At 47.8% G+C, this 57,671-nt stretch carries 48 protein-coding genes and 1 tRNA gene (2 of these 49 cut by a window edge); 25 read left to right on the top strand and 24 right to left on the bottom strand.

All coding sequences use genetic code 11. The annotated features are described in order from the left end of the window. Window positions 1–26: the 3' portion of a phasin family protein gene (locus XMD564_RS03935; protein ID WP_173507843.1), read on the top strand. 457 nt of this gene lie to the left of the window's left edge; only the last 26 of its 483 coding nucleotides appear in the window; its start codon lies off the left edge, out of view; its stop codon occupies window positions 24–26. Between the two features lie 74 nt (window positions 27–100). Here XMD564_RS03935 and purK read toward each other — a convergent pair whose 3' ends face one another. From purK to XMD564_RS03920, 3 genes are all read right to left on the bottom strand, one after another. Beyond that, window positions 101–1,171: a 5-(carboxyamino)imidazole ribonucleotide synthase gene (gene purK, locus XMD564_RS03930; protein ID WP_173507842.1), complete on the bottom strand. Its 1,071-nt coding sequence runs from the start codon at window positions 1,169–1,171 to the stop codon at window positions 101–103. A gap of 2 nt (window positions 1,172–1,173) precedes the next feature. Continuing rightward, window positions 1,174–1,662 (bottom strand): 5-(carboxyamino)imidazole ribonucleotide mutase, encoded by a 489-nt coding sequence (purE, locus tag XMD564_RS03925; protein ID WP_173507841.1) that lies wholly within the window; start codon window positions 1,660–1,662, stop codon window positions 1,174–1,176. 103 nt (window positions 1,663–1,765) lie between these two features. Continuing rightward, window positions 1,766–2,659 (bottom strand): AEC family transporter, encoded by an 894-nt coding sequence (locus XMD564_RS03920; protein ID WP_173507840.1) that lies wholly within the window; start codon window positions 2,657–2,659, stop codon window positions 1,766–1,768. A 96-nt stretch (window positions 2,660–2,755) separates the two neighbouring features. On the opposite strand from XMD564_RS03920, the gene XMD564_RS03915 reads away from it, so the two are divergent. Next, window positions 2,756–3,964 carry an MFS transporter gene (locus tag XMD564_RS03915; protein ID WP_173507839.1) on the top strand — a complete coding sequence of 403 codons (1,209 nt, stop codon included), beginning with the start codon at window positions 2,756–2,758 and terminating at the stop codon, window positions 3,962–3,964. 64 nt (window positions 3,965–4,028) lie between these two features. Continuing rightward, entirely contained in the window at window positions 4,029–4,607 is a 579-nt protein-coding gene (locus tag XMD564_RS03910) for a 2-hydroxychromene-2-carboxylate isomerase (RefSeq protein ID WP_173507838.1), read from the top strand. Between the two features lie 110 nt (window positions 4,608–4,717). Here the strand turns inward: XMD564_RS03910 and XMD564_RS03905 are convergent, their stop codons facing one another. Together XMD564_RS03905 and XMD564_RS03900 are read right to left on the bottom strand one after the other, a co-directional pair. Continuing rightward, a complete protein-coding gene (locus XMD564_RS03905; protein WP_173507837.1) occupies window positions 4,718–6,343 on the bottom strand; it encodes an alpha-D-glucose phosphate-specific phosphoglucomutase in 1,626 nt (541 codons plus the stop codon). A gap of 81 nt (window positions 6,344–6,424) precedes the next feature. Next, window positions 6,425–8,230, bottom strand: coding sequence for an EAL domain-containing protein (locus tag XMD564_RS03900; RefSeq protein WP_173507836.1), 1,806 nt, complete (start codon window positions 8,228–8,230; stop codon window positions 6,425–6,427). Between the two features lie 110 nt (window positions 8,231–8,340). Between XMD564_RS03900 and XMD564_RS03895 the strand changes: the two genes are divergently transcribed. Next, on the top strand, window positions 8,341–9,276 hold the full coding sequence (locus XMD564_RS03895) for an AEC family transporter (protein WP_173494426.1): 936 nt from the start codon (window positions 8,341–8,343) through the stop codon (window positions 9,274–9,276). 175 nt (window positions 9,277–9,451) lie between these two features. Here the strand turns inward: XMD564_RS03895 and XMD564_RS03890 are convergent, their stop codons facing one another. Both XMD564_RS03890 and XMD564_RS03885 read right to left on the bottom strand, forming a co-directional pair. Next, on the bottom strand, window positions 9,452–10,396 hold the full coding sequence (locus tag XMD564_RS03890) for a Gfo/Idh/MocA family oxidoreductase (protein WP_173482466.1): 945 nt from the start codon (window positions 10,394–10,396) through the stop codon (window positions 9,452–9,454). Window positions 10,397–10,522: 126 nt separating this feature from the next. Beyond that, entirely contained in the window at window positions 10,523–11,734 is a 1,212-nt protein-coding gene (locus XMD564_RS03885) for a LysR family transcriptional regulator (RefSeq protein WP_173498054.1), read from the bottom strand. A 143-nt stretch (window positions 11,735–11,877) separates the two neighbouring features. Here XMD564_RS03885 and XMD564_RS03880 point away from each other — a divergent pair, with 143 nt between their 5' ends. The 6 genes from XMD564_RS03880 to XMD564_RS03855 are packed head-to-tail and all read left to right on the top strand — an operon-like array spanning window position 11,878 to window position 16,713. Then, window positions 11,878–12,885 (top strand): amidohydrolase family protein, encoded by a 1,008-nt coding sequence (locus XMD564_RS03880; RefSeq protein WP_173480899.1) that lies wholly within the window; start codon window positions 11,878–11,880, stop codon window positions 12,883–12,885. A gap of 10 nt (window positions 12,886–12,895) precedes the next feature. Beyond that, window positions 12,896–13,573: a 4-carboxy-4-hydroxy-2-oxoadipate aldolase/oxaloacetate decarboxylase gene (locus tag XMD564_RS03875; RefSeq protein WP_173480898.1), complete on the top strand. Its 678-nt coding sequence runs from the start codon at window positions 12,896–12,898 to the stop codon at window positions 13,571–13,573. After that, complete coding sequence (locus XMD564_RS03870) at window positions 13,566–14,624, top strand: 4-oxalomesaconate tautomerase (RefSeq protein ID WP_173507835.1); 1,059 nt, start codon at window positions 13,566–13,568, stop codon at window positions 14,622–14,624. Before XMD564_RS03875 ends, XMD564_RS03870 begins: the two co-directional genes overlap by 8 nt. A gap of 12 nt (window positions 14,625–14,636) precedes the next feature. Next, the gene (locus tag XMD564_RS03865) at window positions 14,637–15,512 is read left to right on the top strand and encodes an amidohydrolase family protein (protein ID WP_371740250.1); all 876 of its coding nucleotides are present in this window, start codon (window positions 14,637–14,639) and stop codon (window positions 15,510–15,512) included. A 9-nt stretch (window positions 15,513–15,521) separates the two neighbouring features. Then, window positions 15,522–15,878: a protocatechuate 3,4-dioxygenase gene (locus tag XMD564_RS03860; RefSeq protein ID WP_173498057.1), complete on the top strand. Its 357-nt coding sequence runs from the start codon at window positions 15,522–15,524 to the stop codon at window positions 15,876–15,878. Continuing rightward, the gene (locus XMD564_RS03855) at window positions 15,871–16,713 is read left to right on the top strand and encodes a class III extradiol dioxygenase family protein (protein WP_173498058.1); all 843 of its coding nucleotides are present in this window, start codon (window positions 15,871–15,873) and stop codon (window positions 16,711–16,713) included. Before XMD564_RS03860 ends, XMD564_RS03855 begins: the two co-directional genes overlap by 8 nt. A 180-nt stretch (window positions 16,714–16,893) precedes the next feature. Here XMD564_RS03855 and XMD564_RS03850 read toward each other — a convergent pair whose 3' ends face one another. Beyond that, complete coding sequence (locus XMD564_RS03850) at window positions 16,894–17,559, bottom strand: GntR family transcriptional regulator (protein ID WP_173488885.1); 666 nt, start codon at window positions 17,557–17,559, stop codon at window positions 16,894–16,896. A gap of 183 nt (window positions 17,560–17,742) precedes the next feature. Here XMD564_RS03850 and XMD564_RS03845 point away from each other — a divergent pair, with 183 nt between their 5' ends. Then, on the top strand, window positions 17,743–17,967 hold the full coding sequence (locus XMD564_RS03845) for a DUF2798 domain-containing protein (RefSeq protein ID WP_173488886.1): 225 nt from the start codon (window positions 17,743–17,745) through the stop codon (window positions 17,965–17,967). A gap of 41 nt (window positions 17,968–18,008) precedes the next feature. Continuing rightward, entirely contained in the window at window positions 18,009–18,875 is an 867-nt protein-coding gene (locus XMD564_RS03840; RefSeq protein WP_173484506.1) for a ribokinase, read from the top strand. On the opposite strand, the gene recD is transcribed toward XMD564_RS03840, so the two are convergent. The 7 genes from recD to XMD564_RS03805 form a co-directional block, all read right to left on the bottom strand. Continuing rightward, window positions 18,872–20,716, bottom strand: a complete 1,845-nt coding sequence (gene recD, locus XMD564_RS03835) for an exodeoxyribonuclease V subunit alpha (RefSeq protein WP_173494424.1) — start codon at window positions 20,714–20,716, stop codon at window positions 18,872–18,874. The two genes, XMD564_RS03840 and recD, sit on opposite strands and share 4 nt — an antisense overlap. Next, the gene (gene recB / locus XMD564_RS03830; protein ID WP_173507834.1) at window positions 20,703–24,371 is read right to left on the bottom strand and encodes an exodeoxyribonuclease V subunit beta; all 3,669 of its coding nucleotides are present in this window, start codon (window positions 24,369–24,371) and stop codon (window positions 20,703–20,705) included. The genes recD and recB overlap by 14 nt, the downstream gene beginning before the upstream one ends. Then, entirely contained in the window at window positions 24,368–27,766 is a 3,399-nt protein-coding gene (recC, locus tag XMD564_RS03825; protein ID WP_173507833.1) for an exodeoxyribonuclease V subunit gamma, read from the bottom strand. The genes recB and recC overlap by 4 nt, the downstream gene beginning before the upstream one ends. Before the next feature lie 57 nt (window positions 27,767–27,823). After that, window positions 27,824–28,561 carry a spermidine synthase gene (locus tag XMD564_RS03820; RefSeq protein ID WP_173507832.1) on the bottom strand — a complete coding sequence of 246 codons (738 nt, stop codon included), beginning with the start codon at window positions 28,559–28,561 and terminating at the stop codon, window positions 27,824–27,826. Further along, window positions 28,551–29,687, bottom strand: coding sequence for a sensor histidine kinase (locus XMD564_RS03815; protein ID WP_173507831.1), 1,137 nt, complete (start codon window positions 29,685–29,687; stop codon window positions 28,551–28,553). The genes XMD564_RS03820 and XMD564_RS03815 overlap by 11 nt, the downstream gene beginning before the upstream one ends. A gap of 36 nt (window positions 29,688–29,723) precedes the next feature. Beyond that, on the bottom strand, window positions 29,724–30,140 hold the full coding sequence (locus tag XMD564_RS03810; RefSeq protein WP_173484500.1) for a DsrE family protein: 417 nt from the start codon (window positions 30,138–30,140) through the stop codon (window positions 29,724–29,726). 88 nt (window positions 30,141–30,228) lie between these two features. Beyond that, window positions 30,229–33,114: a chemotaxis protein CheB gene (locus XMD564_RS03805; RefSeq protein WP_371740249.1), complete on the bottom strand. Its 2,886-nt coding sequence runs from the start codon at window positions 33,112–33,114 to the stop codon at window positions 30,229–30,231. Between the two features lie 148 nt (window positions 33,115–33,262). On the opposite strand from XMD564_RS03805, the gene XMD564_RS03800 reads away from it, so the two are divergent. Both XMD564_RS03800 and XMD564_RS03795 read left to right on the top strand, forming a co-directional pair. After that, window positions 33,263–33,339 (top strand) — tRNA-Val (locus XMD564_RS03800). A 422-nt stretch (window positions 33,340–33,761) separates the two neighbouring features. Further along, the gene (locus XMD564_RS03795) at window positions 33,762–34,733 is read left to right on the top strand and encodes a TauD/TfdA family dioxygenase (protein WP_173495540.1); all 972 of its coding nucleotides are present in this window, start codon (window positions 33,762–33,764) and stop codon (window positions 34,731–34,733) included. Window positions 34,734–34,886: 153 nt separating this feature from the next. Here XMD564_RS03795 and uvrB read toward each other — a convergent pair whose 3' ends face one another. Beyond that, window positions 34,887–36,917, bottom strand: coding sequence for an excinuclease ABC subunit UvrB (uvrB, locus tag XMD564_RS03790; RefSeq protein ID WP_173482455.1), 2,031 nt, complete (start codon window positions 36,915–36,917; stop codon window positions 34,887–34,889). A gap of 134 nt (window positions 36,918–37,051) precedes the next feature. Between uvrB and XMD564_RS03785 the strand changes: the two genes are divergently transcribed. The 3 genes from XMD564_RS03785 to arsJ all read left to right on the top strand — a co-directional run bounded on the left by XMD564_RS03785 (window position 37,052) and on the right by arsJ (window position 40,853). After that, a complete protein-coding gene (locus tag XMD564_RS03785) occupies window positions 37,052–38,236 on the top strand; it encodes a pyridoxal phosphate-dependent aminotransferase (RefSeq protein WP_173507829.1) in 1,185 nt (394 codons plus the stop codon). 129 nt (window positions 38,237–38,365) lie between these two features. Beyond that, entirely contained in the window at window positions 38,366–39,649 is a 1,284-nt protein-coding gene (locus tag XMD564_RS03780; RefSeq protein WP_173507828.1) for a TolC family outer membrane protein, read from the top strand. Between the two features lie 4 nt (window positions 39,650–39,653). Next, window positions 39,654–40,853: an organoarsenical effux MFS transporter ArsJ gene (gene arsJ, locus XMD564_RS03775; RefSeq protein WP_173507827.1), complete on the top strand. Its 1,200-nt coding sequence runs from the start codon at window positions 39,654–39,656 to the stop codon at window positions 40,851–40,853. Window positions 40,854–40,863: 10 nt separating this feature from the next. Here arsJ and XMD564_RS03770 read toward each other — a convergent pair whose 3' ends face one another. The 5 genes from XMD564_RS03770 to trmA form a co-directional block, all read right to left on the bottom strand. Next, the gene (locus XMD564_RS03770) at window positions 40,864–41,703 is read right to left on the bottom strand and encodes a hypothetical protein (protein ID WP_254445571.1); all 840 of its coding nucleotides are present in this window, start codon (window positions 41,701–41,703) and stop codon (window positions 40,864–40,866) included. Continuing rightward, complete coding sequence (locus XMD564_RS03765; protein WP_173507826.1) at window positions 41,654–42,298, bottom strand: hypothetical protein; 645 nt, start codon at window positions 42,296–42,298, stop codon at window positions 41,654–41,656. The genes XMD564_RS03770 and XMD564_RS03765 overlap by 50 nt, the downstream gene beginning before the upstream one ends. A gap of 1 nt (window position 42,299) precedes the next feature. Then, a complete protein-coding gene (dcd, locus tag XMD564_RS03760; protein WP_173480876.1) occupies window positions 42,300–42,866 on the bottom strand; it encodes a dCTP deaminase in 567 nt (188 codons plus the stop codon). 74 nt (window positions 42,867–42,940) lie between these two features. Next, the gene (apbC, locus tag XMD564_RS03755; protein ID WP_371740248.1) at window positions 42,941–43,768 is read right to left on the bottom strand and encodes an iron-sulfur cluster carrier protein ApbC; all 828 of its coding nucleotides are present in this window, start codon (window positions 43,766–43,768) and stop codon (window positions 42,941–42,943) included. Window positions 43,769–43,832: 64 nt separating this feature from the next. Next, on the bottom strand, window positions 43,833–44,927 hold the full coding sequence (trmA, locus tag XMD564_RS03750; protein ID WP_173507825.1) for a tRNA (uridine(54)-C5)-methyltransferase TrmA: 1,095 nt from the start codon (window positions 44,925–44,927) through the stop codon (window positions 43,833–43,835). A gap of 151 nt (window positions 44,928–45,078) precedes the next feature. Between trmA and metG the strand changes: the two genes are divergently transcribed. The 3 genes from metG (at window position 45,079) to XMD564_RS03735 (ending at window position 50,384) form a co-directional block, all read left to right on the top strand. After that, window positions 45,079–47,103 carry a methionine--tRNA ligase gene (gene metG / locus XMD564_RS03745; RefSeq protein WP_173498064.1) on the top strand — a complete coding sequence of 675 codons (2,025 nt, stop codon included), beginning with the start codon at window positions 45,079–45,081 and terminating at the stop codon, window positions 47,101–47,103. Between the two features lie 309 nt (window positions 47,104–47,412). Beyond that, window positions 47,413–48,978, top strand: coding sequence for a Re/Si-specific NAD(P)(+) transhydrogenase subunit alpha (locus XMD564_RS03740; protein ID WP_173480873.1), 1,566 nt, complete (start codon window positions 47,413–47,415; stop codon window positions 48,976–48,978). Window positions 48,979–48,989: 11 nt separating this feature from the next. After that, window positions 48,990–50,384: an NAD(P)(+) transhydrogenase (Re/Si-specific) subunit beta gene (locus XMD564_RS03735; protein ID WP_173507824.1), complete on the top strand. Its 1,395-nt coding sequence runs from the start codon at window positions 48,990–48,992 to the stop codon at window positions 50,382–50,384. 41 nt (window positions 50,385–50,425) lie between these two features. Here the strand turns inward: XMD564_RS03735 and XMD564_RS03730 are convergent, their stop codons facing one another. Next, entirely contained in the window at window positions 50,426–50,737 is a 312-nt protein-coding gene (locus XMD564_RS03730) for a DUF6482 family protein (protein WP_173482449.1), read from the bottom strand. Window positions 50,738–50,842: 105 nt separating this feature from the next. On the opposite strand from XMD564_RS03730, the gene XMD564_RS03725 reads away from it, so the two are divergent. Together XMD564_RS03725 and XMD564_RS03720 are read left to right on the top strand one after the other, a co-directional pair. Next, window positions 50,843–51,304 carry a DnaJ domain-containing protein gene (locus XMD564_RS03725; RefSeq protein WP_173480870.1) on the top strand — a complete coding sequence of 154 codons (462 nt, stop codon included), beginning with the start codon at window positions 50,843–50,845 and terminating at the stop codon, window positions 51,302–51,304. 6 nt (window positions 51,305–51,310) lie between these two features. Then, window positions 51,311–52,114, top strand: a complete 804-nt coding sequence (locus XMD564_RS03720; RefSeq protein ID WP_173482447.1) for an MOSC domain-containing protein — start codon at window positions 51,311–51,313, stop codon at window positions 52,112–52,114. Here XMD564_RS03720 and XMD564_RS03715 read toward each other — a convergent pair. Together XMD564_RS03715 and smrA are read right to left on the bottom strand one after the other, a co-directional pair. Further along, the gene (locus tag XMD564_RS03715; protein ID WP_173507823.1) at window positions 52,082–54,010 is read right to left on the bottom strand and encodes a GNAT family N-acetyltransferase; all 1,929 of its coding nucleotides are present in this window, start codon (window positions 54,008–54,010) and stop codon (window positions 52,082–52,084) included. The genes XMD564_RS03720 and XMD564_RS03715 overlap by 33 nt on opposite strands. Then, window positions 54,010–54,585, bottom strand: coding sequence for a DNA endonuclease SmrA (gene smrA / locus XMD564_RS03710; protein ID WP_217364259.1), 576 nt, complete (start codon window positions 54,583–54,585; stop codon window positions 54,010–54,012). The genes XMD564_RS03715 and smrA overlap by 1 nt, the downstream gene beginning before the upstream one ends. 118 nt (window positions 54,586–54,703) lie before the next feature. Between smrA and XMD564_RS03705 the strand changes: the two genes are divergently transcribed. The 3 genes from XMD564_RS03705 to XMD564_RS03695 form a co-directional block, all read left to right on the top strand. Further along, window positions 54,704–55,570, top strand: coding sequence for a hypothetical protein (locus XMD564_RS03705; RefSeq protein ID WP_173507821.1), 867 nt, complete (start codon window positions 54,704–54,706; stop codon window positions 55,568–55,570). A gap of 4 nt (window positions 55,571–55,574) precedes the next feature. After that, complete coding sequence (locus XMD564_RS03700) at window positions 55,575–56,195, top strand: glutathione S-transferase family protein (RefSeq protein ID WP_173495535.1); 621 nt, start codon at window positions 55,575–55,577, stop codon at window positions 56,193–56,195. A gap of 162 nt (window positions 56,196–56,357) precedes the next feature. After that, window positions 56,358–57,671 carry the 5' portion of a DEAD/DEAH box helicase gene (locus tag XMD564_RS03695; RefSeq protein WP_173507820.1) on the top strand. 444 nt of this gene lie beyond the right edge of the window, so only the first 1,314 of its 1,758 coding nucleotides appear in the window; the start codon lies at window positions 56,358–56,360; the stop codon falls past the right edge of the window.

The following is a 57,671-nucleotide window of genomic DNA, read 5'->3' as shown; positions in this document are numbered from 1 at the left end:
CGGCTGCTCCAAAAGCAACTGCTTAATCGACCAGTCGATACAAAAAAGCCGCTTGAGATACCTCAAGCGGCTTTTTAGTTTTTGAGATTAGCTTGTTAAATTAGCTAAGCTGAGCTTTTGCCCAGTCAACTACGACTGCTTCACCCTCATCCAAGTGAGCCTCGAGTTCGGACAGGCTTTCAAGCAATCCAGAAACAGTCGGTCTAACGATGTTGAGATGACCCACCTTACGACCAGGACGGATCTCTTTACCGTACCAGTGCACATGAGCGCCCTGCACCGCCAACCACTCTGGTTTCCAGTCTCTTCCAAGCAAGTTATACATCATAGAGACACCACGAAATTCAGGGGTGATCAATGGTAAACCGGCAAGCGCTCTCAAGTGCAATTCAAATTGACTGACACTAGCACCCTCTTGGCTCCAGTGTCCGGAGTTATGGACACGTGGCGCTAACTCATTAACCAATAATTCACCATCGACAACAAAACACTCCATCGCCATGACGCCGATGTAGTCAAAGTCATCCATGATCGATCCCAGCCAACGTTCAGCACTTGCTTGCATCGCAGGGTCATTATCCAACCCAGGTATACTCGCACGCAAAATGCCGTCTTGATGCCAGTTACGCGTCATTGGGTAGAAGACCTTCTCACCCTGTGCATTTCGTGCGCCAACTAACGACACTTCATGTGAGAACGGGATCATCGCTTCGGCGATGGCAATACCATCCCATTCAGCAAGAATCTCATCACCCTGCTTCCAGCGCCATTGACCACGCCCATCGTAACCACCCATACGCGCCTTTACGACGGCACGCTCACCCAGAGAGGATAGCGACTCGGCAATGGATGCATCGGCACTGTTTAAATCAACCCAAGGGGCCGTTGGGACATTAAGGCGATCTAAGGTCGATTTCTGACGAAAACGATCAATGACCTGATATAGAGCCGCATCGTTTCGAAAGTTTGGGTGAGATTTAAGCTGATTACCGACCGGGTTCTCAGGCCAGTGCTCAATCTCTACCGAGATAACGTCGTCGTCATTCAACTCGACCAGTTGATCACCTATCGGGTGAATAGGTTTTACTTCAAGCTGCAGGGGTGCACCTGCTTGCTGAAGCATTTGACCTAGTTGACCATTACCGGCAATGACAATACGTGGCAACTGCATGCTTAACCTCGTGGATCTGGATTATCTAGAACCATTTGGCTCTGTTCATTACGCCAATTTTGTAGGCGAACGGCGAGCTCTGCATCTGTTGTTGCGAGCATCTGAGAGGCCAGTAGTGCGGCATTAAATGCACCTGCTCCACCGATAGCCAGTGTTCCAACAGGAATACCACGTGGCATCTGAACAATGGATAGAAGACTGTCTTGACCGCTCAATGCCTTGCTTTGAACAGGCACACCCAGCACAGGCACAATGGTTTTAGCAGCAATCATACCCGGGAGGTGAGCCGCACCACCGGCACCGGCAATAATGACTTTGATGCCATTGTCGGCAGCTTGTTCAGCAAAGCGGAACATCTTATCTGGGGTGCGATGTGCCGATACCACTTCAGCGGTGTACTCGACACCGAGTACATCTAGCATCTTGGCGGCTTCTTCCATGGTTGGCCAGTCTGATTTAGACCCCATAACTATTGCGACGCGGGCGCTCATTCATCTCTCCATATCGAGTTTGATCTCGAAAAATAGGCAGTCGGTTTCGACAAAAAAATAAGCGTGAAATTATAGCAAGAAAGAGTCAGCCAGACCTACCCTTTTAAACCAGTGCTGACTGAAAGTTGAAGATCAACACCAGTATTACAAGGCTAACAGGAATACTGGTAATGGTAAGAGCGGCAATACGATCGACAGGACCGCCGTATCGAACCGTTAGAACATAACTCATCACAGCAACCGGCATCGACATCTGAATAAGCAGTGAGAGCGCTGCAGTGGTATCGATAGTAATTAGGGATACAACCAGCCAGGCAATCAAAAAACCCGACAAGGGTCGGTAGATGGATAAACCTGCAATGATGCCAACCTGACGGGCATCCCCTATCTTTAAACGGGCTAATGAACGGCCTAACAACATGACCATAATCGGTATAGCTATACCGGAGATAGAATCAAAAGTACGACTGATAGGCACAGGAATCGTCAAATCCATCGATACCACGATTGCCCCTGACAAGAGTGCTAACAGAGGCATATTGGTGACCAGTGAGCGCCAATTATATTGGCCTGACATGGCGGTGGTTCCTAATGTCCAGTGACTAAGCGTCACAGTTGTTGAAATGATGACCGCAGATGCCAGAGCCTCAGGCCCCAACAGTGCAAAGACCAGTGGAATACCTAAATTGCCCGTATTGGGGTTGACCAGTGTCGAGAGATAGAAGCGCGGTGAGGTGTTAAGCAGCTTGCAAAAAATGGCTATCAGAGTAGCACCGACCGCTAAGCAGAGAGCGGTCACTCCCATCAAATACCCCATCTCTGTGACGGGAACTTTCATCTGAGTCACCGAGGTAAACACCAGAGCGGGCAAGGCGATCTGGCTGGAGAGCATGGCCAAACCAGGGTGTTCTAGGTAGTCCGTTTTTCGTGCCAGAAAGAAACCAAGGACGGCGATCAAAAAAACCGGAGTAATAGCAGAGATAAAAGCTGTAAACATGGAGTCACTATCTTAATGTTGGATGATGATTATACAGTTGTCCGCAAATAGATAGGCAACTATCATTGAGCGATTCTTCTTTAAGCTGGATCAAACATGACTCAGAGACTCTCCCCTTCAACGATTTTCCTGATCGCCAGTGGCTGCCTATTATTGATGATCTCCTTTGGTATACGGTCGAGTTATGGTTTGTACATGCGTCCTATTGAGGCTTCAACCGACTGGGGGCGTGACATCATAGGCTTTGCCCTAGCCTTGCAAAACCTGAGCTGGGGAATTATGTCGGTTTTCACTGGCGGGCTTGCCGACCGTTTCGGAAATCGCAACGTCCTGTTTGGTGGCGCACTGGTCTATGCCCTAGGTGTTTATCTAACAGCTGGTGTGTCGGATCTTTTCACGCTTAATGCAGGATTAGGGTTTCTCGTGGGTGCTGGCGTCGCCGGCACTTCGTTTGGCATCGTTCTTCCTGCTTTAGTTCAATCCGTTCCACCAGAACGACGTGACTGGGTACTCGGTTTGGGCACCGCTTGTGGCTCTGCTGGTCAATTTGCGCTTGTTCCATTGGTTCAGATGTTTATCTCTGATTTTGGCTGGATCAACTCACTGCATATTCTAACGGCTATCGCACTATTGATGATGTTGTTAGCCATTCCTCTGAATGCTAAAAAAAGTTCTGTCATTAAAGAGACGGATCAAGGATTTGCTGAAACAGTGCGATTAGCCGCTGGTCACAAATCCTACTGGCTTCTGGTATTTGGCTTCTTTGTCTGTGGCTTTCACGTCGCATTTATTACAGCGCACATGCCAGCCTATTTATCAGATTTAGGCTTCGCGCATCAGGTCGGTGCTTGGTCTCTCTCATTGATTGGTCTGTTCAATATCGCTGGGGCGTTCTGGGCCGGCAATATCTGTCGCAAGCACTCACGATCGAAGCTACTGTTGGCAATCTACGGAGGAAGAACGATTGCGATCGCCCTCTTCTTGATATTCCCTATCACGCTGACATCGGTACTTATCTTCAGTGCAGTCATGGGGCTGCTGTGGCTGGCAACTGTTCCTCCAACCTCCGGCATCGTTATGAATATGTTTGGTACACGATACATGGCCACCCTATATGGCTTCGTATTCTTTAGCCACCAAGTGGGTAGCTTCTCTGGCGTCTGGTTAGGTGGCTATCTCTATGAAACCTATGGCCATTATGAGTACATCTGGTGGGCCGGTATCTTCTTTGGTTTGATGGCTGTTCTACTTCACTGGCCAATTGATGAAAAACCACACCCCTCTTTCGTAACCCAAGAGAGTTAAAGTTCGGTTTTTAGGAACCACAAGGATGTATTTTTCGTAACAAAATAAACAGAGGGAAATACTGATGAGCCACAAAATAGATTACTACCTGTCACCGATCTCACCCTTTACTTGCCTAGCCGGTGATCTGTTGGATACACAAGCACCCGCTGAGGTCGTGTATCACCCATTCGATATTGGCCGTCTATTTGCTGCAACTGGGGGTGTGCCGGTTCCTCAGCGATCGCCTCAACGTCAAGCTTACCGTTTAGCTGAACTCGCTCGGATTCAAAAACAACGCGGAATTACTATTAACCTCAAGCCAAAGTACTTCCCAGTGGATGGTCGCCCTGCCTCTAAACTACTACTTGCAGTTAGGGATGCAGGGTCGGATGTGCCAGGTTTGGCTCGAGCACTCTTAAGTGCCGTATGGCAGAGAGATCTGAATATTGCAGAGGACGCTGTGTTAGCTCGACTTCTCGATGAACTGGGTATTGATTCAGCTCTATTAGAGCAATCAAAAGGCTTAGATGATCAGTTGGACAGAGAGACTGACGAAGCCATTGAGGCTGGTGTCTTTGGCAGCCCCTTCTACATCGTAGACGGGGAACCTTTCTGGGGACAGGATCGTCTAGAACAGGCGATCGAAAGAGCCAAAAGTTAAATTGTCGCGGTTTGCCCTTCGGGCAATTCGCTCCTACAAACGGAGCGTTAAATTGTAGGAGCGAATTGGAGCGCAGCGACAAACCGCGATCCATAGGGCCACACCTTCTATCAAGTAATAACGTCAGGTTCTGTGCGTCCTGTAAATTGCTTAATACCGATCAACTGATTCGCCAACTCGATTAAAGGTTTCAAAGCTGCTTGTGTGTCAGTAATCGACTCATCCTGAGTGAACTGATCAAGATAGACACGTAGCGTAGCACCGGCCGTGCCGGTTCCAGATAGCCGAACAACGATACGACCTCCGTTATCGAACAATATACGCACACCTTGATTATGACTGACGGAGCCGTCAACAGGGTCTGAGTAGCTGAATTGATCTGCCAGAGTCACGGTAACGCCATCAAATGCCCCTCCTGCAAGACTACCTAAAGAGGCTGTTAGCTGCTGCATCATATTGGCTGCACTGTCTGAATCGATTGATTCATAGTCATGGCGAGTAAATAGATCCCTTCCGAATAGAGACCAATGATCCTTAACCAGTTCAGAGACCGATTGACCGGTCGCGGCCAGAATATTGATCCAGCATAGAACAGCCCAAAGTCCATCTTTCTCGCGAACATGATCTGAACTGGTACCAAAACTCTCCTCACCACAGAAGCTGATACGGCCATCATCCATCAGGTTGCCAAAGAATTTCCAACCGGTAGGAGTCTCATAACAGTTGATACCGAGTTTTTCAGCCACACGGTCAACTGCACGACTGGTTGGCATTGAGCGAGCGACACCCTTTAATCCATCTTCATAGGCGGGAATCTTTTGTGCGTTCGCGGCTAAAACAGCCAAACTGTCACAAGGGTTTACATAAAAATGGTTGCCAATGATCATATTTCTATCGCCGTCCCCGTCCGAAGCGGCACCGAAATCTAACCCTTGTTCATTGACTTGTTTGACCAGTTCGGCTGCATGAACAAGATTGGGGTCGGGGTGATGACCACCAAAATCCTCTTTTGGAATCGCGTTAATAACGCTCTCTTTTGGTGCACCCAACCGGTTGATGAATATCTCTTGTGCATAAGGCCCAGTCACGGCATGCATGGCATCGAAACGAAATGTGAAATTTGAACCGCTCAAGAGCTGTTTCATGATTTTAAAATCAAACAACTCCTCCATCAGATCGGCATAATCTGTGACAGGATCAATCACCTTAATCAGCGCATTTCCAATGCTAACCTCTCCAACACTATCAAGATCTACAGGTTCAGCATCAATCGTAAAGTATCGAGAAATGGTTTCCGTCGTTTGGTGAATACTGTCCGTCTGGGTTTCACTTGCAGGGCCACCGTTGGCACGATTAAATTTAATGCCAAAGTCTTCATCAGGGCCACCTGGGTTGTGACTGGCTGACAACACCAATCCACCGACTGCACCATATTTACGGATAACACAGCTGGCTGCTGGCGTTGACAGAATTCCTGCTTGACCCACGATTAAGGTTTCAAAGCCATTGGCGATCGCCATTTTAATGATGGTTTGAATCGCATCACGGTTAAAATAACGACCGTCACCACCGATCACGAGTGATTGGCCTTGGCAGCTCTCTAAAGAGTCAAAAACAGCCTGAACAAAATTCTCTAAGTAGTTGGTTTGCTGAAATACTTTAACCTTTTTTCGAAGGCCAGACGTACCTGGTTTCTGACCAGAGTAAGGTGTTGTTGTGATGACTTTTCTATTCATTAAGACCACATATAGATTAGGTTTAAACCATTAACGATTGGAAACAGTTAGATAAAAAGCTAGCAAGATATATGCCGCTTTTTAAACATCATCTTCAATTAATTCTAAGCCGTAATATTGAAGAAACTCAGTAGCCGGCATAGGTTTACCAAATAGGAACCCCTGCACCTGATCAACACCTAATTTAAGCAGTCTGTCTGCCTCCGAGGCGTTCTCAACCCCTTCTGCTACGACTGTCAGCCCCTCCGCTTTGGACAAATATACGACCATTTTCGTTAAATGCTCAGACGAGGGGTTTAGATGAATGTCTTTGATAAAGGCTCTATCTAGTTTGATGGTATCGGCGGGTAGGTTTTGAAAATAGGCGAGTGAGCTCATACCGGTACCGAAATCATCCAAAGCGATTGAATAACCTAGCTCTTTCACGGCATCTAAGGAGCGCTTTAAGTTATCCAAAGAGACGTCTGTCTCCTGTTCAGATAGCTCAATCTGTAACTCTCCGGCACTAAAACCGTACTTTTCTTGGACCTGACTCAACTCGTAGGTGACACGCAAATCCTGAAGATCATTAGCGCTTAAGTTAAATGAAACCGAGATCGGTAGACCCGACTGTTTCATTGTTTCACAAAAATGTGCGGATTGCTCAACGACACTGTTTATAAATGTAAGCCTGTATGGGGAGGACTCAAGAAGATCGACAAAATCTTTTGGTGTTAGCAAACCTTTCTCAGGGTGAATCCAGCGGACCAGTGCCTCCGCACCTACCAGTCTATTGTTATCTTTAATATCGACCTTAGGCTGAAAGAACATCTGTATCTCATGGTTAGCAAATGCCTGAGAGACTTCATAAGATTGAATATCTGTTTGGCCGTTAAGATGATCACGATCTTTCAAATTGAATCGAGCAAAATCTGTTTTCTCTTTGGTGGCACGCACAAATACTGTATCCAAGTTATGCAGTGCACTATCCAGATCAGTTGAGTCATTAGGGGTATCGGTTGAAACAACAATCGGCGAGAGATCCGTTGCCTCTTTTTTTAACTGACGAAGTCCACGCTCAAATGCGTCCCAAAACCGTCGCTCTGACATCAGAACGTAAACCCCATTATCAAGCCTGCCAATGGATGCACCTGCAGGACAAACTTCCCTTAACAACTGATTAAATTGAGTAACGCTCTCTTTAAATTCAATCGAACTTTCTGAACTTTTTCCTACACTATCCAAGATATTTTTAATGTAGACACCATAGACTCTTACAACACCGTCAGGATTCTTATTTTTGAGCCAATCAAAATGCTGATGAATTTGATAATTGTCTATAAATTCAGACGTTAAGTCGCTGTTTTCTTTACACTCTTTATAAAAAACAAGAGAGTAGATACGATTAAACAGCACCGCTACTGAACCATAGACCAGCAAGGAGTAAGAGAGCGTTATTAGATGGGTATAGAGCTCAGAAATCAGCTCCTCTTGTACTCGATAGGAGTGAATAAATAAGAGGAGAGAGAGCCAGATAGGTATGAAGAGTAATACCCATTTTTGAGCCAATACAAAGCGAAGCAATACTGGCAAAAGCGCACCTGACAAATAGGCTAATGCTATATCATCCGACACTAAGGCTAGCGATATTGAACCAGCTCCCATAGTAAGGAAAGCTACAGCTCCACCCCAGCTTAAATGAATACGGTGCACAAAATATTGGATGACTAACAAAGAGAGAGTGAGCGGGTAAAAGTAGGAGCCCGTCAATGAATCTGTGAAAAGCTGCTGAAGCAGAGATAAAAGTGAAAGTGCTAATGATATCAACAGCAACGCATTAATCAGCAACCTAAACAGGCATCGACGGTTCTTGAACCAGTTACTGCGGTTGTAATCTCGAACTTGCATTAGCCATCACTTTTTCGAATAGATTATTGATTTTATGGTAATCAGGGGCGAATCGCTACCACCAAGTCTCAGGGCTCGATAAGATAGAACCTCTTTGATGACAGGTTTAGATGATGAACGTTCTCGGGATTACCGCACCGCTCTTTACGTTAATGGCTATTGGGTTTTTAGCCGTTAAATATAACGCACTGTCTAAGGAGGCTATCCCTGGGATAGCCCGCTTTGTTTTGGTTTTTTGCATACCGGCGATCATTGTCGGCAATCTATCTAAGAATAGCCCTGCTGATATCTTTAATAGCGATTACGTATCGATTTATGCTATTGCCGCAGTCGCTACCTTCTTCATTTCGTTGGGTCTGATTCGGAGCGTCAGACAGGGTGATGCTAAACAGTCATCAGCATTAGCCATTGGGGCCGCTATGCCCAACAGTATTTTTGTTGGCTACCCTATTCTGCTGCAGGTCATGCCCGATATGGCCGCTCAAGTATTAGTTGTCTGTATACTGGTCGAAAACCTAGTGGTGCTTCCGTTAGCGCTCCTGACTACTGAGTACTTCTCAGCTGATCATAAAGACAAAACGCTGTTAGGCTCACTAAGCTCAATTTTTAAACGCCTGATCAACAACCCGATACTCATCGCAATAGCGGTTGGCTTAATTTTATCGTTGAGCGGCTTTCAACTGCCGTTGTTCATCGACGAAAGCTTAGGGGTGCTCGCAAAAGCGGCTGGTGGCGCAGCACTGATCGTTATTGGAGGATCTTTAGTAGGAAACTCTATTCGCGATGATTTGAGTACTTTAGGAATGATTGCAGGGGCAAAACTGTTGATTCAACCTGCTCTAGCCCTTCTGCTGATTACCCTCTGGTGGGACTTTGATCGACAATGGCAGATAGCTCTAATTGTCATCACCGCTTCACCCATGTTCACCATCTACCCTATTCTCGCTGCACCTTATGGCGCAGCAAAGACGGCTTCCAGCTCATTGCTGCTGACTACGGTCGCGTCCTATGCGACGCTGAACACTGTTTTGGCGTTTGTGCTGTAGACCGGAGCGTAATTTGAGGGCGGATGACAGGCTGATAGCCAGTCACCGGTGCTTGCCTTGACATCTTCGTGCCAGTGACTGGCCTTCAGCCTGTCACCTGCTCTCTCAGCGTCTTCCAGAAACATAAGACAACAAAAAGGCCGCAACAGCGGCCTTTTTAACGATAAGCTAACACTTAATCCAAAAGCTGCTCTAGCTGGTGTAGTGTCTCCATTGCTGGCAATACCTGCTGAACGCTTGAGTTTGGCTCGCGACCTTCGCGAATCGCCGCAATGAATTCACGATCCTGAAGTTCGATGCCGTTGTTCGAAACAGCAACGCCAGAGAGATCAATTGGGTTCTCGTTACCATCTACCAAATCATCGTAACGGGCGATGTAGGTACCCTTGTCACAGATGTAACGGAAGAAAGTACCAAATGGACCGTCGTTATTAAAAGATAGAGAGAGTGTACACAGTGCACCGCTCTCTGACTTCATACCAATCGACATGTCCATTGCAATGTTAAGTTCTGGGTGAATTGGGCCCTGCATCGCTTGTACTTTTGTACACTTCTCGCCAGTCTGGTACTGGAATAGATCCACGGTGTGACAAGCGTGGTGCCAAAGCAGGTGATCCGTCCATGAGCGCGCCTTACCCAGAGCGTTCTTGTTAGAACGACGGAAGAAGTAAGTTTGAACATCCATCTGTTGAATCTTCAGCTCACCCGCTTGGATTTTGTTATGAATCCACTGGTGGCTTGGGTTGAAGCGGCGAGTCTGACCCGACATGGCTACCAAACCCGTGCGCTTTTGTGTCTCAACCAGTTTGATTGAGTCTTCAATGTTATCCGCCATCGGAATCTCAACCATGACGTGCTTGCCTGCTTCAAGACACTGAATAGACTGTGAAGCGTGCATTTGAGTCGGTGTTGCAAGAATGACCGCATCAACATCATCACGTGCCAGTGATTCAGCAAGATCTGTTGTTGCGTGTGCGATTCCACGCTCTTTAGCAAACTCAGCAATGGCATCAGGTTTAGTACCAACCACTGACGTCACAACAACATCTTCAATGTTACTCAATGCATCTAAGTGTTTTAGACCAAAAGCGCCCATAGCGCCTGCAACACAAACTCTCATTAGTGTCTCCCTAATTCGAATGGATAAATATTGTCCCTAAGATTATCAAAATGGATCTTTCATAGAACCGTTAAAAATTCTAGACGTCATTCAAAAATGTGAATGCAAGTTTAGAGCAAACCGCTTCTAAGATACGGCCAGCCGCAGTAGATCGATAAATTTTTGCTGGGCATTAGTGGGGTTCCATGAGCTGCGACGGGTAATGCCGATGGGGCGTTTTGTACCTGACATCTCAAAAGGCAGCACCGCCAAATCCCCTTTGGATAACTCAAACTCCAACTGATGCTGAGAGATTAACGTGAGTCGATCACCCCCAAGTAACAGCTCTCGAATTAACACATGGGAACTGGTTTCGACGATGGATAGACCTTCTCTCTCCTCACCTTGCAGGATGAGCTCTTCAAAGAGATTGCGGGTTGGTGCACCACTTCTAGGGATAACCCAACCATAGTTGAGGAGGTCCTCACGGGTAATCTGATCGATATTAAGAGCGGGATGCCCTTTGCGTGCCACAATCGCTAATGGAGGCGCTATGAGTTCTTCTTGAACGATATCACTGGTTGGGATCGGGAAACGCAACGCACCGACCAAAAGATCCACATCCCCCTGAAGTATATGGGCTAAAAGATCTTCATAGGGCCCATCGACCAACTCTAAAGTGATACCAGGATAAGCTTTGGTAAATTCATTTATCGCTTTGGGCAGCAGCGAGGTACGTGCTAATGGCATGCTGCCGATGCGCATCCGCCCCACTTCACGACCATCACCAAGGCCTGATAACTCTTGAAGTCCTTGATGAATCTCTGAAATGGCCAACTTGGTTGATTTAGAGAACACTTTGGCCGCTCGTGTTGCCGCAATGCCGGTACTGGTCTTTTCGAACAGCGACAGCCCCATGAGTGACTCAAGTTCACGAGCTGATCGATGAAGTGACGATTGTGATACACCCAGATTTCGACCTGCAACACTGTAGTTTTGTGCATCAGTAACCGCGACAAGTGCTTTTAATTGGGTCGTCGTCAGCTGGGTCATGATGCGTTCAATGGTCTCCATTCGACGATTCGACATAGACGACAGCGCATCGGCCAGACCCAGCCTTAGGACAGCAAAGGCGCTATTCACCCTAGCCTCCCAGATTTCACCCGCTTCCGTCAGATACATACCACTGGACTGACGCTCAAACAGCTTTACTCCGAGCAAGCGTTCTAACTTTGCAATAGCTTGAGTCATAGCGGGTTGAGAGAGAAAGACACGCTCTGCAGCCTGACTTATGCCTCCTGCATTGGAGACCTCAATGAATACCCGAAGATGTCGTATGTTAGGAAGATTCTTGAACATGAGGGTCATTGTAACCCGATGTGATTTAAATACCTATATCAAAAACAAATACCTAAAAAGTAAAAACTAAATAGCTTAAAAAAGACGATATAGAGAGGATAGAAACATAGAAATCCAATTCATTATAAAAGGACGTTTGAGACATGATTATTGATTGCCATGGTCACTACACAACCACACCACCTGGTGTTGGCGCTTGGCGTGAAGCTCAAAAAGCAGAAGTAGAAAAGAATCCAGATTTTGTCGGTGAAAAAGGCGACTTTGGTGTTACTGATGATGAGATCCGCGAGTCGATCATCAATAATCAGTTAAAACTTCAGCAAGAGCGTGGCACTGATCTGACTATCTTCTCACCGCGTGCCAGCTGGATGGCTCATCATGTGGGTAATGAACACACCTCTAAGTTCTGGACTGAAAACCAAAACGACCTCATTCGTCGTGTTTGTGACCTATTCCCAGAGAACTTTGTCCCTGTGGCACAGCTTCCTCAGTCACCGGGTGTTGATCCTGCTAAGTCTGTACCAGAGATCGTACGTACCGTTGAAGAGATGGGCTTTATTGGTATCAACCTTAACCCAGATCCATCAGGTGGCCACTGGAACGGCAGTCGTCTTTCGGCTCGTGAGTTCTACCCTATCTACGAGAAGATGTGTGAGTACGACATCCCTGCGATGATTCACGTATCAGCTGCCTGCAACCACAACTTTGATACGACGGGTTCACACTACCTAGGCGCAGATACCACTGCATTCCAGCAACTGATGATGTCTGATGTATTTAAAGACTTCCCAACGCTTAAGATCATCATCCCTCACGGCGGTGGTGCAGTTCCTTACCACTGGGGTCGTTTCCGCGGTATGGCATTGGATAAAGGTTTTGAGCTAGAAGAGCGCGTTTTGAATAACGTCTTCTTTGATACCTGTGTCTACCACCAAAAAGGGATCGACTGCCTTCTGGACGTTATTCCAACTGAAAACATTCTGTTTGCGTCTGAGATGATCGGTGCGGTTCGTGGAATCGATCCTGAGACGGGTCACTACTTCGATGACACTAAACAATACATCGACGCGACAACCAAAGTGAATGCTGAGCAGAAAGAGATGATCTTCTCTGGCAATGCTCAACGTGTATTCAGTCGCTTGAAGGTTTAAGGAGAGGAACATGGCAGAGAACGTAGTTGTTCAACATATTGAACGAGCTGATTCAGAAGTAATCGCAGGTCTTGCTAAATTGGGCGTTGCAACCGTTCATGAAGCTCAGGGTCGTCGTGGTCTATTAGCCCACTACATGCGCCCAATCTACTCTGGTCGCTCTATTGCAGGCAGTGCAGTGACCATCTCTGGTGCTGCCGGTGATAACTGGATGATGCACGTAGCTATTGAGCAGTGTAAACCCGGCGACATCATGGTATTTGCACCCACCTCACCTTCTGTTGATGGCTTCTTTGGTGACCTACTGGCGACCTCAGCGAAATCGCGCGGCGTACAGGGCCTTATCATTGACGGCGGTGTTCGTGATACTGCGATCCTTAAAGAGATGGATTTCCCAGTCTGGTCTAAAGCGGTTTACGCCAAAGGCACCATCAAAGAGACTCTAGGCTCAGTGAATATCCCACTGGTCTGTGCTGAGGCATTGATCTACCCAGGCGATATCATCGTTGCTGACGATGACGGCGTATGTGTTGTTCGCCGCGACGAGGCCGAAGAGGTTCTTAAAGAGGCCCTAGCGCGTGAAGCTCGCGAAGAGGAGAAGCGCGTTCGTATGGCCAATGGTGAACTAGGTCTTGATATCTACAACATGCGCCCTCGTCTAGAAGAGAAAGGCCTTAAGTATGTCTAATGGCATTCGCTGCATGTGGATGCGCGGCGGTACATCTAAAGGCGGTTACTTCTTAAAAAGCGACCTACCTTCAGAAATTGCCGCACGAGACGCGTTTCTTTTAGGCATGATGGGCTCTCCAGATCCACGCCAGATTGATGGTCTCGGTGGTGCTGACCCACTGACCTCGAAAGTTGCCGTTGTTAGCGCTTCTGATCGTGACGACGCCGATGTCGATTACCTCTTTTTACAGGTATTTGTTGATCAAGCAATCGTTACCGATGCGCAGAACTGTGGCAATATCTTGGCAGGTATCGGTCCCTTCGCCATTGAGCGTGGCCTAGTTCAAGCAACGGGCAATGAGACTCAGGTTCGTATCTTTATGGAGAACACGGGCCAGATCGCTATCGCGACAGTAGCTACACCAAACGGCCAGGTTTCCTATAAAGGCGACTCAAAGATTGATGGCGTACCAGGCACTTCGGCTGCGGTCCCTCTAGAGTTCCTTGATACAGCGGGTTCATCTTGTGGCGCCCTTCTTCCTACCGGTAACGCAGTTGATCTGATCGACGGTGTTGAATGCACCCTGATCGATAACGGCATGCCGGTTGTCGTGATGCGAGCATCAGACATGGGAATTAGTGGCAGCGAGTCTCGTGAAGAGTTAGAGGCTAATAGCGACCTTCGCGCCAAGCTTGAAGCGATACGCCTACAAGCGGGCCCAATGATGAATCTTGGCGATGTGACTGAGAAGTCTGTACCTAAGATGAGCATGGTCAGTGAAGCGAAAGACGGTGGTGCTCTATCGACTCGTACGTTTATCCCGCATCGTTGCCACGCTTCTATCGGTGTATTGGGTGCAGTCAGCGTTGCTACCGCAGCCATTTTGCCGAACTCTCCTGCCGCTTCAGTAGCCACCCTACCTGAAGGCAATAGAAAAACCTTAGCCGTTGAGCACCCGATCGGAGAAATGACGGTTGTTATTGATATCGATCAGGATGGCCAACCGAAAAGCGCTGCACTATTACGCACAGCGCGAAAACTATTTGATGGCGAAGTTTTCGCTGAATAATTAGGAATAAAGATCATGGATGCAGATTACCGCCCGTTTCACGACAACCCTAAAAAGCCTGACTTTGTAGCGCCTGCTGGTGCTGTGGATGCTCACTGCCACGTATTTGGTCCTGCGGATAAATTCCCCTACCACCCCAAGCGTAAATACACACCTTGCGATGCATCAAAAGATCAACTCTTTGCTCTGCGTGATTACCTTGGTTTCAGTCGTAACGTGATCGTTCAGGCTTCTTGTCACGGTACAGACAATGCAGCACTGGTTGACGCACTTGAGACTGCGGGCGATCTAGCACGCGGTGTAGCGGTCGTTGACCCAGCGATCACGGTAGAAGAACTTGAAGCGATGGACAGAGCGGGTGTCCGCGGTGTTCGTTTTAACTTCGTGAAACGTCTAGTCGATACAACCCCTAAAGAGGTGTTCCTATCGATCGCTGAGAAGATCAAACCATTAGGCTGGCACATCGTTGTCTACTTTGAAGCGCCAGATCTAGAAGATCTAATCCCGTTCCTTAACGAGCTAAACACAACCATCGTGGTTGACCACATGGGTCGCCCAGACGTGGCTAATGGTGTTGATCACCCTGACTTCCAGCGTTTCATGGATCTAATGCGTAACAACGATAAGGTGTGGACGAAAGTCAGCTGTCCTGAGCGTTTGACGCTACAGGCACCGGACTACTCTGACGTTGTGCCGTTCATGCGTGCACTCGTTGAAGCTTTCCCAGATCGCGTACTTTGGGGTACAGACTGGCCGCACCCGAACATGAAATCACACACACCTGATGATGGTGCACTGGTTGATGTGATTCCACAGATCGCCGTAACTGAAGAGCTACAGCGTAAACTATTGATCGATAACCCAATGCGTTTGTACTGGGAACGATAAGGAGTTCTTATGATTGAACCGATCATTGAAGGAACATATAAATTTGATGGCGTAGCAGCAAAACTCGGCTACAACCTTAATAAGATGTGTTTCTCTTTCAACGAGGAGAGCTGTCGCGAAGAGTTTCGTCAAGACGAAGCGGCTTACTGCGATAAGTTTAAGCTGACCCCTGCACAGAAAGAGGCGATCCTGAAGCGCGACATCATCGCTCTACTACGTAATGGCGGCAGTATCTACTACCTTGCAAAATTTGCAGGCACGCTTGGCCTTAACGTACAGGACGTTGGCGGCATCATGACCGGCCAGACGACTGAAGAGTTCCAAGCTTATTTAGACAGTCAGGGAGTGGGCAAAACGAATGGCTAAAATCTTAGGTGCTATTGGCACATCACACGTTCCTGCTATTGGTGTTGCGGTTGATCGCGGCATTGAGGACACCCCTTACTGGAAAGACCTATTTGCTGCTTATGTACCAGTTCGCGAATGGATCAACGAGAACAAGCCAGACATCGCTGTACTGTTCTACAACGATCACGGTCTAGAGATGTTCTTAGACAAAAAGCCAACCTTCTCTATCGGCTGTGCAGACGAGTACCACAACGCTGATGAAGGCTGGGGTATCAAACCAATCCCACCTCTAACCGGTGAATCAGATCTATCTTGGCACATCGTTAACCACCTGATCGAAAACGACTTTGATCCAACTGTCTGTCAGGACATCAAAGTGGATCACGGCGCGACAGTTCCTATGTCTGTCCTCTACCCAGGCCATACCTACAAAGGCACTAAGGTGATTCCCATCGCCATTAACTGTGAACGTCACCCTATGCCTAAACCATCACGCTCATATGCTTTTGGTAAAGCGATAGGTGATGCCATTCGCTCTTGGGATAGTGACCAGACAGTTGTTGTTCTGGGTACTGGCGGTCTATCGCACCAGCTAGATGGCGAGCGTGCAGGCTACCTAAATACTGAGTTCGACCAGATGTGTATGGATAAACTGGTCACTGATCCAGAGTCACTGACCCACTACACCAATGATGAACTCACGGAAATTGCCGGTGCACAGGGTGTCGAGCTCGCCATGTGGTTAGCAATGCGCGGTGCTTGTTCTGGCCCTGTTGATGAGTTGGTTAACGTCTTGATCGCTCCAATATCAAACACTGCGGCTGGTGTACAGCTTCTTGTGCCTAAAGATTGATTCTGCGTGATGGTCTAAAAAAGCGCCTGTTGGCGCTTTTTTCTTGCCGAAATGATTCGGATTATTTTCGCGGTCTCAGCTGGGCTGAGATCGCTCCTACAGTAGGACTTCGGAAAAAATTATCTACGTAGCTCTTCTGTAGAAGCGAATTGGAGCGAAGCGACAAACCGCGACTTGCTTTTACCGCTCTGGAAAGAGCGTATTCATCACCTTCTCATTGGATGAACGGATGTGCAGTCTAAGCAGTTCTGTAGCCGTTTTAATATCTCGCGCAAATGCGGCATTCATAAGCTCTTCGTGTTCATCTTTACCTGATGGTTGATTCAATGGCTGGCTGGTTAATGCCAAACGGCGAAAGCGTTCACCCTGATCATACAGCGTCGATATGAAGCGTAACTGCCACTCAGAGGGACAGGCGCTAATGAGTGCCATGTGAAAACGGCGATTCTCACGAGTACGCGCAAGTACCTGATCATCTTCTTGCCCAGCAGACTGTGACTTAACCGCTAATTCGCGGTGGCGTGCTCCTGCAATGGCCGCCTCCCAATCGAGATCACCTAGCTTGATCGACTGCTTAAAAGCATCCACTTCAAGCATTTCCCGCAGACGACTCACCTCAACAAACTCATCCGCTGAAATAGGTGCAGCCCAATAACCACGCTGACCACGACGAGTTACCAACCCCTCTGCGGCGAGCCTTGAGAGTGCCTCACGAACCGGAGCCGCACTGGATCCATAACGGTTAGCTAAGACAGCAATCGATAACTTCGATTCAGGCTCTATATTGCCCTCTAAAATATCGGTACGCAGTTGTTGGTAGGTTGACGGGGTTTCTTGGTTTTCCACCCTTAGGCTCCATTTGTATCTATTAGCCTATATTTTCTCTTATCTTGAAAATTAAAGCTATTGAGCATTTAACTGTTTAAGTAGGTCTTAATCTCTTAGATATGTAGAATTCTGCTCTTAATATTTACAAGCTAATCCCGTATCATTGCCAATATTAGAATTTACTAATTAATAGGCTTATCTATGTTTCCTAAAAAACGCGCTCCTCTTGTTCAATCAGTGTTAATGTCTCTGGTGATGGTAACGATCATGACCTTTGTGATTACCACGGTGAATACCGGTTTAGATGAAGGTTTTATGGCTCGTTGGGGCTACGCTTATCTGGTTGCTTGGCCGATTGCCTTCTCTGTGATCCTAATTTTTGGTCGCCGAGTCGCTGCATTGACTCAAAAGCTTTGCACTAAGTAGGTTTTTAGATATCGTTGGCTGAACTCATTAAGGATTCGTGAATGGCCATTTACAACCTAGGCTCAGTCAACATAGATTACTTCTACTCACTGCCCCACCTAGTTAGGCCGGGTGAAACACTCGCAGCCAATAACTTTACACAGGGGTTGGGTGGCAAGGGTGCCAACCAGAGTGTTGCCATTGCTAAAGCGGGTGGTCGCGTTAAGCATATAGGTGCGATGCACCCTGCAGATAAACGATACTTCGACCAATTAGAAGCGTTAAATATCGATACGACCCACCTATTTATGTCGGAAACGCCAACAGGTCATGGCATTGTTATGGTCGATGAAGAGTCGGCTGAGAATCAAATCCTTGTCTACCCAGGTGCTAACTTTGCTATTACCGAACAGATGGTAGATGAGGGCTTAAAGGATGCAACCGCGTCTGATTGGGCGCTCTGTCAAAACGAGACCTCGCAAACTGAACACTTCATGAAATGCGCAAAGGCTAAAGGGATGAAGCTCTGCTATTCAGCAGCTCCCTTCGACGCAGATAAGACCCTAGTGATGCTCCCGTTAATCAATATGTTGGTCGTCAATGAGATTGAGGCCAAGGATTTAGAGCGCGCATTGAACCGCCCGATTAAAGAGTGCGGCGTTGATCATATTCTAGTGACACTGGGTAGTCGTGGTGTTCGATATATAGGCTCAGAGGATGAGTTTATACTGCCCTCACCCACTGTCGACGCCGTTGATACGACCGGGGCCGGTGACACATTTCTGGGGCTTTTCCTCGCGCGCTATGACCAAACCGGGGATCTTAAAGCATCACTTCACTTTGCGGTTACCGGTGCGGCGATACAGGTGACACGCCCAGGGACAGCGGATGCTATTCCCTCTTTAGAAGAGATTGAATTAGCCCTTTAATCGGTTAAGCGATGATAAAGCCCACTGGCTCTATCGGTCTGTGTACTGATTGTCTGCTGTGTCACACTGCTGTTCATCTCGATAAGAGTAAATTGTGAACTGGCACGTGTAATGGCGGTGTAGAGAAGCTCTCTACTCAGTACAGGATTCGCTCGACTAGGTGACAGATACGCAACGTGCTTGAACTCCGAGCCTTGTGATTTGTGCACCGTCATGGCGTAAGCCGTCTCTACCGACTCTAAACGAAGGGGGTCGATCCATCGTACCGCATCTCCGCATTCGTTGATAAACGCCACACTAGGCTTGCCCTCTCGCTCTAAACAGACACCCACATCTCCGTTCGCTAGACCTACCGCGTAATCATTGGCAGTAACCATTACTGGACGGCCGATATACCACTCTTGACTCAGATCGATTAGCCCTTTTCTGGCTAATAGGGTCTCACAAATATGGTTAAGCGATTCAACACCCTCTGGTCCGCGACGCAGAGGGGTCAATAACCTAAAGTGGTCAAACAGCCTAAGCACCTCAAGTGGGTCGCAACATGGCTGAGTGAGTTTTCCTAAGTAGCTCGTATAACCCGGTATCTGTGGATCGCTACTTAAGACTCGATCAGCGATCTGCTGACGCAGGTCAGCTCCCGTTTGATAGTGAATATCGCTGTAGGTCTGTCGCCAAACAGCTTGGTAGTCAGTTAAAGACCCCTGGTTGACGGCCTTGGCTAGCTGACCAATGCCAGACTCACTGTTGAAGCGGTGACTGATTTTAAGTTGGCTAACAAAGCCTTCTGGGTTTGTATCACTCTCAACACGGCAGAGGTCTGCCAAGACAGAGCCTGCCTCAACTGAGGCTAACTGATCCTTATCGCCTAATAGAATAAGCTGTGTGCGATCACTCAATGCATCAAGCAGCGCATCGAACAGCTCAATATCCAACATGGATGCTTCATCTACAATCAACAGATCAACCGCCAAAGTATGCCCCTTATGATAACGATTTCTTCGACCAGCCGAAGAGACACCAATGAGTCGGTGGACCGTATCAACTTGAGCGTGTAACCCCTCTCCAAAACCTTCTGGAAGGCGCTCAAGTGCACTCCCAATTGAGGATGACAAACGTGCCGCCGCTTTGCCAGTTGGCGCTGCAAGTGCAATGTCAAAGGTATCACCTTGGTCATCCGCTAGACGTTTTAGTAGCGCCAGCAATTTAACCACTGTCGTCGTTTTACCGGTACCTGGACCACCGGTAATAACTGAAAAACGCTTAATTGCAGACTTTGCACAGGCCTCTCGCTGCCAATCAATGCTGGCGTCATCGTTCGGAAACAGTTGGTTCAGATACTTTTCTAACGAGTCCGTGTTGCTGGAGGGTTTCGATAGACGCTGTTTTAACCGCTCTGCAACGCGAGACTCTACCTGCCACATGCGCCTTAAGTAGAGACGCTCATGATCAAATATTAGGGGGGTATTCTCATCGGGCAGGCCCATCAACGGACTCTGATGAACTGCGTCAAGCCACTCACTCTTTGTTAATTGCTTAAACAGCTCACTGGGTAAAGGTATACCGGCTAATTTTGCAAACTCCGGTGGAAGTGCCAGGTAACGATCAGGATCCTTATAGAGGGAGTGAACATCGACACAACTGTGCCCACGCCCTAGCTGATGACTGACTAAGACTAAGGCTAAACCCGCCCATGCCGATTGATTGTCATACAGTTCCGATAGGTGAAGTGCGAGTTCCATATCAATAGAACGAATCCAACCTGCTTCCAACCAAAGCTCTAAGATCTGATTTAGATTCAAATCAGTGTTTGAGTCAGACCATAAATCAACTTGCTGCACTGTCTGCTCCCTGTTTAAACAACTGATCCAAACGCTCGATCTGTTCATAGCTTGGCTTGATTGCTAAACACCCCTCTCCCTCTGGCACGCCACGAAGATAGAGGTAGAGTGCCCCGCCCACTTTCTCATTAAATCCTTTGACTGGATTCTCTCTATATTCAACATCGCGGGCCAACAGCTGTCGATGCAGGGCGAGCAGGTAGATCATCAACTGCAGATCATAACGATGCTCCACCAGCGCCTCTTGCATCTTAGACTCAGTGTAATGGGAGGCATCAGGTCCTAGCCAGTTGGATTTATAATCACATACCCAGTACTGCCCATTCACTTCAAATGTAAGATCAATGAACCCTTTTAACAGGCCATTGATCGTCTGCTGTTCCAATCTCGGCCGCTCTAACTCAGGATAGATTGACTCAATACAGAGCTGATCCAGTTCCGCGACAGAGAGATGATGGGCACTGAAGATAAACTCCATCTCAGCTTGGTAGTGAGATAAGCCTGCAAGTGTCAGCTCAAAGCCAAGATCAATAGGTGTGGATAGCATCGATTCAAGCCATTGCTCTATCATCAATCCATTCTGATGCCATCGACTTGGCTGTTGCTCAATGCATACGGCACTCTTTATGAGTTCGGGATGGGTCGCGGTTTGAGAAAAACTCTGCTCTGCTGCTCGCTCTAATACTTCATGCAAAAAATTACCTGGAATCGCCCCACGCTCAAAGGCGTGAATGGTTCCGGGCTTGGCTTGATCAAAACGAATTAAATGATCGAACGGCTCCGTTTCAGTAATCGATTGATCCAACAAATTCTCTTCGATCTTAGAGTCGACTGCATGAGATTGAGTGCGACTTGCGATGGCAGAGTAACTGGTCATCCACCAAGATTCGCAATTAACAGGTTGAGTTAATCGCTGGCATTCAGGTGAGAACAGACGATTCGTTTTAACCTCTCTTTGTTCAACTTGATCAGAGACCGATTCAAGAAAAACCCCATCTCGCTGGCCCAAATTAAGAATGGCCTGGCTGAGTGCGTCGTAGAGATCCTCTTTGGACGGTTTTTTGGGAAGTGCCTCGTTGATTCCAAGAAGGCTTGCCATTGCGGACTTCTCAAAACCGTCAACGGCACCCAAGCCTATCCAACAGGCATATTTTGCTCGAGTGAGTGCGACGTACATTAGCCGCACCTCCTCTTCAAGCATCTCCCGTTCACTGAGTGGCTTCTCGTGTTTCTGAGTATCTTTATTCAGTTCTTGAACTTTTTGCCCATTAAGACGATAGGTTAAGCCCTTATCACTCACCTTTATGGACTGGCTGCTGACACCAAAGGGGATAAATACAATCGGATACTCTAGCCCTTTGGATTTGTGCATGGTGATGACTTGAACTCGCCCGGAGTCCGATTCCATGCGAATGAGCTGCTCCTCACCTGTACCGCTCGGATTGACGATCTGCTCGCCTAGGTAACGAATAATACCCAGCTCACCATTCACAACCGATACCTGTTTCTGAAGCAATTCAGCCAGGTGCAATAGATTCGTTAAACTTCTCTCTACCCTATTGCCTCGAGTCGCTCTCAATTTACGAGGTAGATCAAACTCGGTGATCAGAGCTCGAATGACGGCCGCAATATTAGTTCGCTTCCAGATCTGATTGAGCTCAACAAAGATCTGACTAATATCGACCCACTCAGACTCAGATTGATTCAGATGCAAGAGTTGGTCACGTGTTAAGCAGAGAACCGGCGAGGCTAACGCAGCCATGATTAACGATTTTGACCGTGGATGAGCTATGGCATTTAGAATTCGCCAAAGATCTTCCGCCTCTTGTGACTCAAACACACTCTCTTTATCAGACAGATAGACTGAAGAGATACCTGATTGATCGAGTGCTGTTCTTACCACTTTAGCTTCAGTGAAATTTCTCACTAGCACGGCAATATCGTCAGGCTGTATAGGCTCATCACCCATTGATAGTTCGCCAGCATCTGACCGGTTCAGTAACGAGGCGATTTTGCTTGCGGTATGAGTGGCCAGCGCTTGATGATAACGAGGCTTATTAATGCACTCGCCATCGTCCAAGCAGAACAGATGTAGACCATCGAGCCTCTGATTATTTGAGGTTAGGCTGCTCTTTAAGCCGTTGGCGTTAACCGGATAAAACGGCAGATGATTCACACCATGGACGTCTCTGAAGAGAAAAGCCCCCTTCTCTTTGAGATCAGCATCGACAAAGAGTCCATTAACCGCAGAAATGACCGATTCACTCGAACGATAGTTGGTGCCAAGGGTATAGAGTTTATCTTGGCTCCCCTCTCTCGCCTCGAGATAGGTATGAATATCAGCCCCCCTAAAACTGTAGATGGCCTGTTTTGGATCTCCAATCATGATCCACGCGCAATCATCAACATTTTGATAAAGCGTACTGAATATACTGAACTGCAGTGGGTCGGTATCTTGAAACTCATCTATCAACGCGACTGGATACTGTGTACGGACTCTGGAAGCTAAGTTACTCCCCAGTGGCCCTTTAAGCCCCCTCTCTAGAAGGACTAAAAGATCATCAAAATCGAGGGCACCTGTGCTCTCTTTGAGCAGCGTAAAACGCTCTGATACCCAGTCTAAGGCGTGCAATAAAATGGGTTCGAGTTTTGGACGACGCTGAAGACGGTCTGTATAGGCAGAAAGTAGATCCACTGCTGGGTGATCAGGCAGAGGCTTGCCTTTGTTTAGTTTGCCTTCAAAGGTCAAATATTGAATCAGTGAATCCGGACTGTCAGGCACCTCTCCATCAATGGCCCACTGTCGCATCGCCAGAAGCTGATCACTGAAACCAGGCTCTTTAACTCGCCCACCATTAAAGTGTTTGGCCTCAAACTGGCCTCTCAGTGATGCTTCAATCTCATCAATGTGATCCCGCCAAATAGTCAGCAGCTTAGTGCTACAGCTCTCTAAGTCGTTAAGCCACTTATTGATGGACTGAGCGACAGTGCGAGGATCAACACTCTTATCAAGAGGTTCCCCTTTCCAGTGCAGTTTGGCATCGCTTGACAGTGATCGATAGATCCAACCGTAGAGAGCCTCTGGTGACTTCAAGAGAGTCCCTATCTGTTCAGCCACTCTGGGCTCCAACACCGAACAGTGAATACGCCAGTAATCTCGACACGCCTCTTCGAGTTGGGCCAAGCCATCATCACCCAGTTGTAGATCAAACAGAGTATTAGAGTCGAACGCATGCGCTGTCAGCATGCGCTGTGCCCAACCATGAATGGTGAAAATTGCTGCTTCATCCATCCAGTCAGCGGCACGTTCCAATTTCAATGCGCAGCCTTCCCACTCCTCAGGGGGATAACTCTGCATTAATGCAGAGGTAAAGTGATCGTCACTCTGCTCTAGCTCCCTAAACACCCGCGCAGTCGTGCTTAAGTTACTGCGAATACGGTCTCGCAATTCGAGTGTCGCGGCATTGGTAAAGGTTACGACCAAAATTTCGGGTGGCAGTAGCTCTCTTTTGAAAGCCTGATCACCGCCATGTCCCAGCACCAAGCGAACGTAGAGGGCCGCCAAGGTATAGGTTTTACCAGTACCCGCACTCGCTTCGATCAAGGATGCGCCCGAGAATGGGAACTCTAGTGGGTTCAGTGATATAGGGGTCATCGGCTACCCTCACGCCAGATATCACTGTATTCAATTAGTGGCGAGTAGAGGCGCGCCGCAAAATCCGCTAACCCAGCCTCTTTGATCTGTTCAAAACTCTCCCAGAGTTGAGCCAATTCAGGCTCACGTTGCCGTTCATTAAAGGTGAACTCACCCTCAAACTGAGTGGCAGCCTGTGACTCGCCCTTATTTAACAGAGCAAGCGAGGTTCTAGCCGCAATCGGTTTGGGACTTTCAAGCATCTCTCGACGCGCTTGATCTAAGGCTTCAAGCAACCGGATCGCCTCTTGAGACTCAACCACTTTAAGATGGGTCACAGCATCAGGACCAATAAAATAAGTGGTCGTAGGCCCTAAGCAGGCATTTAAGAGAAGGTGTTTTGGCCAACTGCCTAACATGCGATCCTGTTTGACCGCTCCTTTTTCAATCGCTGCACCGCTAAGCTTCACCACAGTGGCCCACTGCTTTTCTAGCTGGTAAAGAGCACCACTTTCACCGGTAATGGTCGCATCGCTCATCGCGAGATGAAGCTTAAGACTGTCCTGCTGCTGCCAATTGTATCGATCGGTGAGCCAATCAAGATGTCGACAGATCGATCCAAGGTGGCTCTTTATAGCTCTAACTGGTTTTTCCGCGTAACCACCCCAGGGTAACGTGCCCAGATCTTTTAACCGATCGACAACAGATTCTATCTTGATCTCACGATCCTCTTTGTTGGGGTATCCGAGCAGTTCTACTGCCGCCGACTTGAGCAGATGATCATCAAGCTTAGAGATCACGAAGGGTTCACTCTCCTGTGACTGCTCTTTCGGGAGAGGCAGTGAGGTCCCAATCAGTGATTGGTAGTAGTATCGAGCAGGTGCTTTGTAAAAACGATTGAGCTCGTCAATGGACAGCTGCAGATCTAGCTCAACCGATGCAGCAACCGAGTTCAGCTCTGAATCAGGCTGATGCACTGCCTGCCACTCATGAGCAAAGGTGATTAAGGCAGAGTTTTGATCAAAATAGTCCTGTGCGAATGGCTGCAGAGGGTGTTTGTCGGTTAACAGTTCTAATACCTTTACTGCCTTGTCAGGATTGACCCAATGCGCATCAATAAAATCACGCAGCTGAGCGACCAAGACCGAGGGAGGTCGTTCACTATTGTCCACCGCACTGCGCCCTACCCAACTGATTGAAAGCGACTCCCTCGCTGATAGCAAGGCTTCAAGAAAGAGGTATCGATCATCGTCCCTGCGAGAACGATCACCTGGTCTAAAGAGTGACGAGCGCGCCATTAAATCAAAGTCGTTTCTAACCTGGGGTCGAGGGTAAGCACCGTCCTGCATACCCAGTAGATAGATCCGTTTAAAGGGAATCGCACGCATTGGCATGAGAGTCGCAAAAGTGACGCCGCCGGACATAAACCGACGGTTAAGATCGGGGGCATCCAAAGCATCAAGCAGAAGCTGACTGAATAGATGGAGCGGGACAGGTTCTGACACCTCAGCTGAGGCGGCTCGCTCCTGTATCGCCTTAAGTTCAGTCAACAGCGACGACTCAATCATCTGTTCATCAGGTTCGATGCAATCGAATATCTGCGTCATCAGGCGCTCGATTCGTTCCACCCACAGATCAAGTGTATGGTGATTCTCGATAAAACTGGCCCACTCAGAAAACACCCTTAACAGTTGTGCCAGCGATCCTACAGCATTGGCACTGACCCCTTTAACTGACGTAAGAGGTACCACGCCTCGAACCCCGTCAGATTCGCCTAAGGCATAACCGGTCAGCAATCGGCGCAGACCAAACAACCAAGAGTTCTGCTCTATTCCAGTAGTGACACCCAATAGGGATCGATGTTGTGCATTTAATCCCCATCGAACACCCGCATCATTGATCCACTCTTGAAGTGTCGCTAAAGACTCAGTGTCAAATTGGAACTTACGCCGTATTGCGGGCACATCTAACAACTCAAATAGGACCGTAACGCCCATGCGTTGGGTGTTTAGTGTCAATAGACGCTCGAGCGCACCAATCATGGAGTGGGTTGAAGAGCGACTTTGATCACTAATGCTAAAGGGGATGAAGCGTTCATCACTGGTTGAAAGTCGGCCAAACACGCTTTCGATCTGAGCACGATAATCATCGACATTCGGTACCATCACCAAGATATCGCGTGGTCGCAAGCTTGGATCATCCCTCAACGCACTGATCAATTGATCTTGCAGGATATCTACCTCACGTTGTGCGCTGTAAGCTTCAACAAAACGCAAACTTTGATCACCACTGGCTAATACCCTAGGTTCGAACTGAGGTGACTCTAGCTCGAGTATGTCATGCTGTATTTGGTGCAACAAACTCTTAGGTGTGGCTTCATCTTCAAACAGATCGATTCGATTTAAACCAAACTGACTCTGGAAAAAGTGACTCTCATCATAGAGATCCAACAGACGAACAAAATCGCGCCCCTGTTTACCCCAGGCCGCTAACAGTGGCTGGGATGGATGCTCAATGGCGAATAGATCTTCTGCAGGTTTTTCTAACTGTCTTCGATTCTTAGCCGTTAACAGGTCCCGACCATCAATGATATCGGCCCAGTAGTGCTTACAAGGATTGAGAACACAGAAAAGAATCTGGATATGCTGTGATAAAGCATCAATCGCCTCTAGGGCTTGTTTAGGCAGCGATGAGACGCCAAATATGATCAATCGTTTAGGCAGTTTTGTCCGATCAACATGACCTTCTGAGCAGCATTGCAAAAAGCGTTGGTGTACAACAGGACGAGAGAGTGATTGTTCTGAACCCAAATCGTCACAGATGAGTTGCCATAAAAGCGACTGCCAGCAATCATCCGCCGCGAGGGGTAATGAACGATTTTGGGCGTCAGTAATCTGCTCACCACCCTCTGCCCAATGGTTCAGCCAATCGCCACGATAGATCTGATATTGATCGTAAAGATCCGCCAACTGCTGTGCCAACTGCCAACGCCTCTGTTGATCAGAGTCGTCCTTCAGGAATTGATTGAGAGGTTCGAAAGGTGCGGTTTGAGGTAAGCGATTGAGTAATCTGAATAGACGCCAGCTTAAGCGTGGTTTATCAAATGGAGAGACTTTAGGGACGGCCTCTTCACCCAGTACCGATCGATAGGCTCGCCAGATAAACATAGAGGGTAGAGAGAATTGGATGTTAGCGGCAACACCCACACCGCCCTGCTCTCTATCTTCAGCTAGGGCAAACTTAATCCACTGTCCAATACCGTTGCTTTGAACCAGTATCTCCTCTTTATCGAAAAGATCCAGCGGATGATTAGCAAGCCACTCAACCAAGACTGATTTCAGGGTCTCTTGACGGTTTGAGTGAAGCATAACCAAACCCGGTTCTGGTCGGTTTCGACTGTCGTATGACTGATCCATTCACTCTCCCTGATTAAGTTCTCCCATTGTCTCAATCAGGATAGAAAAAACAAGCATTTAGATGATTTGTCTGACTCGTTTAGCGATGGTGTTTACAGCAAAGCCTGCACGTGAACTCAGCTCTTTAATACGACTCTTCATCTGAGAGCTGCTAACATCAACGGTCCCGTTCGTCGCAAAAAGAACCCAGTTACCATCGCCCGTGGTACAACTAAAAAGAGAATCGAATCGTTCACGTAGCCTGTCTAAAATCTCCACTTCACGATGATCACTCCAGCAGTTAAGCACCAACCAACCTTTTGGACTCAATCGTGCCACTGCCGCATCGATAAACACCGCTTCAACTTGAATCTCATTCAATCCCTCAGAGGTGTATAAATCCGCAGTGATCAGATCAAACTTACGTTTCACTGGTCTTTGCAGATATTCATAGGCATCAGACACCTCAATGTTGATTCGTTTAGACCGAGGCAGATAGAAGTACCTATGAGCAACCTCAACCACCTCAGGACTGATCTCAACAATCTCCTGTTTCACATTTGGCAAAATGGAGTGCAGCGCCCCATTCAGAGAGCCAGCTCCCAGACCTAGCGAGAGAGCACGGTTAGGGGAAAGATACAAAAGAGGAAAGATCATCGCCCTTATAAAGGCATATTGAGGCACTTCTGGAGACTGTTTAAGGATACAGCTCTGCTCATCAGTTTCACCAAAGCTTAGATAGCGACAGTTTCCATCATCCAAGACAATGACAGTGCCAAACTCATCATGGCCGCGATAGATCTCTTTAGGCAGCATGACAACGATAGATCACGGTAGTACCTATGCCCAACTGACTGTCTAGCGTTAATTCAGCATTGTGTTGTCGTGCAATACCCTGAGCTAAACTCAATCCCAACCCTAATCCAGATCCAATAGATCGCGTGGTATAGAAGGGATCAAAGGCTCTCGCTCTCTGCTCATCACTCATGCCAACACCGCTGTCCTTAACCGATATCTCTATCTCACCACCCACTAAGCGACCTTGTATCCTGATCGTGCTCACCTCTTGAGACGCCAACACAGCGTTCTCTATTACAGCGGCAAACATCTTCTCTAACTGTTTTGGATCGGCCACAACAGATAAGGCTTCAGGAAGCGACAATGCAGCTCCTTTAGGTAGAAGCTGAATAAGCAAACCATTCAGATCAACAGTCTGTCGCTGCAAACCCTGTTCGGAGTTGAATCTGAGTAACCCCTCGACTATCGATTGTATTCTGGTTACCCCCTGCAGTGACTCACGGGAAACCTCTTCGAGCTCATCAAACAATTCAGAGAAGTGGTGCCTGTTAAACCAATCTCTTAACTGAGGCAAGCTGGTCTCAGAGGAGTTAAGCAGCTCATTCAGTGTTGATAGTAGTGATGTTTGACTCGAAACATAATCCAAATTAGATCGCACGAACGCTAAGGGATTATTGATCTCATGTGCCGCCCCACTGGCTAGCTGTGCAACAGAGGCAAGCTTTTCAGCGGCAATGCGTTGCTCATTAATGGTTAGCAACTGCTGTCTAAGCAGAATATTTCGCTGCCCAACGGACAAGCGAGCCGCTAGCTCATCACGATTAATCGGTTTGGTTACGTAATCATCGGCCCCTGAAGAGAGACCATCAACAAGACTGGTTGTCTCGTCTCGACTGGTGACAAGAATGATATGAATTGCTAGATGGGGATAAGCTAAGCGTATCTTTTCACAGAGGTCTGGGCCTGACAGACCTGGCATCTCCCAATCGAGTAGTAGTAGAGAGGGAGTGAGCCCATGTGATTGAATGTGCTCCCACAACTGGTCACCGGTTTCAAAAACACTAGGGTTATGGCCAATTTGTCTAGCTACAAATTCAAGCTGCGCCCTAAACGTTGGGCTGTCATCAGCAATCAGAAGCTGCATGTGAAATCTCAATAGAGGGGCCGAAGCCCCTTAGCGTTAAGGGCGTAAGTAAGCATAACCCTCTTTCTGAAGCTCCATCAAACGCACGACGCCAGAGGGTACTTTTTTGGCTTCACTCAGCAACACCAAATCCTTGCCAGCTTTCTTGCTCATTTTTGTATAAGTGTTATTACACGCCGAAAACTTGAAACTCTCATCCATACCTAGAGTTTCCAGACGCTCTTTTACCGGCGAATTTTCAAGATACATGTTTAAACCAGGGCCATAGGCAACCAGTTCAACAATCACATCATCACCTTTCGCTGAATAGTAAGCTTTAACATTTTGCGCATTGTTTAGTGCTAAGTTCATTACTTTAGGATCGTTTTCATCAACATGAATTGCGAGACGTTGAGTGTCAGCGAACGCTGAAGTTGAAACTAAAGCTGCAGCGAGTAGAAGTGTTTTTTTCATGGTAAAACCCTGTTTTTTTTAGTTATAAAAAAGCCCCGGCACTGCCGAGGCTTTCATTTTTAGAATCATAGGGTTAATTAGTCAAGCACTAGTCAATAACCCTAATGATTGAAGTGATGATATCGTGCTCATGGGCATCAACCTCTTCACGTTTAGCAACGTCATGAACTTTGACGATTGAGCCATCTCGACGTTTGATCTTGTAGGTCATGTCCCAGCCTTGCGTCTCACTGTCCTTGTAGTGATTAGCGACACGCTCCCTATCACCATGATCAACGATATCGAGGAAGGTTTCAGAATCTCTTAAGAGAACATCAGAGTTACGCATTGTGATCTGCTCTAAGCGCTGAGATACATGCAGGATCTTTGCAAAGCCTGGTGCTAGGATCATAACGCCTTCTGAAATAACTTTACCGACCTCATTTAACATGGCATCTACGAGAGAGGCATGATCAATCGATTCACTCAATTTGGTGGTTTCGGTAAAGGTCAGTACAGCACCCGAAATAATTCCTTGATCACGGCGATATGGGCTGATGTTCATAAGGTATTTTTCACCCTTACTTTCCAACTCCCGGCGCACAGGAGAGCCTGTCTGGATGACATTATCCAGAAGCTTTTCAAAATCTGGAACATCAATGTGACGAGGCAGCTTAGTCAACTTATGGCCTACATCGTCCGGCAAAATACCGAAGAGTCGAACGGCTTGCGGTGTGAATCGAGCGACGCGATGATCAGTATCCACCACGATCAAACCCATATCCAATGAACGCTGAATATTCACTAAGGTTTCATTACTGTCAGTCAACAGAATCGATTTAGCCTGTAACTCGTCGTTAACGGTTGTTAACTCTTCATTGGTGGCTTGCAACTCCTCGTTAGTCGTTTCCAACTCCTCATTAGAAGCCTGCAGCTCCTCGGTCGAAGCTTGCAACTCTTCATTCAGAGCCTGAAGCTCTTCATTTGAGGTCTCAAGCTCTTCAACAACGGCCTGAAGGTGATCGCGAGTACGTTGCAACTCCTCTTCTAGCTCTTCAACCACTCCCGCATCCGCAGAAGCCTTAGGTGGATTATCGGTGCTGACGGCAGGAGTCTCTACAATACGGTTGAAACTCATGAGGTAGGCCTGAGTTTCACTGATGTTATCAACCACGCGTTGAACCGAAATATTAACGGTAGAGGTAACATCATCAGGAAACTTAAATCGCACGATGTGATCAATTTTGTCCTGCTCGCCACGGGAGACCCTATTGATCAAAGCGCGAACCTCGGTCCGTATCTGAGGATGTGACAGACTGACGATGTCAAAGTTAGCTTTACCTGGATTGATTTTTAGGTAGGGAGAGATATCCCCAAAGTACTTAATTGGTTGGAACTGATCACTCAACTGGATACTAGGAGGGGCAAAACTGTCGATCAGTGCTGAAAAGACCTTCTCCTCTATCCGGTGAGCTGGCGTTGGATTATTGGTGTTTTTTAATGACTGAACCGTATTGGTAATACCTTTCACCAATGCACCAGAGAAGCGACCATAAGAGACGGCACCTGGTTTACGCTTGTAGAGCTTGTTCGATTTATCTACAAAATCGAACAGTTTGTCACCCGTTGAACCTATGGATTCAGACTTTCCTAAGAATAGGTAGCCACCAGGGTTAAGAGCGTAGTGGAAATTATTGACCAACTGATCCTGCAGAGGGTTATTCAAATAAATCATCAAGTTACGGCAACTTACAAGATTCATTCTAAGGAAAGAAGGGTCTTTTACCAGATCGTGCTTAGCAAACATACACATGTCTCTAACCCACTTTTTAATCCGATACTTATTAGCCTCTAGATCAAAATAGGTACTTAACATCGCAGGAGAGAGATTTTCTACCGCAGCATCGACATAGATACCCTGCCTAGCGATATCTAGATTGAGTTCATTGATATCCGTAGCAAAGATTTTAACGTCGAATCCTCTTAGGGTTGCGCCTAGACGCTCCGCCAACATAATGGCGATGGTGTAGACCTCCTCACCGGTAGCACAGGCAGGAACCCAAATACGAATAGAGCGACTCTGTTCTGCTTGTTTAATGATGTTATCAAGCACTTTACCCAGTGCATCAAACGCCTCTTCATCACGAAAGAAGCTGGTAACAGAGATGAGAAAGCTGCGCTGAACCAACTCCAACTCATCAGGGTCTTTGTCTACATGCGCAAAATAGTCATCGATAGAGTTGAGCCTTAACGCTGACATACGGCGCTGAAGTTGACGCTCAAGCGTTGCCCGTTTGTATTGACGGAAATCCAAGCCAGTCTCTGTCAAAATACGCTCAATAAGAGAGTCGATTGAGACAACCGTCTCTTCATCTTTTCCAACAGACTTCAACACCTCAGGACGGTGGTGACTGTCGGACAGGTAGTTAGCAATCTCTTCTGGGGATAGGATTAGATCTGCCAAACGCGCACGGATCGCTGAGTTTGGCATGCCATCGTACTTAGCCGTATCCGGTTGTTGAGCGATCGTAATACCACCTGCATCACGCACTTCACGAAAACCCTGCGTACCATCAGAGCCGGTACCCGACAGAACCACGGCAATGGATCGGCTTCCGTAGTTGATGGCTAGCGACTTAAACAGCTTATCGATAGAGGGCTTAGCACCCACATCGTCAGAAGGTAACGAGATATGGAATCGACCATCAACCACTGAAATATCGGTATTGGGAGTGTTAACGTAGACGGTGTTGGGTTTAATCTCGACGCCATCTTCAGCCCCAACCACTTCGTAATCACAGTTTTTAGAGAGCAACTCAACCAACAGACTGCGATGCTGAGGTGCCATGTGCTGGGCAATGACAAAGGCTAAATGGCCATTAGGTTGGGAGCTTCTCAGTACAGCTGTAATAGCCTCAAGGCCACCAGCAGATGCCCCCAAAGCCACAACAATTAAACCATCAGACATCTCGGCAGGTAGTCGAGTATCATTCACATTATCCAAAACAGACCTCTAACATCAGTGTTTATAGATTCAGGATAGTTGAATCACGTAAAAAAGGAATAGTTAGAAAAAAATAATCTGCATCCAGCTCTTTTCTACTTGCAGAATAAATTTCACACCATAAAATACGCAGCCAAATACGACCGTAGCTCAGTTGGTTAGAGCACTACCTTGACATGGTAGGGGTCGGCAGTTCGAATCTGCCCGGTCGTACCAGATATTAAGCCTCGCTTTAGCGGGGCTTTTTTGTATTCTTCTGTTGGAGTCTTATCGTAGATGAGACGACGCCCTATCGCGGCCTTTTCAAGACCGCTCCAACTTTATTTTTGCACAGCTTTGCTGCCCGAAGGGTGAGCACCATGGAAGGTGCGAATGAATCCCTCGGTCGTACCAGATATTAAGCCTCGCTTTAGCGGGGCTTTTTTGTGCACTTTTGTTGGAGTCTTATCGAAGATGAGACGATACCCTATCGCGGCCTTTTCAAGACCGCTCCAACTTATACCCCATACAAAAGTTGAATATTGTTATACACTTAAACAATCATAATTGTAACAGCAGTTATTTCTAATACTTGGCCTAATCTATTGGCCTTAGCTTTATCACAATAATTAATACTATTTCGTACAGAGGAATTTAGAGTGTCAGTCATTCTTAAAGAGAAATTCGAAGGCCCATCAGCTTGGAAAGGCAAAGATATAAAAGATGATGGATCTTGGATCTACCACTGGTCCGATGAGTCAATCGCCATTCTTGAAAAAGGACTTGCCGCAGTCAAAGCGAAAGGCCTAACTACACCTAACTTCACTAAAGAAGATTTCCCGATCACCGAGCTTGCGGAAGAGATCAACTACTTCAATACCGAGCTTGAGGATGGCAAAGGCTTCATACTTATCCGCGGCCTACCTATTGAGCGTTACACTGACGAAGAGACCGCAATTATCTACTACGGCCTTGGCCTTCATATGGGTATCCCTGTATCACAGAACATCAAAGGCGATATGATCGGCCACGTGAAAGATATCGGTGCAAAAGATCCTAAATCGGTCCGTGTTTATGAAACCAATGAGTATCTACCCTACCACGCAGACCTCTCTGACGTTGTCGGACTATTAAGTCTTCGCAAAGCCAAATCCGGCGGCATGAGCAGCTTGTCTAGCGCCATTACTCTTTTCAATGAGATTCTAGAAAACCATACCGAGTACCTTGGCCTGTTGCACCGCCATTTCCTAATGGAGCACATCAATAATGGTGATGCCGGCCCGGTACCAATTTTCAGTTACTACAAAGGCAAACTGAGTGCGATGCATCTGCGCCAGTACATTGAAATTGCACAAGAGAAAGCTGGACTGCCACTGTCACCAGTAGAGGTAGAAGCCTTTGATCTGGTTGATTCGATCTTGAATGACCCCGATATCCGCTTGGATATGATGATGGAACCGGGTGATATTCAGTTTGCTAATAACTATACAATTTTCCACTCTCGTACTGGCTTTGAAGATTACGAAGAGGAAGATAAGAAGCGTCATCTCCTACGACTTTGGCTGAAGATGCCGAACGCACGAGAGTGTGCACCTGACTTCCCTGGTAAAGAGGGTATCGCTAAGCGATAGTCGGTCTCTGTGTTATAAAAACCTCGCTTTTGCGGGGTTTTTTATTGGTTGTTGGAGTCTTGTCGAAGATGAGATGATTAACCCATCGCGGCCTTTGCAAGACCGCTCCAACAGATAATGCCGATCCAACAGATCGCTCCAAAAATATAGAGGCTAGTCTTGTCCGGTATCGATTGCCGAGTGCTTCAACTGCTCTAGCTGATCGCGCAACTGAGCCGCCTTCTCAAACTCCAAGTTTTTAGCGGCTTCATACATTTTGTCTTCCAATGTCGATAGTGCTTTAGAGAGCTCTTTAGGCGACATCGCTTTGGCAGAGAGTTGGTACTCTGGCGTTGGTTCAGCCGCTTTACGAGCTGATTGTTTACCCACCTTCTTACCAGGAATGGTTGCCCCTTCCATGATGTCAGCAACGGACTTCTGAATACCTTTTGGCGTAATGCCGTGCTCTTCGTTGAATGCAATCTGCTTTTCACGACGGCGCGCGGTTTCATCCATCGCGCGCTGCATAGATCCGGTAATTCGGTCGGCATAGAGAATCGCTCGACCATTTACATTACGCGCGGCACGCCCGATGGTCTGAATCATAGAGGTATCCGATCGTAAGAAGCCCTCTTTATCGGCATCAAGAATCGTCACTAGAGATACTTCCGGCATGTCGATACCCTCACGAAGCAGGTTGATACCGACTAAGACATCAAACTCCCCTATTCGTAGATCTCGTATGATCTCAACACGCTCAACAGTATCGATATCAGAGTGCAGGTAGCGCACTTTGACATCATGCTCCGCTAGATACTCTGTTAAATCCTCGGCCATCCGCTTAGTCAGCACAGTTACAATAACTCGCTCACCTTTAGCGACGGTTTTACGTACCTCCCCAAGCAGGTCATCGACCTGCGTCTGAGCAGGCCTCACTTCAACCACTGGATCGACCAACCCCGTCGGTCTAACCACCTGCTCAACAATCGCTTGAGCATTGGCCGCTTCATATTTACTGGGCGTGGCAGAGACAAAAATCATTTGGGGCGCTAGATGCTCCCACTCCTCAAACTTAAGCGGTCGGTTATCCAGCGCTGAGGGTAAGCGGAAACCGTACTCAACCAGCGTCTCTTTTCGTGAACGGTCACCACGATACATAGCACCCAACTGCGGAACGGTGACATGAGACTCATCGATCACCAACAACGCATTATCTGGTAGGTACTCGAACAGGGTCGGTGGCGGTGCACCGGCAGGCTTCCCTGACAGGTAACGCGAGTAGTTCTCAATACCAGAGCAGTAACCTAGCTCGAGGATCATCTCAATATCATAGAGCGTGCGCTGTTCTAACCGCTGCGCCTCCACCAACTTGTTGTTGTCGCGAAGCTGTTTGAGCCTCTCTCGCAACTCCTCTTTGATATGCTCGACCGCCTCAAGCAGTGTCTCGCGCGGTGTGACGTAGTGGGTTTTAGGGTAGACCGTTGCACGCGGCACGCGACGCAATACTTCACCGGTTAAAGGATCAAACCAGGCGAGCTCCTCAATCTCATCGTCAAACAGCTCAATGCGAAGCGCATCACGATCCGATTCTGCAGGATAGATATCGATCACATCCCCTCGGACGCGATAGGTACCACGGTGCAAATCAATATCGTTTCGTGTGTATTGGAGCTCTGCCAGTCGACGCAACAACCCGCGCTGATCAATTCGATCGCCCCGGTCCAAATGGAGCATCATCGCCAAATAGGATTTAGGGTCACCCAAACCGTAAATGGCTGAGACGGTGGCCACAATGATGGCATCGTCTCGTTCTAACAGAGCCTTGGTTGCAGAGAGTCGCATCTGCTCAATGTGATCGTTAACCGACGCGTCTTTCTCGATGAAGGTGTCCGACGATGGAACATAGGCCTCTGGTTGGTAATAGTCGTAGTAGGATACAAAATACTCTACTGAGTTGTTTGGAAAAAACTCCTTAAACTCACCGTACAGCTGAGCCGCCAGGGTTTTATTGTGCGCCAATATGATCGTAGGTCGTTGAACTTCAGCAATGACGTTGGCAACGGTAAAGGTCTTACCCGAACCGGTCACACCCAATAGAGTTTGCGACGCAAGACCGGACTCCAAACCATCCACTAGGCCAGCAATCGCCGTTGGCTGATCCCCTGCAGGTTCAAATTTGGATGAGACTTTAAACGGAGTTTTCATTCATCAGACCTAAAATATTAAAAAACGCGGAGTTATAAGGGTTTCAGGGGATTATAACGGAACTCAAACTCCTATATAATGTGCAGCGCTTTATAAAAGCTACACGAACATTTCGTTTTTTGAGGATATTTCGATTGGACGTTCGACTCTCTAACCGCGTCAACAACATTAAGCCGTCACCTACCCTGGCTGTCACTAACCGTGCTGCTGAGCTTCGTGCTGCTGGTCAAAACATTATTGGCCTGGGTGCAGGTGAACCTGACTTTGATACTCCTGAACACATCAAAGCCGCTGCTATTGCAGCCATTAACAAGGGTATGACCAAATACACCGCTGTCGATGGTACACCAGCGCTTAAAAAAGCGATTATTGAGAAGTTCTCAAAAGACAACGGTCTCTCTTACGAGCCAAACCAGATTCTGGTCTCATCAGGCGGTAAACAGAGCTTTTTCAACCTATCACTGGCACTGATCAATGAAGGTGATGAAGTAGTAATCCCTGCACCCTACTGGGTCTCTTACCCTGATATGGTTCTGGTCTCTGATGGTGTACCCGTCATTGTTCCAACGACTCAGGAACAGCGCTTTAAAATGACTGCTGAGCAGTTAAAAGCGGCTCTAACGGACAAGACTCGTCTTGTTGTTATTAACAGCCCTTCAAACCCAACAGGCGTTGCTTACACGCTTGATGAGCTGAAAGCGCTGGCTGAAGTTTTGAAAGAGTACCCAGAGGTTCTGATTGCGACGGATGACATGTATGAGCACATTCGTTTCAATGACCAACCCTTTGTGAACATTCTTAATGCAGCACCGGAGCTTTACGATCGTACCATCGTCTTGAATGGTGTCTCTAAGGCCTACTCTATGACTGGCTGGCGTATCGGTTATGCTGCAGGTCCCGCTAAACTCATCGGCGCGATGAAAAAGGTGCAGTCTCAATCGACATCTAACCCTTGTTCAATTGCACAAGAAGCAGCCCGTGCTGCACTGGAAGGCGATCAGGGTTGTGTTGCTGAGATGGTTGTTGCTTTCAAAGAGCGCCATGAATTTGTCGTTTCAGAACTGAACAAAATCGAGGGTGTTGAGTGCATCCCTGCCGATGGCACTTTCTACGCATTCCCAAGCTTCCAAGGTGTCATCGATGCACGTTCAGACATCAACGATGATATTGAACTGGCTGAATACCTACTTCAGGAAGCTGGTGTCGCACTGGTACCTGGTTCTGCATTCGGCGCGCCTGGCAATATGCGCCTCTCCTTTGCAACTAGCAAAGAGATACTGGCCGATGCGATAGAGCGAATCGCGAAAGCACTCGCCTAAGCAGGTCTAACTGAACTACACTAAACCGGATCTCGTATCCGGTTTTTTTATGTACAGACCTTTGTTATTAATTTAGAAGTTGCTAATATAGACTTCATTGACTATTTAACGAATTTGACAGGATCTTTTATGAACGCTCGCTTTGCAAAGCAGTCACTTGCGATTTCGATTGCCACCCTGATTTCAGCATCAACACAGGCTGGTGTTTTGACCGATCTATATAACAGCGCTCTTAAAAATGATGCTTCTTATCAAGAGAGTCGCGCATCGGCACTAGCAACAGAGACTGGGTATGACATTGCTCTTTCTAATTTATACCCGTCTATCGCTATGACCGGTACTAGTTCAAGATCAAATGCAACGGGTAGCTCTACAACCACTAACGGTATGACATTAACCATTGATCAGACCCTCTTCAGCATGCCGGCTTGGTACGGTTATAAAGCAGCGAACCAGCTGCCGGAGATCACCCAACTCTCTATAGAGGCTGCTGATCAGGGCTTGATGTTCCGCCTTGTTTCTACCTACCTTGCTGCTCTTAAAGCCAAAAACGGTCTAGAGGTCGCTGAAGCGCAGGAGCGAGCACTGAAACGTCGTCTAGATCAGGTGAACGCACAGTTTGAAGTGGGCTTGATTGCGATTACCGATGTACTTGAAGCTCGCGCCTCTTACGATGATGCACGTGCTTCCCTGTTTACAGCACAGAGCGGTGTTGAAAGCGCTCTCGATTCGCTAGAAAAAATGACGGGCGTTAGTGGCGTAGATCTTAAAAAGATTCAAGCTAATTACCCTATCGAGGGCATTACTGAAGGGTCAGAATCAGAGTGGGTAGAGAAAGCGTTAGCGGGTAATATCACCCTTCGTCTGAAGAAATTGTCCGAGATTTCAGCCGGTTATGAAGCAGAAGCCTATGCATCTGCTCACCTGCCAACCCTATCATTCCGCTACAACGCTCTGAGCGGTGATACCGCTTATGAAACACGTGGTGATTACAACACATCACTAACGCTAAGCATTCCAATTTTTAGCGGCTTTGAAACGACTGCGAACCAAGACAAGTACGCCTACAAACACACTGAGGCTCTGTTCGCTTACGAAGGTGAAGTTAAAACGGTTAAAGCCGATACTCGTAAATTACTGCGTGATATCGAAGCGAGCGTTAAAACCGTTGAAGCTCGCAAAGTCGCACTGGAATCTCGTGAAAAAGCACTAGAGGCAACCTCTCAAGGGTTTGAAGTCGGTACACGCAACATCGTTGATGTGCTCAACGCTGAAACCGCACTCTACGCAGCTAAAACAGACTACGCAGAAGCGCGTATCGATCACATTGCGCTTGTCACAGAAATGAAATCTACTCTAGGTACACTGAGCCCTGCAGACATTGAGTCTCTTGATAGCTGGCTAGAAGGTTAAGTGTATGAATGGTGCTGTCCGTCAGTACCTACTAATTACGGGTAATTACTGGGCGTTCACCCTCACGGATGGCGCCCTTCGCATGTTGGTGGTGCTCTATTTCCACCAACTCGGTTACTCACCTCTTCAGATTGCCTTTCTATTCCTCTTTTACGAACTCTTTGGAGTCGTCACCAATCTAGTCGGTGGTTGGCTCGGAGCTCGTATTGGTCTTAATAGGACCATGAACATAGGACTCGCCTTACAGATTGGCGCGCTAGCCATGCTGGCAGTACCTTCAGCCTATCTAACCATAGCCTGGGTGATGGCCGCGCAAGCGCTTTCCGGCATTGCTAAAGACCTAAATAAAATGAGTGCGAAAAGTGCCATCAAGCAACTGGTTCCTGAAAACGCCGAAAGTTCTCTATTTAAATGGGTCGCACTGCTTACAGGATCGAAAAACACGCTAAAAGGTGTAGGCTTCTTTATGGGTGGTGCCCTGCTGGTCTGGCTAGGGTTTCAAGGGGCGGTTACCGCCATGGCCGCGGTCTTACTGATTGTCTGGATCAGCTCTCTACTGCTTCTAAAAAAAGAGTTGGGTAAAGCGAGCTACAAACCTAAATTCAGAGAGATATTCTCTAAAAGTGACTCCGTCAATAGACTCTCAGCAGCCCGATTCTTTCTATTCGGTGCACGGGATATCTGGTTTGTCATTGCACTGCCCGTCTTTCTTGCCGAAACCCTTAACTGGGGCGAAGAGGCAACCGGGGCGTTTATGGCGATGTGGATTATTGGCTACGGCATTATTCAAGCGTCATCGCCAAAACTGCTTAATAACAGAGAGCACCCACCCAGTCGTGATCGAGCCGTCACGCTAGCAGCCCTGTTAACCATAGTGCCAACCGCGATTGCCGCACTGCTCTTCGCAGAGGTCGAGCCCACCTGGGTCATAATGGTGGGTTTAGCGCTGTTTGCCCTGATCTTTGCTCTCAACTCAGCCGTTCACAGTTATCTAATTGTTAGCTATGCCAAAGCAGACGGTGTCTCGTTAGATGTGGGGTTCTATTACATGGCTAATGCCATGGGGCGCTTGATCGGCACCCTGCTATCGGGTGCACTGTTTCAGTGGGCTGGATTGGGTGTTGCTGGGCTAGTGGCCTGCCTTGTTGGATCTGCGATTATGGTTTTAGCAGCGGCGCTACTCAGCCGAAAACTACCAGTCTAACCCAACCTTGTTAATGCAGTGTCGGTGGCTCTTCATCATCGACAAATAGAGGCTGACCTTCTGAATCCATTCCGATGGCGCCCTTTTCAATGGCATGATCCACCATTTGAGCCACCATCATCTCAGTCAGGTGTGCACTAAGAATCATGCCAGCGGGTGGATCTTGATTGAACATCTCGGGATCCACCAATCCATCGTTTCGTAACCCTAACATTAAAGGGTTTTCAGCCAACAGCGGTGCCAAATCGTCTGGAGCAAAGACGGCATAGTCAGACGCAATTTTAAGACTGAGCTGATAGGCATCCATCGTCTCACAGCTCAGCGCAGTCTCGAAGGCTGCTTCAGCCGCCGAGAACAGATCAGAGAGCTGACTTCGACCACTTTGCGGAACAAACTCTTTAGGTGTTTTCGTGTAATCGACACCTAAAACGGGTTTGCAGAGATCCAGTTCATGCGCATCAACTAACAGATCGCCATGCTCATCACGCTCTAACCAGTCGCGCTTGGTCGCAACCATCATTAGACCATCCATACCGGCGGCCACAAGATTGGCACTGATGATCGCTCCGATGGTCGGGTTTGCACCCTCCTCTTCACTCTCGATCAGATCACCGGCACGTGAAGCCAATAGGCGTGGCGCTGATAGAATGAGCTCTACTAACTCGTCAGCCGGCAAAGCCAAACGCCTATGAGCTAGCTGGTGGGCTGTTTTAAAAGGGTAGCTGTGGCCGTTAGCCTCCATCTCTTTGAGATAGGCTTCGCGAAGGTCTTCAAGCAGTTCAGTCAGCTTGTCACTCATATCAGTGAAGATTGATACCAATGGGTTTAATGTCAGATTTAATCTGATCAAATTCAGATCTGAGCTGGGATAGCGGCGATAGTCCAAAATCACGTGGGCAGGCTGGAAGTTCATACCAATCCAAGGCCCAAATTCGGACCATGATCTCGTACTCACCAATCAGCGCATCCAGTAGAATCATGACTGCCTCAACCCGCGGATCCATATCGAGCACGGTCGGTGCATCTTCCATGTAGATGGCGAGCTCTAACTTGCCATTGATGGTGCGCAGTGAATACCAGTAGTCGTTGATCTCACAGAGCTCTCCGCCCAGATCGACGGTGCGTGGCACAGGGTCATGACGCTCATTGAAGGCGCGTACTTGAAAGCCATTCAGCTTAGGCGCCGCACCGACCAGTGTTAACACACTGTGAATCGACTCTGGGTAGCCATCACAACCAAAGACCAACTGAACAGGACCATCCTCTTGATTACGCTCAAAATGGAACGTCAGGTTAGAGTCGATCTCTTTCAGGGTCGGTCTGTAATCCATAAGCACACGCTCCCCGTGCTCAGCGAGCTGCTCGAGCGTGGCGTGTTGAAGGGCATCTAGGGTAATCGCAAGATCATCCCAAAAGGCTTTAATACTATCGACTTGTTCTTGCATATTAAGTGCGTGGTAAGGTCACACCCGTTTGACCCTGGTATTTACCACCACGATCACCGTAGGAGACTTCACACACTTCATCACCGCCAATAAATAGCATCTGAGCTACACCCTCGTTGGCATAGATCTTAGCGGGTAGCGGCGTAGTATTTGAGAACTCAAGTGTCACGTGTCCTTCCCACTCTGGTTCGAGCGGTGTGACGTTCACAATGATGCCACAACGTGCGTAGGTACTTTTACCCAAACAAATTGTCAGCACATCACGTGGGATCTTGAAGTATTCAACAGTGCGAGCCAGTGCAAAGGAGTTGGGTGGGATGATGCAGACATCCGACTTCACATTAACAAAGCTCTCGCTGTTGAAGTCTTTAGGGTCGACAACCGATGAGTTGATGTTGGTGAAGATTTTAAACTCGTCAGCACAACGAACATCGTAGCCGTAGCTAGACGTACCGTATGAGACGATCTTTTCACCATTCACTTCACGAACCTGACCCGGCTCAAACGGATCAATCATCTGTTGCTGTTCCGCCATGCGACGGATCCACTTATCGGCTTTGATACCCATTACTTATCACCTAAAAAGAAAACCGCGAAATAATAGCAAAAAAGGCTCCGGAAATAGAGCCTTTTCTTTACAGATCAATCATCCATGATGTTGATGAAAGGCGCCTCAGCCTGTGTGTGATTGGCAAGCACTTCACTGACGACAGCAGCAACGCTTTGATAGAGGTTGGCATACTCAGATTCAGGCTCAGCAATAACGATGGGTGTGCCCGAGTCGGCCTGCACGCGAATCGGCATTGCCAAAGGTAACTGACCCAAGAGCTTGGTTTGATACTGCTCTGCCATCTTATCACCGCCACCTTCCCCAAAAATGGGGTCAACATGACCGCAGTTTGAACAGACGTGCACACTCATGTTTTCAATGATGCCTAGCACTGGAATATCGACCTTACGGAACATCTCAATGCCCTTCTTGGCATCAAGCAGCGCAATATCCTGTGGAGTAGTCACTACGATGGCACCGTCGACTGGTACCTTTTGCGACAGCGTCAATTGTATGTCACCTGTACCTGGCGGCATATCGATCAGCAGAAGATCCAAATCATCCCATTGTGTCTGCATCAACAGCTGCTGAAGCGCACTACTGACCATAGGGCCACGCCACACCATCGGTGTATCTTCATCGATCAGATAACTGATCGACATAGTCTGAATGCCGTGCGCGACGACAGGAATAAAGTACTTCTCTTCAGCTGTTTTAGGGCGAGTACCTGCAGGTACTCCAAACATCATCGCCTGACTAGGACCGTAAATATCAGCATCCAATACGCCGATACGAAGACCCTGTGCCGACAGAGCCGCTGCCAGGTTTGCTGTGACCGTCGACTTACCCACTCCGCCTTTACCAGAAGAGATCGCGACAATTTTTTTAACACCCGCAAGATTTTCAAGTTTCTGAGACACGGTACCACCCAAACATAATAACCAAGTAATTTAGTAGGATTATTTCAAAAAGAGGATCGATTAACTAGACCTTCTTAGTGAGGTATACGCCACATTCGACATGATGGGTGTATGGAAACTGATCAAACAGCGCAAAACGCTGCACGTCGTGAGTCTGAGACAGAATCTCTAAATTCTCTTTTAAGGTTTCAGGGTTACAAGAGATATAGACAATCGCCGGGTAGGTCTGCACTTGCTTAACGGTCTCTGCATCTAAACCTGCACGAGGCGGATCAACCAGTACGGTTTGAAAATCAAAGCTAGTCAGATCCAACCCTTCGGTTCTTCGAGAAGTACGAGTGCCTTGAAGTACCTCAGTAAACTCTTCTGAAGAAAGGCGCAAAATAGAGACGTTCTCAACACCATTCACCTCAATGTTGTACTGCGCACTGCGTACCGACTCTTTAGAAATCTCAGTACCGACAACTCGATCGAAGTTCTGCGCTAGCGGCAGACTGAAGTTACCGTTACCACAGTAGAACTCCACTAGGTCGCCCCTAGCATCTTGAGTTGCATCCAACGCCCACTCAATCATCTGTTCACACACCTTAGCGTTGGGTTGGGTGAAACTGTTTTCGGTCTGCTTATAGGTGAAGGGCTGACCATTGATCTGAATCGTTTCAATGACGAAATCACGATCCAATACAATCTTGTTCTTACGTGAACGGCCTACAATATCAATGCCAAACTCTTCACGAAGGGGTTTCGCCGCCTCAATCCACTCCTCTCCGATCGCGCGGTGGTAGAGCATGCTAACCAGTAGCTCCCCTTTTAAGGTCGCTAGGAAGTCAATTTGAAATAGGCGTTTGCGCAGCTCTACCTCACCCTTTAAACGATCAAGGAAATTGAACATCATCGATTCGATGCGCGTATCGACCATTTTGCAGGCACTCAGTTTTACCGGCTTGCGCTTGTCACCCGGTTCAAACATAACGTAGTTGATCTCATCGCCATCATGCCAAACACGAAACTCTGCTCGCATACGGTAGTTCTCTGGTGGGGAGCGAAACAGCTCGAGCTCGGGAAGATCAAACCCTGAGAATAACTGCTGCATTGTTTCTGCTTTTTCAGCAAGTTGCTGTTCGTAGAGGGCAGGATCAATAACCGGTAAAGATGACATGCAATGGGTGCCTTTAAACGTCTAAAAAAAGTAATTGGGGCGCAGTGTAACAGTGCATTGAGTAGTGACCAAACCTGAGACCTTTAATCAATCGAAGTAAACGCGTAAAATCGACGCTCAATTTTTTCGTAGTAGATAGTGATTAACCTAGATGACTGATTCTAATCGCAAGATTCTTGTTACCAGTGCCCTGCCTTACGCTAATGGACCTATTCACCTAGGCCACCTAGTTGAATATATCCAAACCGATATTTGGGTTCGCTTCCAAAAGCAGCGCGGCCATCAATGTACATACGTCTGTGCAGATGATGCTCACGGTACACCGATCATGCTGAAAGCGGATCAGATGGGTATCTCACCTCAAGCGTTGATCGACAAAGTCAGTGCAGAGCACCAGCGTGACTTCTCAGGTTTTTTGGTCAACTTCGATAACTACTACTCGACGCACTCGGAAGAGAATAAGCAGTTTGCTGAACTGATCTACACGCGTCTACGAGATAAAGGTCACATTGCTCGTCGTACCATCACACAAGCGTACGACCCTGAAAAGGAGATGTTCCTTCCCGATCGTTTCATCAAAGGTGACTGTCCAAAATGTGGTGCGGAAGATCAGTACGGCGACTCGTGTGAAAAGTGTGGTGCAACCTATGCCCCGACTGAACTGAAAAATGCCTACTCTGCTGTATCAGGTGCAAAACCGATCGAGAAAGAGTCTGAACACTACTTCTTTAAGCTTGAAGATTTCGAATCATTCCTAAAAGGCTGGGTCGACACGCACGTTCAAGATCAGATGAAACACAAGTTGAATGAGTGGTTCGAATCTGGTCTTCAACAGTGGGATATCTCACGTGATGCGCCCTACTGGGGTTTTGAGATTCCTGACGCCCCTGGAAAATATTTCTACGTTTGGTTGGACGCTCCAATCGGCTACATGGCGAGCTTTAAAAATTGGGCGGATAAAAATGGTGTCGATTTCGATGAGTACTGGTCAGAAGATAGCAGCGCTGAACTCTACCACTTCATCGGTAAAGACATCGCCTACTTCCACACCCTATTCTGGCCTGCTGAACTGCATGGTGCTGGATTTAGAACACCGACAGGCGTGTTCTGCCATGGTTTCCTAACGGTCGATGGACAGAAGATGTCTAAGTCTCGTGGCACCTTTATTATGGCCGAGACCTACCTGAAACACCTACGTCCAGAGTATCTACGCTACTACTTTGCAGCGAAACTGGGCTCAGGTATTGATGACATCGACTTAAGCTTAGAGGACTTCCGTCTTCGTGTTAACGCCGATCTAGTGAACAAAGTCATCAACATTGCGAGCCGTTGTGCAGGATTTATCACTAAGAAATTTGATGGCCAACTGGATAGCACGTTGGCTGAACCAGAGCTCTATAACGAAGCGATTACCGCTGGTGAATCGATTGCAAATGCTTATGAAAAGCGCGAGTACGCCAAAGCGATGCGCGAAATCATGGCATTAGCCGATAAAGCCAACCAGTATATTGATGCAGCTGAGCCATGGGTATTGGCTAAGCAGGAAGGTAAAGAGGCAGAGGTTCAAGCCTGCTGTACCATGGGTATTAACCTATTCCGAGTGATCATCAGCTACTTAACTCCAGTTCTTCCAGAGGTATCTGAACAAGCTAAAGGCTTCCTTAATATTGAAAGCTTTGCTTGGGATGAGATTCAAACACCTCTACTGGACCATAAGATCAACAAGTTTAAGCCACTTATGCAGCGTGTAGAGCCTGAAAAGATCGAGGCGGTCATCGAAGATTCAAAACAGAATCTACAAGCAGCGGCTCCTGTTAAAAAGGCTGAGCCCAGTAAAGAGCCCATTGCTGAGACCATCGAGTTTCCTGACTTTGCCAAGGTAGATCTTCGTGTAGCTCGCATTGCTAAAGCTGAGCATGTTGAAGGTGCTGACAAACTCCTTCGATTGACGCTTGATCTAGGCGATGAGACACGCAATGTCTTTGCAGGTATCAAATCGGCCTATGCTCCAGAAGATTTGGAAGGCAAACTGACCGTTATGGTCGCCAACCTTGCACCGCGTAAGATGAAGTTTGGAATGTCCGAGGGGATGGTACTAGCGGCTGGACCTGGCGGTAAGGATCTTTGGATATTAGAACCCCATGCCGGCGCTCAGCCAGGCATGCGCATCATGTAAGCCTTGTTTTCGAACAGTGCGTCTATTTAAAAGGAGCTTCGGCTCCTTTTTTATTACCTCTTGTTGATCAATTCACATCCCAATAAGAAGAGAATTAAGCTAAATCTTAAGCATCCTGAAAAATTTTAATAATCCGTATAAGTTAATTCAGTTTGGTTATTAACAACTTTCATAGTAGATTATAAAGATTAGTTTGAGGTTAATTCTATTAAGTTATGAATTAACCGTATTATATAGGCTTAGCTTCTATACTGAGCCAGGGTTATCAACAGCCATCCTCGGGTGGATACTATAAGAGAGGTGAAATCGATGAGAATCGGTGTACCCCGCGAGAACGAAGAAGGCGAAAAACGCGTCGCCCTCACTCCAGACGTTGCAGTTAAAATGCAAAAGCTGGGTTTCGACATCTCGATGGAAAGCGGTGCTGGCGCAGATGCTAGCTATGCGGACGAAGAGTATGAGAAAGCTGGTGTAGAGATCATTAAAGATCCTAAAGAGCTATGGGGTAATTCAGACATTATCCTGAAGGTTCGCCCACCTAAAGCCCACCCTGAACTTGGTTTCAATGGCGTTGAGTTGATGAAGAAGGATCAAACCATCATCAGCTTCCTATACCCAGCGATGAACCCTGAGATGCTCAAAGAGATGGCTGATCATGGTATCAATGCACTGGCTATGGACTCTGTTCCACGTATTTCACGTGCACAGAAGATGGACGCCCTATCTTCAATGGCTAACATCGCGGGTTACCGTGCCGTTGTTGAAGCAGCGCAGCATTTTGGTCGCTTCTTCACTGGTCAGATCACCGCAGCAGGTCGAATCAACCCAGCTAAAGTACTGGTTATCGGTGCCGGTGTTGCTGGTCTTGCCGCTATCGGTGCTGCGAAAGGCATGGGTGCCATTGTTCGTGCATTTGATACTCGCCCTGAGGTTAAAGAGCAAGTTGAGTCGATGGATGCTGAATTCCTGATGCTCGATTTCGAAGATGACGAAGATGGCAGCGGTTCTGGCGGTTACGCTAAGACCATGAGCCCTGAGTTCATCAAAGCAGAGATGGATCTATTCGCGGCTCAGGCTGCAGAAGTGGATATCATTATCACTACCGCACTGATCCCTGGCAAAGAGGCACCTGAGCTGATCACTGAGCGTATGGTCGCTAACATGAAGCCAGGCTCTGTCATTGTTGACCTTGCAGCGGAAGCGGGTGGTAACTGTAAACTTACCGTCGCTAACGAAGTGGTTAAGAAGCACGATGTCACTATCATCGGCTACACCAACCTACCGAGCCGTCTTGCAGCGCAATCCTCTCAGCTCTATGCAACTAACATGTTGAACCTGTTGACTGAACTTTGCCCAGAGAAAAACGGCGAAATCGACATCAACATGGAAGACGAAGTGATTCGTGGTGCGACGGTTGTCAAAGAGGGCAACATCACTTGGCCACCACCAGCGCCTCGTATCTCGCTTGCACCTAAAGAGGACGTCGGCCTTAAAGCGAAGCAAGAGCTTGAGCCAGAGGTAGAAAAACCGGCTCACCCACTTGCGTTCCTGATCCCTCTACTGATCGCCGGTGGCGCTCTATTTGGATTGGGTTCTGTTGCTCCACCTGAGTTCATTGGCCACCTAACCGTATTCGTATTGTCATGTTTTATCGGATACATGGTTATCTGGGGCGTATCGCACTCACTGCACACACCATTGATGTCTGTCACCAACGCAATCAGTTCCATTATTGTGATTGGCGCTTTAATTCAGATCTCAAGTGACAATCCAGTGGTGATGGCGCTTGCCGGATTGGCTGTGTTCATTACCAGCATCAACATTGTGGGCGGTTTCGCCGTAACACAACGCATGCTTCGCATGTTTAGGAAGTAAGGAGATAATCGATGACTTCAGGAATTATTACAGCTTCCTACATTGCAGCCAGCGCCCTGTTTATCATGGCACTGGGCGGTCTTGCGCATCAGGAGTCTGCACGTCGCGGTAACTTCTATGGCATGCTGGGTATGGCTATTGCCGTCGGTGTTACCATCGTTGGCCTAGTCTCTAACAACTACGGACTTCTGGTCGGTGGTATTGTTGTCGGTGGTATCATTGGCTACATTCTGGCGCAACGTGTAGAGATGACCTCTATGCCTGAGCTAGTGGCGATTCTTCACAGCCTTGTAGGCCTAGCAGCCGTATTTGTGGGTTGGGCGAATGCTCTAGAGCATGCACCACTCACCGGTGTTGCTCAGTCGATTCACGCCGTTGAAACCTACCTTGGCATTCTGATCGGTGCGATGACCTTCTCTGGTTCCGTGATGGCTTACTTGAAGCTAAGCGGCAAGATTGGCGGACGCCCTCTTCAACTACCAGGTCGTCACCTATTCAACATTGCACTCGGCGTAATCGCTTTCTACTTCATGATTCAGTACATGGATACAGCGGCAACTGGCGGTGTCTTTGAACTGACGGTTATGACCATCATCGCACTGGTATTTGGTGTGCACATGGTGGCAGCGATCGGTGGTGCTGATATGCCTGTTGTAGTCTCAATGCTGAACAGCTACTCAGGCTGGGCTGCTGCAGCGATGGGCTTCATGCTAGGTAACGATCTACTCATCGTCGTCGGTGCTCTAGTCGGTTCAAGTGGTGCTATCCTCTCTTACATCATGTGTAAGGCGATGAACCGCAAGTTCCTAAACGTAATCTTTGGTGGTATTGGTCAGAAAGCTTCAAGCGGTGGTCCAGCAGGCCCTGCGGGTAATGCTGAAGACATTCGCTCGGTTGAATCGGATGAAGCGGCAGACATGCTTCTTAACGCTAAAGAGGTCATGATCCTACCAGGTTACGGTATGGCGGTTGCTCAGGCTCAACACACCGTATTCGAGATCACTAAGAAACTTCGCGACAAAGGCATCAACGTTCGCTTTGGTATTCACCCTGTAGCGGGTCGTATGCCAGGTCACATGAACGTACTGCTTGCAGAAGCGAAAGTACCTTACGACATCGTTTACGAGATGGAAGAGATCAACGAAGACTTCCCTAATGTGGATGTCTCTATCGTCATCGGTGCCAACGACATCGTCAACCCAGCTGCTCAGGAAGTGCCAGACAGCCCTATCGCAGGCATGCCTGTACTTGAGCCTTGGAACGGTAAACAGACCATTGTCATGAAACGTTCTATGGGTACTGGTTATGCGGGTGTCGATAACCCACTCTTCTACAAAGAGAACACACGCATGCTATTCGGTGATGCTAAAGAGCGTTTGGATCAAATCCTTAAAGCGATTAGCTAATCCAGAGTTGATACTAAAACGGCACCCTAGGGTGCCGTTTTTTATGAGTAATCATTATCTGGAAGGCTGATATCAACCAGCAGAGGTTCAACCTTGTCGCCCTGCAGCCCAATCATTTCGTCATAATAGGATTGATGCTCTAGCACCGCCCTTTCAACCCTAAACCCTTTGAAAGGAATCTTGGCCGCTAGCTGAGACCGAAACACCTGAGGGCGCCCAGTATCGTCAACCAGGGTTGATTGCCCAGTCTCAGTCGTTAATTGAACCAGATAGTGTTCACATTCAAAGGATTTCAATCGCAATTCAGATATAACCGGACGCTCCCGATTGAGCTGCTCGATAGTTACTTTCATATGGCTTCCTTAAATCTACTTTTCAGGTTACGGTGGCTATACTCTTTCGGACCAAGCATTCATGCCGAATCTTCAAACCCAATATAAGTACAGAGACAAGACCTTGTGAATCCAATTTCTTTTATTGCTGTCGTTATACTGATTCTGCTGATACTAGGCTGGGTGAGATCTAAACCCAAAGAGCATCGACGCAGAGCTTGGCTTCAAGCCGGACTCATCACCCTAGCACTGGTGATGCTCTTTTTAGCCATTACCGGCAGGATGCACTGGCTAGGCGCTCTGATTGCCGGCCTGCTTCCTTTTGTTAAAAGTGCGTTTCCCTGGTTACTGCGCCTACTGCCTTTTCTAAGGGCTCGACGCCAGCAACAAAAGAACAGCCCTAAACCCTCCGGAAATCCAAGCAAGCAGGAGGCCTATGAAATACTGGGTCTTAAAGAGGGAGCATCCAAAGAGGAGATCCTTGCTGCGCATAAGCGATTGATGCAAAAAGCCCACCCTGATCGCGGTGGCAGTGATTGGCTTGCCTCTCGCATTAACTCGGCCAAAGAGACGCTTCTAAAGGACTAACCAGAGATGAAACTCGTCGACATCATCCGCTACCCGATCAAGTCGGGTCAGGCCGTTCATTTAAAGCAAACGAACATAGAAACTAAAGGGATCGTTGGCGACCGTCGTTTCATGCTAGCGGAAGAGGATGGGCGGTTTATAACGGCTAGAAAAGATCCGATTCTGCTGGATCTGAACATCGAGTCAGACGGTCAGACTCTCTCTATCCTCTACAAAAACAAGACGATTGCGAAGGGTGATTTCAGCTCATCGGAGAGACTCAGCGTCACTGTTTGGAGTCGGGTTACCTCAGTACAACTAATCAGGCTCAATAATAGGGCGCTGGATTCCCTGTTCGAACGCAAAGTCTGCCTAGTGTTTAACGACAGTCAGGCAACAGAACTTGCAGAAAAGCGCTATGAGTGGGGCCCAATTCTCAGTGATGGTTACCCTATTCTACTGACCAATACTGCCTCACTGGATGCTCTCAACCATGCATCAGGCGGGCTGTTTGAAATGGCTCGTTTTAGACCTAACCTTGTCATCGACAGTTCAATACCCTGGATTGAAGATAGCTGGAGTCGGTTTCAAATCGGAGAGGCCATATTTGAACGTCGCAAGCCATGCGAACGCTGTGTTTTAGTCACACGCGATCCCATCACTGGATTGAAAGATAGCCATCAGGAACCGCTCCGCACACTGCAGGCAATTCACTCTGGACCCAATGGGGAGATCAACTTTGGCCAAAATATTAGCTTGGTAAAGCCTGGAAAGGTCTCTCTTGGGGATAAAGTGACCCTAGTCGATGAACTGGGACACCCTATTTCGTAAAGCCTTGAGTTGATGCTTGTTCGGTTTAAGTTCAAGGTGACCAACCTCGTTATGCGCACACCCCTTATCTAACAACTCAATCCAAGGTCTTACTAGTGTGAGTGGCGCACTGCCCTGAGCAAAGCGCTTTAGAGACTCAATCTGATGAGACGATAAAGTTCTCTGCTCAAGCGGTTTAGGTAAAGACTCAAAACCGACTGGCATTGCCGACCTCAACCCTCTCTCAATCTCAAATTGATAACGTGAAACCGCCTGCTCGCATAGAAACTGAATATCGTCTTTGGCGTTGGCGTTTAACGCTTTCATAACCAGCAATGCGGGCTCACCCGCCACCGGATCGATACGATCACCCATACGAATCGCTCTGTAGCCAGAGGCGCTCCAAAACTGCCACACCTCTTGGTATCCAGCGAAGCTAGCCCCCATAAAGTCGATCTGGGACGCAATCGCTTTCGCTTCAATAGAACGGAGCATAGCCGCGGCAATCCCTGATCTTCTGAAATCTGGCGCGACCGCAATACGTGCGATTCGCCAGAAGCGCTTGGTACCTAGTGTGACCATACCCTCAGAGAATATGAGTGTTTGCGGAAGTAGATTGCCATTAGGCCGTCGAACACCCTGAGCGATCGCCTCAGAGAGCTCAGCGGACAGTTCACCCTCCGCTGAAATCCAAGCAACAGCGACCAGTTCACCAGCTTGAACAGTTACAAAGAGGCATTGCCCTGGGGAGTCGAGCAGAACTCGAAGGTCGTTGGGTGAGGTTCGGTAGTGAGCTAGGTGTAGAAGCTGATAGATCGCCTGTAATCGATCAGGGTGGCTCACAAGGCCATCAAGTTCTAATCCATACACACCGTCATCAAAGCCTAAAAACGCCTTAGACGGCTCGCCTTCGGTCAGAAACAGCAGTTCATTGATCGTCTCTTCAAGCTGATCCCCTTGAGACCATCGAACCGGTTCAGCCAGCTGGGAATAGTTAACACCCTCTCGCTGTAGACCCAAACGTTGTAGAAAACGAAGAGAGAATCCACGCCCAAACCCTTCATAGCCATTAACCGTTGTCGAGACTGCTAGATGATTGGCACTTTCAACCAGTTGATCAAGCAGAGGCGTTGCAATCGCGGCGGCTTCATCAATCACCAACAGTCGAATATCGGGGTTAGTACGCAGCTCCTGTAAGGCTTCAGCAGGATGGAGGAAGCGCGGCTGAAACTCATCGCTCTGCTGATAGAGAGAGTAAACGGCGCGCTTATCCGGTGCCGTCACAATGACCTGATTGGACTCCCAATCAGACTGTTTTAACGCATAGCCCAAAGCAGAGGATTTGCCGCGACCTCTGTCTGCTGTAATCACTCTGGTAGAGGTCGATAGAGACCAGTCATCAAGCAGGTTATCCACCACAGCCTGTTGATCAGCAGTTAAGGCTATCGATTCAGATAATTGAGTGCTAGTTGTACTATTGAGCTCGACGGCGTCAATATCACAAATAATATTACTACTATGATTTAAACTATTGATTAATAACTGTATGTAGTTTGAATAATAGCTTTCAGACTGCCCCAAGGCTTGTAAAAACGGATCAGCATAATTGGGCCAAACAGACGCCTTAGGGGTGATCAAAACCAGTACACCAGGAGCCCGAACAAGGCCCGCCCCCTGGGCCAGAGCATTAGGTGTGAAGCCGTCAAAAGCATTGAAGATTAGGTAGTCAATGGATTGACCAAGCTCTGTCGCTAATCGATCGGCTCTAATCGAGCTAAAACCCTCTTGCGACTGACCGACTAACAACCCTTTCATAGAGTTGAGAGGGAGTTGACCCTTGAGCTGATTGATCGCCTGACCTGCCTCTACTTCTGACTCACACTGAAGCCAAACCAGTTTTCGATCGTTGATGGCCACTATCGATGACGCTCTAGATTGGCGAGGCGCTGTTCTTCATTCTTACGTAACAACAGATAGATCGCTGCAAGCCCACCATGCTGGGGCTGACAGCTATGAAAGGCTAACACCTCATCAATGTTTGGCAGCCAGAGTGTCAGTGCACTTTTCATCTTGTTTTGAGGTGCCTGCAGATGTTTGCCACGCCCATGGGTAATCATGACTGTACGCAGACCCAATCGGTAACACTCCTTTACAAAATTAGGCACCTCTTCACAGGCCTCAGAGAGCGTTCTGTTAATTAAATCAAGGCGCGCATCGACAGTGTATTTACCCAAACGGAGATTGCGATAGACCCCTTCTTGAACGCCATCGCGTTTCCAATCGACAGGATCCAAAGGGTTCAACAGTTGACTATCAGTAAATCGAAAACGCCCATCAACCCCTTCAGCCTCGCGTCGACGCTGTTCAAGAGCCTGCATATCACCACGTCTTAAATGCTCGCGCGCAGAGACCTTAGCCTCTGCCTTAATCGGTTTAACCCCTTCACCTAGCATTAACGATGTGAAATCGTTTGTAATCTCTTGATCAGACACACTCATTACCTCAAAACCGGCAGAAAGACTTTAAACCGGTCAATAAAGTGATTATTGTTGCTGTAATAACGAATAACAACCCTGATTCGAATCAGTCGCCTGTTAAGGACACACCACTATGCAACGCGTCATTATCGCTCTTATTCTGATTATCATTGCAGTATCGACTTACCTTTTCCTGAACAAACCGGAAATATCCACTGACTCCCAAACCGGCGAAAGTGTGCAACCACAAAGCACCCCCTCACAACAGACCGTTGCAGAGACTGAAAAAGCGGCCAAAAAGGTCATTAAAACACTGACCGAAGAGACCAAAGATGAAGCGCTCGATATTAAACAAGCGAATAACTTTGTTACCGGTGATCAACTGCTAGAACTACCCAACATGAAGAGTGAGGCTGCTCAAGTAGAGACCATTCAGACAGCTATGGAGGCAACTGATGAGGCTCAAACCCAGGGTGTACAAACCTCAACTCTGGTTGTGAAGCAACCACTCGTCAGCAATGAATCGGTGAAGCCTGATCAGATGATGAAACTCATCGCTGAAGACAATGTTATCAATACCAAAACACTGTCACCCGGAGACAAAATTCGTCTTAAAGAGCTTCTATCTAATCCTGACATCGCTGCCGGCAGTGTCTTCTACATTCATGCGGTAACCCCCAACGATATGCAAGGGCTCTGGGGCATATTGCAGCGCGGCCTAACCAACACCTTCCGTGAAGGGATCAAGCTCAGTGGTGAGAACGGACAAACGCTCATCGCAGAGATTCCAGAACTTGCTGACGAAGTGCTTGAGAATCAGCGCTCCTCTTTCTTAGGCGAGTTCCTCTACTCTAAGGTGAACGACATCTACATTTATAACTACCAACAGGGGATGCTGGGTCAGGATCCAGATCTGATTAAACCCGGTCAACAGTTGGTGATTGTTAGTTATAGTGAAGAGGAACTGATTAAAATTTACCAACACTTCACACGAGGCTAATCAGATGATCGATTTTTACACCTGGGGCACACCAAACGGTCATAAGATCCGAATCATGCTTGAAGCCTGTGGTTTCGAATATCAACTCCATAGAGTCGATATTCTTAACGATGAACAGTTCAAACCTGAATTTCTAGCCATCAGTCCCAACAATAAGATACCCGCCATCGTTGATCATGACGGTCCTAATGGCGAGGCTATCTCCCTATTTGAAACCGGTGCTATCCTGCTCTATCTCGCCGAGAAAAGTGGCCAGTTTATGCCCACAGAACCTAAAGCCTACTGGCAAGTGATGCAGTGGCTAATGTGGCAGATGGGTGGATTTGGACCTATGCTTGGACAGGCACATCACTTCAATAAATTTGCACCGGAACCTATCCCCTACGCGGTTGATCGCTACTGTAAAGAGGCTCATCGCCTCTGGGGTGTTCTGGATAAACAATTGGAAGGTCGCGACTTTGTTTGTGATCAACTGTCGATTGCTGACTTCGCAATCTTTCCATGGGCGAATCGCTTTGAATTTCAAAAAATAGAACCTGATCAATACCCCAATGTGGCCGCTTATATTGAGCGAATGAAGTCCTTTGACTTTGTCTCTAAAGGGCTAGAGATGCCTAGCGCATAATGTTCAGGCCCGCTCTCAAAGCGGGCCTTTTTGTTGATTAAAAAATAAACAGCTGGCTTATTAGCCTAAAGTCTGTATAATTTGCGCCTCTTTCAACGATCCTCCACCTGCTTTTGACTTATGGGCCGCGGGTAACGGGATCCCTTAAAAGCAGGAAATCTGATGTCTGATACTGATCAGCCGATCACATTTAGTGATCTTGGCTTAAGCACGCCTATTCTCGAAGCACTCTCTGACGTAGGCTACGAAACACCCTCTCCTATCCAAGCAGGTGCTATTCCAGCCCTTCTTGATGGCCGTGATATTCTAGGGCAAGCGCAAACAGGTACTGGTAAAACAGCCGCCTTCGCTCTGCCACTTCTACAGAACGTCGATACTAGCAAGATCCACCCACAGGTATTGGTACTGGCGCCAACTCGCGAACTCGCCATCCAGGTAGCTGAAGCGTGCGAAAAGTACTCTAAGTACATCCCTGGTCTGCGTACACTATCAATCTATGGTGGACAGGGTTACGACACACAACTTCGCTCTTTACGTAAGGGTGTGCATGTCATTATTGGTACACCAGGCCGTGTTATGGACCATGTTCGTCGCGGTACTCTAAGCCTAGACAAACTGAAGTGTTTGGTACTGGATGAGGCGGATGAGATGTTACGCATGGGCTTTATTGACGATGTTGAGTGGGTGCTTGAGCACACGCCACCTACTCGTCAGATCGCCCTGTTCTCGGCAACGATGCCACGTGAAATCAAAACGATCACTGAGCGTTACCTACAAAACCCTGTGCACGTAAAGATTCAAAGCAAGACTGAGACAGCCAGCACCATTCGCCAGCGTGTTTGGGAAGTTCGCGGCCTCTCTAAGTTCCAAGCTCTAACTCGCCTACTCGAGATGCATGAGCACGATGCAGCACTGATCTTTGTTAGAACTAAGACAGCGACTGAAGAGCTATCAGAACAGCTGATTCAGGCAGGCTTCTATGCAGCTGCACTGCACGGTGACATTCAGCAAGCACAACGTGAACGCGTTGTGGGCCGTCTAAAGTCTGGCAAACTCGATGTTGTCGTGGCGACCGATGTCGTAGCACGCGGTCTTGATGTTGAGCGTATTAGCCACGTTATTAACTTCGATATCCCTTACGATGTTGAGTCTTACGTACACCGAATTGGTCGTACAGGGCGTGCAGGTCGTCAAGGTGATGCGGTTCTTTTTGTGACTCATCGTGAGCGCCGTTTACTTAAGTCGATTGAACGCCACACACGTTCAACACTTGAAACACTGGAACTTCCCGATGCTAAAGCTCTGAACCAATTGCGTTCACAGCGCCTAAAAGAGCGTCTTGTTAATGCGATTGATAAACCACAGACGGCTGACTTCCATAACCTGATCACTGAACTAGTGACAGAGAGCGGTATCACCGCCTCTGCCCTAGCCGCTGCTGCACTTCAGCTTATTTACAAAGATAAGCCCTTCTAT

Source organism: Marinobacterium sp. xm-d-564 (assembly GCF_013283345.1).
In the GTDB taxonomy this organism is placed as follows: Bacteria; Pseudomonadota; Gammaproteobacteria; order Pseudomonadales; family Balneatricaceae; genus Marinobacterium_E.
The sequence above is the reverse complement of the archived record's forward strand: the minus strand, read 5'-3'. Positions and strand labels throughout refer to the sequence as shown.

Bases quoted from the DNA above. Each gene is read 5' to 3' on its own strand.
- XMD564_RS03895 (WP_173494426.1), top strand. From the start codon at position 8,341: ATGATGAACGTTCTCGGGATTACCGCACCGCTCTTTACGTTAATGGCT.
- XMD564_RS03915 (WP_173507839.1), top strand. From the start codon at position 2,756: ATGACTCAGAGACTCTCCCCTTCAACGATTTTCCTGATCGCCAGTGGC.
- XMD564_RS03870 (WP_173507835.1), top strand. From the start codon at position 13,566: ATGTCTAATGGCATTCGCTGCATGTGGATGCGCGGCGGTACATCTAAA.
- XMD564_RS03730 (WP_173482449.1), bottom strand. From the start codon at position 50,737: ATGAAAGTAACTATCGAGCAGCTCAATCGGGAGCGTCCGGTTATATCT.
- XMD564_RS03875 (WP_173480898.1), top strand. From the start codon at position 12,896: ATGGCAGAGAACGTAGTTGTTCAACATATTGAACGAGCTGATTCAGAA.
- purK (WP_173507842.1), bottom strand. From the start codon at position 1,171: ATGCAGTTGCCACGTATTGTCATTGCCGGTAATGGTCAACTAGGTCAA.
- XMD564_RS03765 (WP_173507826.1), bottom strand. From the start codon at position 42,298: ATGCAAGAACAAGTCGATAGTATTAAAGCCTTTTGGGATGATCTTGCG.
- XMD564_RS03780 (WP_173507828.1), top strand. From the start codon at position 38,366: ATGAACGCTCGCTTTGCAAAGCAGTCACTTGCGATTTCGATTGCCACC.
- XMD564_RS03820 (WP_173507832.1), bottom strand. From the start codon at position 28,561: ATGCTGCCTAAAGAGATCTATCGCGGCCATGATGAGTTTGGCACTGTC.
- dcd (WP_173480876.1), bottom strand. From the start codon at position 42,866: ATGGGTATCAAAGCCGATAAGTGGATCCGTCGCATGGCGGAACAGCAA.
- trmA (WP_173507825.1), bottom strand. From the start codon at position 44,927: ATGTCATCTTTACCGGTTATTGATCCTGCCCTCTACGAACAGCAACTT.
- recC (WP_173507833.1), bottom strand. From the start codon at position 27,766: ATGGATCAGTCATACGACAGTCGAAACCGACCAGAACCGGGTTTGGTT.
- XMD564_RS03840 (WP_173484506.1), top strand. From the start codon at position 18,009: ATGGCCATTTACAACCTAGGCTCAGTCAACATAGATTACTTCTACTCA.
- arsJ (WP_173507827.1), top strand. From the start codon at position 39,654: ATGAATGGTGCTGTCCGTCAGTACCTACTAATTACGGGTAATTACTGG.
- XMD564_RS03885 (WP_173498054.1), bottom strand. From the start codon at position 11,734: ATGTTCAAGAATCTTCCTAACATACGACATCTTCGGGTATTCATTGAG.
- uvrB (WP_173482455.1), bottom strand. From the start codon at position 36,917: ATGAAAACTCCGTTTAAAGTCTCATCCAAATTTGAACCTGCAGGGGAT.
- XMD564_RS03920 (WP_173507840.1), bottom strand. From the start codon at position 2,659: ATGTTTACAGCTTTTATCTCTGCTATTACTCCGGTTTTTTTGATCGCC.
- XMD564_RS03705 (WP_173507821.1), top strand. From the start codon at position 54,704: ATGCAACGCGTCATTATCGCTCTTATTCTGATTATCATTGCAGTATCG.
- XMD564_RS03700 (WP_173495535.1), top strand. From the start codon at position 55,575: ATGATCGATTTTTACACCTGGGGCACACCAAACGGTCATAAGATCCGA.
- XMD564_RS03890 (WP_173482466.1), bottom strand. From the start codon at position 10,396: ATGAGAGTTTGTGTTGCAGGCGCTATGGGCGCTTTTGGTCTAAAACAC.
- XMD564_RS03860 (WP_173498057.1), top strand. From the start codon at position 15,522: ATGATTGAACCGATCATTGAAGGAACATATAAATTTGATGGCGTAGCA.
- XMD564_RS03735 (WP_173507824.1), top strand. From the start codon at position 48,990: ATGACTTCAGGAATTATTACAGCTTCCTACATTGCAGCCAGCGCCCTG.
- XMD564_RS03855 (WP_173498058.1), top strand. From the start codon at position 15,871: ATGGCTAAAATCTTAGGTGCTATTGGCACATCACACGTTCCTGCTATT.
- XMD564_RS03815 (WP_173507831.1), bottom strand. From the start codon at position 29,687: ATGCAGCTTCTGATTGCTGATGACAGCCCAACGTTTAGGGCGCAGCTT.
- XMD564_RS03905 (WP_173507837.1), bottom strand. From the start codon at position 6,343: ATGAATAGAAAAGTCATCACAACAACACCTTACTCTGGTCAGAAACCA.
- XMD564_RS03740 (WP_173480873.1), top strand. From the start codon at position 47,413: ATGAGAATCGGTGTACCCCGCGAGAACGAAGAAGGCGAAAAACGCGTC.
- XMD564_RS03720 (WP_173482447.1), top strand. From the start codon at position 51,311: ATGAAACTCGTCGACATCATCCGCTACCCGATCAAGTCGGGTCAGGCC.
- recB (WP_173507834.1), bottom strand. From the start codon at position 24,371: ATGACCCCTATATCACTGAACCCACTAGAGTTCCCATTCTCGGGCGCA.
- XMD564_RS03880 (WP_173480899.1), top strand. From the start codon at position 11,878: ATGATTATTGATTGCCATGGTCACTACACAACCACACCACCTGGTGTT.
- XMD564_RS03845 (WP_173488886.1), top strand. From the start codon at position 17,743: ATGTTTCCTAAAAAACGCGCTCCTCTTGTTCAATCAGTGTTAATGTCT.
- XMD564_RS03910 (WP_173507838.1), top strand. From the start codon at position 4,029: ATGAGCCACAAAATAGATTACTACCTGTCACCGATCTCACCCTTTACT.
- XMD564_RS03900 (WP_173507836.1), bottom strand. From the start codon at position 8,230: ATGCAAGTTCGAGATTACAACCGCAGTAACTGGTTCAAGAACCGTCGA.
- XMD564_RS03810 (WP_173484500.1), bottom strand. From the start codon at position 30,140: ATGAAAAAAACACTTCTACTCGCTGCAGCTTTAGTTTCAACTTCAGCG.
- purE (WP_173507841.1), bottom strand. From the start codon at position 1,662: ATGAGCGCCCGCGTCGCAATAGTTATGGGGTCTAAATCAGACTGGCCA.
- metG (WP_173498064.1), top strand. From the start codon at position 45,079: ATGACTGATTCTAATCGCAAGATTCTTGTTACCAGTGCCCTGCCTTAC.